Annotated in this window: 43 protein-coding genes and 3 pseudogenes (1 of these 46 cut by a window edge); 22 read left to right on the top strand and 24 right to left on the bottom strand. The window is 64.1% G+C overall.

Annotated features, from left to right (window positions below):
- Positions 1-281: 281 nt before the first annotated feature.
- From glnT to G9Q80_RS25435, 6 genes are all read right to left on the bottom strand, one after another.
- On the bottom strand, positions 282-1637 hold the full coding sequence (gene glnT / locus G9Q80_RS25460; protein ID WP_069208927.1) for a type III glutamate--ammonia ligase: 1356 nt from the start codon (positions 1635-1637) through the stop codon (positions 282-284).
- 105 nt (positions 1638-1742) lie between these two features.
- The gene (locus tag G9Q80_RS25455) at positions 1743-3089 is read right to left on the bottom strand and encodes an FMN-binding glutamate synthase family protein (RefSeq protein WP_172430590.1); all 1347 of its coding nucleotides are present in this window, start codon (positions 3087-3089) and stop codon (positions 1743-1745) included.
- Positions 3090-3096: 7 nt separating this feature from the next.
- Positions 3097-3774 (bottom strand): GltB/FmdC/FwdC-like GXGXG domain-containing protein, encoded by a 678-nt coding sequence (locus G9Q80_RS25450; RefSeq protein WP_088715527.1) that lies wholly within the window; start codon positions 3772-3774, stop codon positions 3097-3099.
- A complete protein-coding gene (locus G9Q80_RS25445; protein ID WP_088715350.1) occupies positions 3774-4703 on the bottom strand; it encodes a class II glutamine amidotransferase in 930 nt (309 codons plus the stop codon). Before G9Q80_RS25445 ends, G9Q80_RS25450 begins: the two co-directional genes overlap by 1 nt.
- Positions 4704-4850: 147 nt before the next feature.
- Positions 4851-5069 (bottom strand): hypothetical protein, encoded by a 219-nt coding sequence (locus G9Q80_RS25440; protein ID WP_043146971.1) that lies wholly within the window; start codon positions 5067-5069, stop codon positions 4851-4853.
- 12 nt (positions 5070-5081) lie between these two features.
- Positions 5082-6455 carry an ammonium transporter gene (locus G9Q80_RS25435; RefSeq protein WP_043146969.1) on the bottom strand — a complete coding sequence of 458 codons (1374 nt, stop codon included), beginning with the start codon at positions 6453-6455 and terminating at the stop codon, positions 5082-5084.
- Positions 6456-6705: 250 nt separating this feature from the next.
- On the opposite strand from G9Q80_RS25435, the gene G9Q80_RS25430 reads away from it, so the two are divergent.
- The 4 genes from G9Q80_RS25430 (at position 6706) to dmmC (ending at position 10601) form a co-directional block, all read left to right on the top strand.
- On the top strand, positions 6706-7854 hold the full coding sequence (locus tag G9Q80_RS25430; protein ID WP_043146967.1) for an aminomethyl transferase family protein: 1149 nt from the start codon (positions 6706-6708) through the stop codon (positions 7852-7854).
- A 76-nt stretch (positions 7855-7930) separates the two neighbouring features.
- The gene (gene dmmA, locus G9Q80_RS25425) at positions 7931-8539 is read left to right on the top strand and encodes a dimethylamine monooxygenase subunit DmmA (protein WP_043146966.1); all 609 of its coding nucleotides are present in this window, start codon (positions 7931-7933) and stop codon (positions 8537-8539) included.
- A complete protein-coding gene (locus tag G9Q80_RS25420; RefSeq protein ID WP_069208929.1) occupies positions 8536-9522 on the top strand; it encodes a PDR/VanB family oxidoreductase in 987 nt (328 codons plus the stop codon). The genes dmmA and G9Q80_RS25420 overlap by 4 nt, the downstream gene beginning before the upstream one ends.
- 11 nt (positions 9523-9533) lie before the next feature.
- A complete protein-coding gene (gene dmmC, locus G9Q80_RS25415) occupies positions 9534-10601 on the top strand; it encodes a dimethylamine monooxygenase subunit DmmC (RefSeq protein ID WP_069208930.1) in 1068 nt (355 codons plus the stop codon).
- Between the two features lie 57 nt (positions 10602-10658).
- Here dmmC and G9Q80_RS25410 read toward each other — a convergent pair whose 3' ends face one another.
- Complete coding sequence (locus G9Q80_RS25410; RefSeq protein WP_373286024.1) at positions 10659-11282, bottom strand: helix-turn-helix domain-containing protein; 624 nt, start codon at positions 11280-11282, stop codon at positions 10659-10661.
- A 154-nt stretch (positions 11283-11436) separates the two neighbouring features.
- Here G9Q80_RS25410 and G9Q80_RS25405 point away from each other — a divergent pair, with 154 nt between their 5' ends.
- The gene (locus G9Q80_RS25405) at positions 11437-12426 is read left to right on the top strand and encodes a GlxA family transcriptional regulator (RefSeq protein WP_088669963.1); all 990 of its coding nucleotides are present in this window, start codon (positions 11437-11439) and stop codon (positions 12424-12426) included.
- A 5-nt stretch (positions 12427-12431) separates the two neighbouring features.
- Here G9Q80_RS25405 and G9Q80_RS25400 read toward each other — a convergent pair whose 3' ends face one another.
- The 5 genes from G9Q80_RS25400 to G9Q80_RS25380 form a co-directional block, all read right to left on the bottom strand.
- Complete coding sequence (locus G9Q80_RS25400) at positions 12432-12992, bottom strand: sarcosine oxidase subunit gamma (RefSeq protein ID WP_088715351.1); 561 nt, start codon at positions 12990-12992, stop codon at positions 12432-12434.
- Positions 12985-15936 (bottom strand): sarcosine oxidase subunit alpha family protein, encoded by a 2952-nt coding sequence (locus tag G9Q80_RS25395; RefSeq protein WP_088715352.1) that lies wholly within the window; start codon positions 15934-15936, stop codon positions 12985-12987. Before G9Q80_RS25395 ends, G9Q80_RS25400 begins: the two co-directional genes overlap by 8 nt.
- Entirely contained in the window at positions 15933-16220 is a 288-nt protein-coding gene (locus G9Q80_RS25390; RefSeq protein ID WP_088715353.1) for a sarcosine oxidase subunit delta, read from the bottom strand. The genes G9Q80_RS25395 and G9Q80_RS25390 overlap by 4 nt, the downstream gene beginning before the upstream one ends.
- Before the next feature lie 13 nt (positions 16221-16233).
- Complete coding sequence (locus G9Q80_RS25385; RefSeq protein ID WP_088715354.1) at positions 16234-17484, bottom strand: sarcosine oxidase subunit beta family protein; 1251 nt, start codon at positions 17482-17484, stop codon at positions 16234-16236.
- Between the two features lie 386 nt (positions 17485-17870).
- Positions 17871-19220, bottom strand: a complete 1350-nt coding sequence (locus tag G9Q80_RS25380; RefSeq protein ID WP_088669961.1) for a trimethylamine monooxygenase — start codon at positions 19218-19220, stop codon at positions 17871-17873.
- 166 nt (positions 19221-19386) lie between these two features.
- Between G9Q80_RS25380 and G9Q80_RS25375 the strand changes: the two genes are divergently transcribed.
- Positions 19387-20688, top strand: coding sequence for an ABC transporter substrate-binding protein (locus tag G9Q80_RS25375; protein ID WP_088715355.1), 1302 nt, complete (start codon positions 19387-19389; stop codon positions 20686-20688).
- Positions 20689-20710: 22 nt separating this feature from the next.
- On the opposite strand, the gene G9Q80_RS25370 is transcribed toward G9Q80_RS25375, so the two are convergent.
- The 4 genes from G9Q80_RS25370 to G9Q80_RS28610 form a co-directional block, all read right to left on the bottom strand.
- Positions 20711-21430: a FadR/GntR family transcriptional regulator gene (locus tag G9Q80_RS25370; RefSeq protein ID WP_043146979.1), complete on the bottom strand. Its 720-nt coding sequence runs from the start codon at positions 21428-21430 to the stop codon at positions 20711-20713.
- A gap of 132 nt (positions 21431-21562) precedes the next feature.
- The gene (locus G9Q80_RS25365; RefSeq protein WP_043146944.1) at positions 21563-22936 is read right to left on the bottom strand and encodes an ammonium transporter family protein; all 1374 of its coding nucleotides are present in this window, start codon (positions 22934-22936) and stop codon (positions 21563-21565) included.
- Between the two features lie 512 nt (positions 22937-23448).
- Positions 23449-23985, bottom strand: a complete 537-nt coding sequence (locus G9Q80_RS28615; protein WP_332835992.1) for a helix-turn-helix domain-containing protein — start codon at positions 23983-23985, stop codon at positions 23449-23451.
- A complete protein-coding gene (locus G9Q80_RS28610; protein WP_332835993.1) occupies positions 23986-24549 on the bottom strand; it encodes an AraC family transcriptional regulator in 564 nt (187 codons plus the stop codon). It abuts the gene before it with no gap.
- Positions 24550-24749: 200 nt separating this feature from the next.
- On the opposite strand from G9Q80_RS28610, the pseudogene G9Q80_RS25355 reads away from it, so the two are divergent.
- The 5 genes and pseudogenes from G9Q80_RS25355 to G9Q80_RS28355 form a co-directional block, all read left to right on the top strand.
- Positions 24750-25166: pseudogene (locus G9Q80_RS25355) on the top strand (GntR family transcriptional regulator); the annotation flags it as partial.
- Positions 25167-25344: 178 nt separating this feature from the next.
- Positions 25345-26264: pseudogene (locus G9Q80_RS25350) on the top strand (dihydrodipicolinate synthase family protein).
- Positions 26261-27747, top strand: a pseudogene (locus tag G9Q80_RS25345) (aldehyde dehydrogenase). The pseudogenes G9Q80_RS25350 and G9Q80_RS25345 overlap by 4 nt, the downstream one beginning before the upstream one ends.
- The gene (locus G9Q80_RS25340) at positions 27744-28625 is read left to right on the top strand and encodes an NAD(P)/FAD-dependent oxidoreductase (RefSeq protein ID WP_232788216.1); all 882 of its coding nucleotides are present in this window, start codon (positions 27744-27746) and stop codon (positions 28623-28625) included. The pseudogene G9Q80_RS25345 and the gene G9Q80_RS25340 overlap by 4 nt, the downstream one beginning before the upstream one ends.
- Entirely contained in the window at positions 28580-28915 is a 336-nt protein-coding gene (locus G9Q80_RS28355) for an FAD-binding oxidoreductase/lyase (RefSeq protein ID WP_232788217.1), read from the top strand. The genes G9Q80_RS25340 and G9Q80_RS28355 overlap by 46 nt, the downstream gene beginning before the upstream one ends.
- Before the next feature lie 15 nt (positions 28916-28930).
- Here G9Q80_RS28355 and G9Q80_RS25330 read toward each other — a convergent pair whose 3' ends face one another.
- From G9Q80_RS25330 to G9Q80_RS25315, 4 genes are all read right to left on the bottom strand, one after another.
- Positions 28931-30082, bottom strand: a complete 1152-nt coding sequence (locus G9Q80_RS25330) for a trimethylamine methyltransferase family protein (RefSeq protein ID WP_416045627.1) — start codon at positions 30080-30082, stop codon at positions 28931-28933.
- A gap of 119 nt (positions 30083-30201) precedes the next feature.
- Positions 30202-31287, bottom strand: a complete 1086-nt coding sequence (locus G9Q80_RS25325; protein ID WP_088669959.1) for an FAD-binding oxidoreductase — start codon at positions 31285-31287, stop codon at positions 30202-30204.
- Between the two features lie 4 nt (positions 31288-31291).
- Entirely contained in the window at positions 31292-32533 is a 1242-nt protein-coding gene (locus tag G9Q80_RS25320) for an aromatic ring-hydroxylating oxygenase subunit alpha (protein WP_088715356.1), read from the bottom strand.
- 177 nt (positions 32534-32710) lie between these two features.
- Complete coding sequence (locus G9Q80_RS25315) at positions 32711-33763, bottom strand: GlxA family transcriptional regulator (RefSeq protein WP_088669957.1); 1053 nt, start codon at positions 33761-33763, stop codon at positions 32711-32713.
- A gap of 95 nt (positions 33764-33858) precedes the next feature.
- On the opposite strand from G9Q80_RS25315, the gene G9Q80_RS25310 reads away from it, so the two are divergent.
- From G9Q80_RS25310 to G9Q80_RS25295, 4 genes are read left to right on the top strand one after another with little or no spacing between them, the layout of a single operon-like run.
- Complete coding sequence (locus G9Q80_RS25310; RefSeq protein ID WP_088715357.1) at positions 33859-35112, top strand: sarcosine oxidase subunit beta family protein; 1254 nt, start codon at positions 33859-33861, stop codon at positions 35110-35112.
- 10 nt (positions 35113-35122) lie between these two features.
- Positions 35123-35425: a sarcosine oxidase subunit delta gene (locus G9Q80_RS25305; protein ID WP_069208938.1), complete on the top strand. Its 303-nt coding sequence runs from the start codon at positions 35123-35125 to the stop codon at positions 35423-35425.
- Complete coding sequence (locus tag G9Q80_RS25300) at positions 35422-38412, top strand: sarcosine oxidase subunit alpha (RefSeq protein ID WP_088715358.1); 2991 nt, start codon at positions 35422-35424, stop codon at positions 38410-38412. Before G9Q80_RS25305 ends, G9Q80_RS25300 begins: the two co-directional genes overlap by 4 nt.
- 10 nt (positions 38413-38422) lie before the next feature.
- The gene (locus tag G9Q80_RS25295; RefSeq protein WP_088715359.1) at positions 38423-38977 is read left to right on the top strand and encodes a sarcosine oxidase subunit gamma; all 555 of its coding nucleotides are present in this window, start codon (positions 38423-38425) and stop codon (positions 38975-38977) included.
- 90 nt (positions 38978-39067) lie between these two features.
- Here G9Q80_RS25295 and G9Q80_RS25290 read toward each other — a convergent pair whose 3' ends face one another.
- A complete protein-coding gene (locus G9Q80_RS25290; RefSeq protein ID WP_088715360.1) occupies positions 39068-41113 on the bottom strand; it encodes an NADH:flavin oxidoreductase in 2046 nt (681 codons plus the stop codon).
- Positions 41114-41229: 116 nt separating this feature from the next.
- Here G9Q80_RS25290 and G9Q80_RS25285 point away from each other — a divergent pair, with 116 nt between their 5' ends.
- Positions 41230-41871 carry a TetR/AcrR family transcriptional regulator gene (locus G9Q80_RS25285; RefSeq protein WP_088715361.1) on the top strand — a complete coding sequence of 214 codons (642 nt, stop codon included), beginning with the start codon at positions 41230-41232 and terminating at the stop codon, positions 41869-41871.
- Positions 41872-41877: 6 nt separating this feature from the next.
- Here the strand turns inward: G9Q80_RS25285 and G9Q80_RS25280 are convergent, their stop codons facing one another.
- Positions 41878-42891 carry a LacI family DNA-binding transcriptional regulator gene (locus G9Q80_RS25280; RefSeq protein ID WP_088715362.1) on the bottom strand — a complete coding sequence of 338 codons (1014 nt, stop codon included), beginning with the start codon at positions 42889-42891 and terminating at the stop codon, positions 41878-41880.
- A complete protein-coding gene (locus G9Q80_RS25275; protein WP_157903833.1) occupies positions 42888-43034 on the bottom strand; it encodes a hypothetical protein in 147 nt (48 codons plus the stop codon). The genes G9Q80_RS25280 and G9Q80_RS25275 overlap by 4 nt, the downstream gene beginning before the upstream one ends.
- Before the next feature lie 18 nt (positions 43035-43052).
- On the opposite strand from G9Q80_RS25275, the gene G9Q80_RS25270 reads away from it, so the two are divergent.
- The 6 genes from G9Q80_RS25270 to G9Q80_RS25245 are packed head-to-tail and all read left to right on the top strand — an operon-like array spanning position 43053 to position 48909.
- Positions 43053-44066, top strand: coding sequence for a TRAP transporter substrate-binding protein (locus tag G9Q80_RS25270; RefSeq protein WP_043138442.1), 1014 nt, complete (start codon positions 43053-43055; stop codon positions 44064-44066).
- Entirely contained in the window at positions 44066-44599 is a 534-nt protein-coding gene (locus G9Q80_RS25265; RefSeq protein WP_088715363.1) for a TRAP transporter small permease, read from the top strand. The genes G9Q80_RS25270 and G9Q80_RS25265 overlap by 1 nt, the downstream gene beginning before the upstream one ends.
- Positions 44596-45873 carry a TRAP transporter large permease gene (locus tag G9Q80_RS25260; protein WP_043138436.1) on the top strand — a complete coding sequence of 426 codons (1278 nt, stop codon included), beginning with the start codon at positions 44596-44598 and terminating at the stop codon, positions 45871-45873. Before G9Q80_RS25265 ends, G9Q80_RS25260 begins: the two co-directional genes overlap by 4 nt.
- Positions 45874-45881: 8 nt before the next feature.
- Positions 45882-46421, top strand: a complete 540-nt coding sequence (locus G9Q80_RS25255) for a VOC family protein (RefSeq protein ID WP_074621786.1) — start codon at positions 45882-45884, stop codon at positions 46419-46421.
- Positions 46421-47680 (top strand): RuBisCO large subunit C-terminal-like domain-containing protein, encoded by a 1260-nt coding sequence (locus tag G9Q80_RS25250; protein WP_088715364.1) that lies wholly within the window; start codon positions 46421-46423, stop codon positions 47678-47680. Before G9Q80_RS25255 ends, G9Q80_RS25250 begins: the two co-directional genes overlap by 1 nt.
- Complete coding sequence (locus G9Q80_RS25245) at positions 47680-48909, top strand: four-carbon acid sugar kinase family protein (RefSeq protein WP_232788218.1); 1230 nt, start codon at positions 47680-47682, stop codon at positions 48907-48909. The genes G9Q80_RS25250 and G9Q80_RS25245 overlap by 1 nt, the downstream gene beginning before the upstream one ends.
- Positions 48910-48974: 65 nt before the next feature.
- Here G9Q80_RS25245 and G9Q80_RS25240 read toward each other — a convergent pair whose 3' ends face one another.
- On the bottom strand, positions 48975-50188 hold the 3' portion of the coding sequence (locus tag G9Q80_RS25240) for a vWA domain-containing protein (RefSeq protein ID WP_088715366.1). 1270 nt of this gene lie beyond the right edge of the window; only the last 1214 of its 2484 coding nucleotides appear in the window; its start codon lies beyond the right edge, outside the window; the stop codon is at positions 48975-48977.

Below are 50188 nucleotides of genomic sequence, written 5' to 3'. Positions count from 1 at the left end.
CTGGATCATCGAGGTCGTCGACGGCCTGGCCGCCAACGGCGAGGACAACAACGCCGCGGTCGAGGAAAAGGTCAAGGCTGAGGTCGACGCCCTCTGCAAACGGTTCCCGATCTACCCCGAGCTCTGAGGCCCCCCTTCCTTCCTCTAAGCCCGGAGATGGCGGATCACGATGGTATCGTGATCCGCCTTTTTTGTCCCCGCCACAGCTCTCTGATGCAGAAAAAGAGAAAGGCCGCTGCGAAACACAGCGGCCTTTCCGGTCTGGGGCGAGGGGGGACACCTCAGATGTCGAGCGTGTGCTCGCGCTCCCAGCGGCTGAAGTGGGTCACGAAAGAGTTCCACTCCTGCTTCTTCATCTTGATGTAGGACGAGGAGAAATCCTCCCCCATCATCTTCTTCAGTTCCTTGTCCTTGTCATACTCGCGGATCGCGTCGAGCATGTTCAGCGGCAGCTTGGGTGCGCCCCGGACCTTGTGGCCTTCGGCGTACATGTCGATGTCGTGGCGCTTGCCCGGATCGGCCTTGGAGTGGATCCCCGACAGGCCCGCCGCGATGATCACCGCCTGCAGCAGGTAAGGGTTCACGGCGCCATCGGGCAGGCGCAGTTCGAACCGGCCGGGGCCGGGGACGCGGACCATGTGCGTACGGTTGTTGCCGGTCCAGGTCACGGTGTTGGGCGCCCAGGTGGCGCCGGACATGGTGCGCGGTGCGTTGATGCGCTTGTAGCTGTTGACCGTCGGGTTGGTGATCGCCGCCAGCGCGCTGGCGTGTTTCATGATTCCGCCAAGGAAGTGCTTGCCGCGTTCGGACAGGCCGACCTCACCGGTCTGGCCTTCGCCTTCGCCTGCGAAGACATTGACCTTGGCCGCGTCACCGGGCGCATCCCAGACCGAGATATGCGCATGGCATCCGTTGCCGGTCAGACCCTCGATGGGCTTGGGCATGAAGGTCGCGCGGTAGCCGTGCTTTTCGGCGACGGACTTGACCATGAACTTGAAGAAGGAGTGCTGGTCGGCGATCTTGAGGACGTCGTCGAACTCCCAGTTCATCTCGAACTGGCCATTGGCGTCTTCGTGGTCGGTCTGATAGGGCTTCCAGCCGAGATCGAGCATGTAGTCGCCAACCTCGCGCACCACGTCGTAGCGGCGCATCACTGCCTGCTGGTCGTAGCAGGGCTTGGCGGCGGTATCGAAGGGGTCCGAGATCTTGTCGCCTTCCGGCGTCAACAGGAAGAATTCGGCCTCGATACCGGTCTTGACGTGCAGACCCTCTTCGGCGGCTTCGGCAATCAGGCGCTTCAGCACGTTACGCGGGGCCTGTTCGACGGGCTTGCCTTCCATCACGCAGTCGGCGGCCACCCAGGCGACGTCGGGCTGCCAGGGCAGCTGGATGACGGAAGACGGATCCGGAACGGCCAGCATGTCGGGGTGTGCCGGTGTCAGGTCCAGCCAGGTCGCGAAACCGGCAAATCCGGCCCCGTCATCCTGCATGTCGGCAATGGCCGCCGCAGGAACCAGCTTGGCCCGTTGTCCACCGAACAGGTCGGTGAAGGAGATCATGAAATACTTGACGCCGCGTTCAGCGGCGTAGGTGGCGAGGTCGATCTTTGCGTCCGGCGCGGCCTGATCTTTTGCCATTTTTGTCATCCTCTCTGTCCTATTGTCTCGCGATGGGCGTCATCTTGTTTGCGCACCATCTTGTGAAGCGGCGCAGCCTCTTACAAGAGGCCGCGCCGTGTTGGTTCAGAAGCCGGGTTTGCCGGGGTACCATTCAGTGCCGGCGAGTGGAACGCGGGCCATTGCAGCCGCTTCCATCGTCAGCGCGCACAGGTCCTCGGGTTCGAGGTTGTGCAGGTTGTTGTGACCACAGGCACGGGCGATGGTCTGCGCCTCCAGCGTCATGACGCTGAGGTAGTTGCGCAGGTGCCGTCCGGCCTCGATCGGGTCGAGGCGCTTTTGAAGCTCGGCGTCCTGGGTGGTGATCCCCGCCGGGTCCTGGCCCTCGTGCCAGTCGTCGTAGGCGCCGGAAGTGGTGCCAAGCTTCTGGTATTCGGATTCCCAGCGCGGGTCGTTGTCGCCAAGAGCGATCAGAGCGGCGGTGCCGATGGCCACCGCGTCGGCGCCCAGGGCCATGGCCTTGGCCACGTCGGCGCCGGTGCGGATACCGCCGGAGACGATCAGCTGGACCTCACGGTGCACACCCAGGTCCTGCAGGGCCTGAACCGCAGGGCGGATGCAGGCCAGTGTCGGCAGGCCGACATGTTCGATGAACACGTCCTGGGTGGCGGCGGTGCCGCCCTGCATGCCGTCCAGAACGACCACGTCGGCGCCCGCTTTCACCGCCAGGGCGGTGTCATAGTAGGGGCGGGTGCCGCCGACCTTGACGTAGATCGGTTTTTCCCAGGCCGTGATCTCGCGCAGTTCGAGGATCTTGATTTCCAGGTCGTCCGGGCCGGTCCAGTCGGGGTGACGGCAGGCCGAGCGCTGGTCGATGCCCTTGGGCAGGTTGCGCATCTCGGCCACGCGGTCCGAGATCTTCTGGCCCAGCAACATGCCGCCGCCGCCGGGCTTGGCGCCCTGACCGACCACGACCTCGATCGCATCCGCCTTGCGCAGATCGTCGGGGTTCATCCCGTAGCGCGAGGGCAGGTACTGGTAGACCAGCTTGGAGGAATGCCCGCGTTCTTCTGGGGTCATGCCGCCGTCACCGGTCGTGGTCGAGGTGCCCGCCGCCGAAGCGCCGCGGCCCAGGGCCTCTTTCGCCGGGCCCGAAAGCGCGCCGAAGGACATGCCCGCGATGGTGATCGGAATGTCCAGCTCGATCGGCTTCTTGGCAAAGCGCGTGCCCAGAGTCACCTTGGTGTCGCATTTCTCGCGGTAACCTTCGAGCGGATAACGCGAGACCGAGGCGCCGAGGAACAGCAGGTCGTCGAAGTGCGGGACCCGGCGCTTGGCGCCGCCGCCGCGGATGTCATAGATGCCGGTGGCCGCCGCGCGGCGGATTTCGGCGTTGATCGGGTTCGAGAAGGTCGCCGACTGGATGGGCATCGTCCGAGGGGGCGTCTTGTCCTTGATGTCTTTCACGCTCATGTCTCCCTCAATACGCGTTGTCGACTTTGAAGTTGTACAGCTGACGGGCCGAGCCGTACCGCTTGAACTCTTCAGGCTTGGCATCGCTTCCGGCACGGTCCAGCAGGTCGCGCAGGATTTCGATGTGTTCGGGGCGCATCTCTTTCTCGATGCAGTCCGCGCCCAGCGATTTCACAGAGCCGCGCACGAAGAGGCGCGCCTCGTAGATCGAGTCACCCAGGGCGTCGCCCGCGTCGCCGCAGACCACCAGATTGCCCGATTGTGCCATGAAGGCGGACATGTGGCCGACGTTGCCGTGCACCACGATGTTGATCCCCTTCATGGAGATGCCGCAGCGCGACGAGGCGTTGCCCTTGATGACCAGCAGGCCACCGTGGCCGGTGGCGCCGGCGTACTGGCTGGCGTCGCCATCGATGACCACGGTGCCGGACATCATGTTCTCGGCGACACCGGGGCCGGCAGAACCGTGCACATGCACGGTCGCCTGCTTGTTCATGCCGGCGGTGTAGTAGCCGGTCGAGCCCTTGACGCTGACCTCGATCGGCGCGTCGAGGCCCACTGCGACGGCGTGGCTGCCGCGCGGGTTCACGATTTCCCAGCTGGTCTGGTTGGTGTCATTCGCCTGGGCATGCAGCGCGGCGTTCAGCTCGCGCAGGCTGTTGGCTTGAAGATCGTAGGTCTGCATCATGCCGCCTTCTTTTTCGGGTTGGGGGCCTGGTCATGGGTCCAGAAGTAAACGGTCGCGGGTTCGGGTTCCCAGACGCGGGCGGTTTCGATGCCCGGCAGGTTCACCAGCGCCCGGTATTCAGAGCCGAAGGCCACGTATTGGTCGGTTTCCGCCATGACGGCGGGTTTGCAGGCAATCGGGTCACGGACGACGCCAAAGCCGTCCTTCGTGCCGACGACGAAGTTGAAGAAACCGTCGAGATCCTCGAGCGAGGCTTCGAGCGCTTCGCCCAGCGTCGCGCCGTTCTGCATCTTCCATGTCAGGTAGGCCGCGCCGACCTCAGTGTCGTTCTGGGTCTCGATATGGATACCCTCGCGCTGCAGCTTGCGGCGCAGCGAGTTGTGGTTCGAGAGCGAGCCGTTGTGCACCAGGCACTGGTCCGATCCAGTGTTGAACGGGTGAGCGCCCAGTGTCGTCACCGCGGATTCGGTGGCCATGCGGGTGTGGCCGATGCCGTGGGTGCCCGACATCTTGGCGATGTCGAAACGCGCTGCCACGTCCTTGGGCAGGCCGACTTCCTTGTAGATTTCCAGCGTATCGCCAAAGGACATCGCGCGGACCTCCGGAGCGATCTCGCGCAGGGCGGTACGGGCCTCCTCCGCTTTGCCGGCGGGGACATGCAGAACCGCGTGGGTGTCGTTGCGGGTCAGTGTGACCTTGCCACCCAGGGCTGCGGCCATCTTGTCTGCGAGGCCGTCAAAGGCGGTGTCCGGGTCTTCGGCCTGGACGGTGAGTTTCGAGGCCGAGGTGTCCTCGGCGCCGTAGATCGCGATCCCGGCGCTGTCGGGGCCGCGGTCGGTCATGGTGATCAGCATATCGGTGAGCAAGGCACCCAGCTGGGGCTCTAGCGCCTTGTCCTTCAGGAACAGTCCGACAATTCCGCACATTCTGGTGTCGCTCCACTTTCTTGATTCTACCCGGTTCGGGCTGACCGGTTCAGGCTAGCACCGGAAAAGCGCTGCCGCAACTAAGATGAAAAAATTTTTCCTGAGAGGCAAGGGCAGGCGATGTGCCCGCCCTTGCCGGACTCGGGATCAGTACCGTTCGACGCTTTGCTGGACCTTTTCATGGTCCAGGGCGCGTTTCTTGGCGCGTTCCAGGTGTTCGCTTTCCCGCACGAACTGGATGCGGTGCCAGCCCAGCCAGAAGATCACGCCAAGCGCGACCATCAGCATTTCCGATCCCTGGAAGGGGTAGATCGGACCAACATCCGCCAGGTCTACGGCCCAGCTTTCGTAACCAATCGAGGACATAGTGGACGCTCCTTATTCTGCGGGGGTGAGTTTGGTGGCCAGGTGGGCCTTGTCGGCCTCGATGATGGCCTCCTTGGCCTCCTCGTAGGCATGGTGTTCGGCGTAATCGAGACCTTCAAGCTCGACCTCCTCGGGAATGCGCAACACGCCCATCGCTGCCTGAATTTTGGACACGGCGAAGGCGGGCAGGAACCCGAGACCGAAGAACATGATCATGGCGCCGATGAACTGCCCCAGCGGGTTGACGGTGGCATAGCCTTCATAAGGCGAAGACGGCGCGCCCCAGAGGACAAAGCCCGCGATGATCAGGCCCACGAAACCGGCATAGCCATGTACGGCGACGGCGCCGACGGCATCGTCCAGCTTGAACCGGCGTTCGACCCAGAAGTGCAGGCGGTAGACGATGACCACGCCAACGGCTGCGATCAGCATCGCCTGTACCGGGTGATAGAGGTCGTTGCCCGCGGAGGCGGTGATCACCCCGGCAAGGCCGCCGGAGAAGGTCCAGAAGGCATCGCCCTTGGACACCACGTAAGCCGCCATCAGGCCGCCAGAGAGGGACATCAGGAAGTTGAAGGTGATGCCGGACAAGGACGTCGGCGCCAGGTAGATGTTGGTGGCCGTCCAGGTGGTGCCGGTGATCTGGCCGCCGATACCTTCAGGAGAAATCACGGGCACGTTGCAGGCCGCGTAGAAGCCCCAGAAGCCGGTGTAGATCAGGAAGATCCCGATGGTGAGCATCCAGGGATTGTGCGGGGGAATGTCGCGCGGCGTGCCGTCCTTGGCGAACTTGCCGATGCGCGGTCCCAGAACAGCGATCACGCCCAGTGCGTATCCGCCCGCGATCGCGTGAATCACCCCGGATGCATAGGCATCGTGATAGCCGAGGAATTTCACCATCCAGCCATCATAGTGCCAGCCCCAGGCCGCATCGATGATCCACCAGACAGAGCCGATCAGCACCGCATGCACCCAAAGGGCCGAGGAGCGGATGCGTTCGATCACGGCACCCGACACGATCGAGGCTGCCGTCCAGGAGAACAGCAGGAAGGCTGCCCAGAACACACCGGTGATTCGGTCTGCGGCGTTCGGGCCCATCGTCTGCGCCCAGGGCAGGTTGCCAGAGCCCATCTCGTGGTTGAGCCCGCCGAAGAAGGGGAACATCGGGAAGGCCCAGTAGATCCACCAGCCGAAAAAGAAGAACGTGACGGTGACCAGCGGGATCACCATCACGTTTTTCATGAGCGTGTGCATATGGTTGCGCCGGCGGCTCGCGCCGACCTCGTACATGCAGAACCCGACGTGAATCAGGAACATGAAGACCACGGTCACCCAGTAGTAGAACTCGGTGAACACCGTGGTCAGGGCGTTCAGGTTGCCATCCATTATTTATCTCCCTGTGTGTTGGATTTTGATTTTCGTGCAACTTATTTCACCAATGGGAAGCGAATCTCATTCATCATGTCAAATTTATTTCACTCGCAGGGTAGATTTGTGTCAGTCTTACCCTATGGTCGTTCCGGCTATCATGCTTGTGATGCGTTTCCCGTCAGGAAAATAATCTTAACACAGGTATTGATTTTTTCCGGAGGATCGGTCTCAATATCTCCAAACCTAAGAGTCAGGGAGACAAGGAATGGCGATCATCTACAGGACGTCGGCGCTGGCTCAGCGTCATGCGGAAATCGGTGGTGAACTGGAAGATTGGAACGGCATGGGAACCGCCTGGTTCTATGACCACTCCGACGAACGCGCCAAGGCAGACTACGAGGCGGTGCGCACCAAGGCCGGCCTTATGGATGTGTCGGGCCTCAAGAAGGTTCACCTCAGCGGTCCGCACGCGGCGGCCGTGATCGACCGCGCCACCACCCGCAACGTGGACAAGCTGATGCCGGGCCGCGCGGTCTATGCCGCGATGCTGGACGACCGCGGCCTGTTCATCGACGACTGCGTGATCTACCGCGTCTCGGTCAACTACTGGCTGCTGGTGCACGGCACCGGAACCGGCCACGAAAGCCTGGCAATGGCCGCCTACGGCAAGAACGTCTCGATGATCTTCGACGACGACCTGCACGACATGTCGCTGCAGGGCCCGGTGGCCGTGGACTTCCTGGAAAAACACGTCGCGGGCATCCGCGACCTGGCATATTTCGGGATCATCCAGACCAAGCTGTTCGGTAAGCCGGTCATGATTTCGCGCACCGGCTACACCGGCGAGCGCGGCTATGAAATCTTCTGCGAGGGCCGCCACGCGATCGAGCTGTGGGATGCCATCCTCGAAGACGGCAAGGACATGGGTATCCGCCCGGTCCAGTTCTCGACGCTCGACCTGTTGCGGACCGAAAGCTACCTGCTGTTCTACCCGGGCGACAACTCGGAAACCTATCCCTTTGCCGATGGCAGCGCCTGCGGCGACTCGCTGTGGGAACTGGGGCTGGAATTCACCGTCTCCCCTGGCAAGAAGGGCTTCCGCGGCGCCGAGAACCACTATGCGCTGGAAGGCAAGGAGCGGTTCAAGATCTACGGTGTCCGCCTCGAAGGCACCACCGCCGCGGACGAGGGCGCCGAACTTCTCAAGGACGGCAAGCCGGTCGGTGTCGTGACCTACGGCATGCGGTCGGACCTGTTCGACCACACGGTCGGGATCGCGCGGATGCCGGTCGACTGTGCGGTTCCCGGAACCAAGATGACGGTGCGCAACGCGGATGGCACCGAAATCCCCTGCGTCGCCGAAGAAATGCCCTTCTACGACAAGGACAAGAAAATCCGCACCGCCAAGGGCTGACGCCCGGCCATGCAGAAGGCGCGACCCCCGGGCCGCGCCTTTTTGCCACCAAGAATCCCAAGGGAGACACGGCAGCATGTCGAAGTTCCAATTCCCCGAAAGCATCCGGAGCCGGCCTGTCTATGGCACGCTTGAACCGCGACCGGGCAAGGCGCATCTGATGATCGCGGATGCCGAGGGCGCCGAGGCCCTGCTGGACCTCGCGGCGCAGGACGCGTCGATCTTTCGCGCGGCGCATATCATCTATATCCCCAAGGCCACGGGTGAGACCTATGTCGATCGCCTGAAGGCTCTGGAACCGGCGCAGTTCTATGTCGGCCCGACCTACGAGGCCTCTGTCCAGCGCATCCGCCGGGTGCTCTCGGACGCCCACATGGGCCTGCAGGTCTACCTGACCGGGACCGAGGGGCTGATGGGGCAGGCCCAGAACGAGGCGATGACCGCCGGCATCCCGCATTCCGCGATTCAGACCGAACATCGCGGATCGGTCGCGCGTCGAATGCAGTGCGTGCACTGCAAGGGAATCACCGAGGACGTGATGACCGATCCCTTCGTCTGTTCGCATTGCGGGCTGAACCTGTTCGTGCGCGATCACTATTCGCGCCGGCTGGCTGCCTTCCAGGGCGTCCGGGTGGACGCCGAGGATCCCGGAAACGTGCCCGAACCCGTGGAGCTATACAAATGAGTGCTGCCCCCCAGAAAGCCAAGGCAGGCGCCGAGAAGATCGAGGTCGAGGTCAGCGCCATTGTCCCCCTGAACGATCTGGTCACCCGGTTCGAATTCACGCGCCGTGACGGTTTGCCCTTTCCGCCGTTCTCGGCGGGCGCGCATACCGTGGTCGAGATGAACGACGACGGCCGCACGCGGCTCAACCCCTATTCGCTGATGTCCGATCCGGCGGATTCCACCAAATACGCCATTTCCGTCCGGCGCGATGATGAGGGCCGTGGCGGCTCGCTCTTCATGCACCGGAAGGTCAAGGTCGGCGACGCGATGACGATCACCTATCCGGTGAACCTGTTCCCGCTGGACCTGCGCGGGCGCAAGCATGTCTTTCTTGCCGGCGGCATCGGCATCACACCTTTCATGGCGATGATCGCGCACCTGGAACGGATGGGCGGCGCTTGGGAACTGCATTACGCCTGCCGCAGCGAGGCCTTGGGCACCTATGTGGACGAGCTGACCTCGCGCCATCCGAACAAGGTGCATGTCTACTACGACGACAAGAAACAGGCCATTGCGCTGGAAGATCTGCTGGATGGTCAGCCGCTGGGCACGCATGTTTACGTTTGCGGGCCGCAGGGCATGATCCAGTGGGTGCACAAGACCGCCGCCGCGCACGGCTGGCCGGATGAGAACGTGCATTCCGAGGAATTCCTGGCCCCGCAGCCCGGCAAACCCTTCGAGGTGCGCCTGTGCAAGTCCGACATCGTCATCCAGGTGGGCGAACACGAAAGCCTGCTGGAAGCAATCGAACGCTGCGGCGTCGAGGCGCCCTTCCTCTGTCGTGGCGGTGCCTGCGGTCAGTGCGAGACCGATGTCGTCGAGGCGGATGGTGAGTTCATCCACCGCGATCACTGGCTGGATGATGACGAACATGCCAGCGGCAAGAAGATCATGCCCTGCGTCAGCCGCTTTGTCGGCAAGACGCTGGTTCTGGACCGATAGGGGGAGCGACCATGACGATTCAATTCAACGAAGAGACCTTCCGCGACGATTATTCATTCCGGAATTCGGACTGGGCCATCAAGCGCTTTCCGTTCCCGTTCCACGAAGACAGCTACATGTATTCGGTGAACATGGAGCAGCACCGGGGCGGGCCAGAGGGGTCGGTCTACGAAAAGCGGTTCGACGTCGACGAGCATTACGTTTCGGAAATGCGGGACCGGGCCATCGTCCTCGCGGACGATCCGCTGCGTTGCCAGTCTCTGCCGCACATGACGCTGGCCGGCTGGGACACGCTGGAACTGATCATGGTGTCCAAGTCCGAGGACTACCCGGACCTGTTCGAGCTGCACCGCGACGGCAATCGCTGGCGCTGGATCAACAAGCCGATGGGCATCGACCATACCTTTACCTTCCTCGACGAGACGACACTGCCCTGCGGGCCTTTGGAGTACATCACGCGGCAGGCGCAGGGCGACTACGCGGTGCTCGATCAGCGTAACGACATGCTCTACATGGACGCGGGCATGATCACGACACAGGCGGACTGGAGCCTGGATTTCGACATCGGCATGGATTTCTTCGAGTGGCACGCACCCGTGCCGCTGGCGCATGAGATGGGGATCTTCAAGCGGGCGCTGAAATTCCTGCTCAACATCCAGCAGGGCGCCCCGGCGCGGCGGCTGAACTGGACCATGACGGTCAACCCGCTGCTGGATACCAGCCCCGAGAACTATCACAAATGGGGTGTGCAGAAGACGACCCTGACACCGGAAAACATCGGGTCCAAGCAGCACTTGCGTGTCGAACTGCAGACCTTCTACCGGCTGCCGCGCTCGAACGCGCTGCTGTTCCCGATCCGCTGCTACCTGATCGCCTTCCAGGACATCGTGAGTATTCCGAAATGGGGGCGCCGCCTGCACAGGGTGATCCGCGACCTGCCGGAGGAACTGGCGACCTACAAGGGGTTCATCGACAACCGTCCGATGATGCTGGACTATCTCAGCCAGTATGATGACGGCCTGCCGACCTCGCCCGGTGTCTGGCCTGATCTCGACACCGAGCCGCCGCTGCAAAAGTGACGGGAAACGGAAAAGCCCCCGCAGTGCGGGGGCTTTTTGCGTCACCGGGCCCGGTGATCAGGTCTTTTGCGGATAGCAGATGATCGAGAGATAGCGCGCCGGAAGTTCGATCAGCACCTCGGGACCATGCGGGGCGTCGGCGTCAAAGAACAGCGTATCGCCCGGTTCCAGCGGGTAGTGCTGGTTGCCGTGCAGGTAGCCCAGCTTGCCCTCCAGCATGTAGATCATCTCGATCCCGTCGTGCTGGAAGGTCTTGAAGGTGTCGGACTCGGTGTTCAGCGTGATGAGATAGGGTTCGACGATCACGCCGCTGGAGTTCGACCCGATATGACCAAGGAGGTTGTACTGATGGCCTGCGCGGGTACCGGCCCGTTCGATTTCCAGACCCTCGCCAGCCTTGGTATGCACGGCTTCGCGGCGTTCCTCGTAGCCCTTGAAAAAGGCGGTCAACGGGACCGAGAGGGCATTGGCCAATGTCTGCAGGGTTGTCAGAGAGGGCGAGGTGTTGCCATTCTCGATCTTGGATAGCATCCCGATGGACAGGTCGGTCAGCCGGGACAATTCCGCGACCGTGATCCCCTGTTGCTTGCGATAGGCCCGGACTTCACGACCGATGGCGACCTCCAGTACCTTCTCTCGTTCCTCGCGCAGGCTGTGCGGATCCTGGATGAGCTTGGTCATGGTTTTCGACGACTCTACATTCATGCGGTCTCTCTGGATTTAGCCTCAAATTCCGGTCACTTGTATATGGTCTTAGTGTAGCGAAAATTCACTCCATTGCAAAAAAATATTCCTGTGGTTAAAAATTGGTCGGATTGGTCGGAGATTGGTTCTGATGACGAAGAAGATCGGCTTCCTCCTGTTCCCGGGATTCCCGATGGCCTGCCTGACATCGGTGATCGAACCCCTGCGCGCCGCGAACGAGATTTCGCGCACCACCGCCTTTGAATGGACACTGGTGGCCGAAGCGCCCCGGGCGGTGCAGTCCAGCGCGGGTATCCCGTTTGAGCCGCAGACATTGCTGGAAGACGTGGATGAGGTGGACTACCTGCTGTTGCTTTCAGCGCCGGCGGTCAAGTTTGCCGACCCGCGCAGCGCGGCACATCTGCGACGGCTTGGGCGGCACGGCTGCACGCTGGGCGCGATCAGCGGGGGGGTCTTTCCGCTGGTCCGAAGTGGTGCGGTCCCGGGCGAAAGATTGTCCGTGCATTGGTGCTATGAGGCGGCTTTTGCCACGGAATTTCCGGAGATTCCCCACAGCGACGAGGTCATTGAGGTGTCACGACGTTGCGTCACGGCCTCTGGCGCGGCCGCGGCCTTTGACCTGGCGCTGGGGTTCATCGACGCGGCATTGGGCGGTCATGTCGCGACTGAGGTGGCCTGCTGGTTCCAGCATCCGATGATGCGCAAGATCGGGGTCAAGCAATCGGTGCCGGTGCATCTGACCGGCAGCATCCAGGATGACCTTTCGCCCATCGTGTCCCGCGCGATCGAGGTCTTTGCCGCCGACATGACGACGCCTGTCTCGGTCGCCGAGCTGGCGGAAAGGCTGGATATTTCGCCCCGTCACCTTGAACGCAGCTTCAAACAAGCGACGGGGCAGAACCCGACCACCTATTTTCGCTGGCTCAGGATGCAGGCGGCCCGGCAGATCGTCATGTATACCAACGATGCGGTGGCCGATGTAGCGGCGGCGGTGGGCTATGCCAGCGCCAAGCATTTCACCCGTCACTACCGGGCCGAATACGGGCTGAGCCCGCAGGAAGATCGCAAGCGGATCAACCTTTACAGAACCGAGGGCAACCGTCCGGTGCCCTCGGTCTGATCCGTTCAGAATACCGACCGGCAGGCGGTGATCAACGCATGATGCAGAGATCCGGCAGAACTGCGCGGGCCGATCACCGACAGGGTGCGGGCATCGCGCGCAAGTACGAAACAGCCCAGGTGGTCGATGGTGGTGCGCTGGACCTCGCCGCCTTGCCAGTTGGCCAGGTCGACGGCGCAAAGCCGTTCCATCACTGCCGGGTGGTCTTCTCCCTTCAGGTCGAAGCGGCACCAGGCGTCGGTCTGTTCGGTCACGCTGGCATCGGTGCCAAAGGCCGCGACCAGCCGATGGGCCAGATCCTCGTGGGTGCTGATGGGCGCCTCGACCATCCATTGATCCGGGCCTGTCCAGAAGGCGGTCAACATGTCGCCTGCATGGCGTGACGGGGCAGGGGCCTCGGCCCCGATCAGCTCGCCCAGCGTCTTGCGTGCCGCCTCCTCGGACCCCAGCCGCGCGGCGACCGAGGCCAGGGCGACCGAAGTGATCTCGGTCAGGGTGAGCGGGCCGATATTGTCGACGCGCGGGTCGGCGGCGCCAAGCGGGGTGATGGGTTTCAGATCATGCACGGAGACGTTCCCCCTCTGGGTCGACGAAATGGGCGCTGACGACTTCGACGTCGTGATCGATACCGGTCAGCGGACTGACAAGGCGCACGACCTCGCCCAGGCGTGTATCGCCGGATTTCAGGTAGCCGATGCCGATGTGACAGCCGAGGTTGGGCGAGTAGCAGGCCGACGTGATATAGCCCTGGTCGTGCGCCGCATCGACGGGCGTGCCCTTCGTCATCAGGTGCGCACCGGCAGGAACCTTGTGTTCCGCGTTGACCGGCTTGAAACCGACCAGTTTCAGCGCGTCCTCCTCGTTCAGGCCGGGGCGTTCCGACAGGGTCGACCCAATCGAGTCCTTTTTCTTGGACACCATGCGGCCCATGCCGAGGTTGAAAGCGGAGGTGGTTCCGTTCAGCTCATTGCCCGCAGCGTGGCCCTTTTCGATCCGCATGACGGACAGCGCCTCGGTGCCGTAGGGAGTCACGTCGAATTCCTTGCCCTCCTTCATCAGGCGGCGCATCAGCGCATCGCCATAGCGGGTCGGCACCGCGATCTCGAAGGCCAGTTCGCCTGAGAAAGAGATCCGGAACAGCCGCGCCCGCAACCCGCCACAGACCGTGATCTCGCCACAGGCCATGAAGGGGAAGCCCTCGTTCGAGATGTCAAATTCGGGGTCGACGATCTTTTGCAGCAGCTTGCGCGAGTTGGGGCCGGCGACGGCGTATTGCGCCCAGGCCTCGGTGGTCGAGATCAGCTGCACGTCCATGTCCGGGTACAGGCACTGGCGCACGAATTCCATGTGCCGGAAGACCGGAACGGCGTTGGCCGTGGTGGTCGTGACGACAAAGTGATCCTCGGCCAGGCGACCGGCGGTGCCGTCGTCCATCGCGATGCCGTCTTCGCGCAGCATCAGGCCATATCGGGTCTTGCCCACGGCCAGCTTGGCAAAGCCGTTGGCATAGATCTTGTTCAGGAACTCGGCCGCGTCGGCGCCCTGGACGTCGATCTTGCCCAGCGTGGTACAGTCGCAGACTCCGACCGATTTCCGGGTCTGCAGGACCTCGCGGTCGACGCTTTCGCGCCAATGGGTTTCACCGGGCTTCGGGAACCATTGCGCACGCAGCCACATGCCGACCTCGACAAAGACGGCGCCCTGTTCCTCGGCCCAGTAGTGGCTGGGGGTCTTGCGGACCGGGCGAAAGTCCTTGTCCCGCGACCGACCGGCCAGCACGCCGATGGCGGTGGGGGTGTAGGGCGGGCGGAACATGGTGGTGCCGACCTCGGGGATCTGCTTGCCCGCGACCTCTGCCATGATGGCCAGACCGGCGATGTTCGAGGTCTTGCCCTGGTCTGTGGCCATGCCCAGCGTCGTGTAACGCTTGAGGTGCTCGACCGAGGTAAAGTTCTCCTGGTGCGCCAGTTTCACGTCCTTTGCGGTCACGTCGTTCTGCTGGTCGACCCAGGCCCGCTTGGCGCCTTTGACGTGCCAGAACGGGGCGACGCGCACCGGCGCGTCCTCGGCGCCCGGCAGGTCGGGGCGGGTGACGGTCAGGCCAAGGTCGCCAAGGGCAATGGCCGCCGCGTCCTGGCCCGAGCTGAGCGCCGCATGGGTGCTGAAGGCCCCATTGGCGGCGCCCGCGGGGATCAGGCCGGTCGGCATTGTGCCGCCGGGCACAAAGGCGCAAAGCGTCTCGTCCCATTGCGGGCGTCCGCGCTGGTGACAGGTCATGTGGACGTTGGGGTTCCATCCACCGGAAACACCCAGTCCATCGACAAAAAGCGTCCGCGTGCCGCCGTTCGACAGCTTCACGTCAACGGATTTCAGCCCGAGCCGCCCCTTGGTGTCGACCACCTGTGCACCGGAGAGGATCTCGTAGTCCGGGGTCACTCCGGCGTCGGGGCGGGTGTCGATCACCGTGACCTTGACGCCCTTGGCGTGCAGGTCGGCAGCAGTACGGTGCCCGTCGTCGTTATTGGTGAAGACGGCCACGGCCTTTCCCGGTGTCGCCGCCCAGCGGTTTGCATAGCTGCGCATCGCCGAGGCCAGCATGATGCCGGGCCGGTCGTTGTTTTCAAAGACGATGGGCCGTTCCGTGGCCCCGGCAGAGAGGATCGCGCGCTTGGAATAGATGCGCCACAGGATCTGCCGGGGTTTTCCGGCGGCGGGTTCCGCCAGGTGATCGCTGACCCGCTCGACCATGCCATAGATGCCGTGATCGAAGGCGCCGATCACGGTGCTGCGCGGCATGACCCGTACGTTGGGCATGGCTTGCAGGCGGGCCACCGTCTGCGCGGCCCAGGTCACGCCGTCCTCGTCCGCCAGCAGGCCGTTTTCCGCGTTCAGCCGGCCGCCCAGCAGGAAATCCTCGTCGGCGAGGATCACGCGGGCGCCGGATTCCCCGGCCGTCAGCGCGGCGGCGAGGCCGGCAGGACCCGCGCCGATGATCAACACGTCACAATGCAGGAAACCCTTGTCATAGCAGTCCGGGTCCGGTTCATGCGCCAGCGTGCCAAGGCCCGCGGCGCGGCGGATCATCGGCTCGTAGAGCTTTTCCCAGAAGGCGGCGGGCCACATGAAGGTCTTGTAGTAGAACCCGGCGGCAAAGAAGGTCGACAGCCGGTCGTTGATCGCCATCGCGTCAAACTTCAACGACGGCCAGCGGTTCTGCGAATTGGCGGTCAACCCGTCGAAGAGTTCCGCCGTGGTGGCGCGGGTGTTCGGCTCTTTCCGGGCGCCGCTGCGAAGCTCGACGATGGCATTCGGCTCTTCCGAACCGGCGGTCAGGACGCCGCGCGGGCGGTGGTACTTGAAGGACCGGCCCATCAGGCGCACGCCATTTGCCAAGAGTGCCGAGGCCAGCGTATCCCCGGCATAGCCGCCGTAGCGCTTGCCGTCGAAGGTGAAGGACATGGGCCTGTTGCGTTCGATCAGGCCGCCGTTCAGTCGGTTCTTGTCACTCATCTGGAGCGCCCCTCGGCCCGCGCGACATCGCGCGCCAGCTCTACCTTGGTGATTTCATGGGTGGTGGTGTCGCGGGTCACGACCAGCCAGGACCGGTCGCCCTGTTCGTGGAACCACAACTCGCGGTGCAGACCCGCCGGGTTGTCGCGCAGGTAGCCATAGTCGGTGAATTGGGCGACTGCATCCTCGGCCTGCCAGTCGGGCCGGTGGATGAGCATCGCGTCGCCCTTGTAGACGAACTCGGCAGCGTCGCGGGGGCCGAGGATGGGGTGGTCTATCAGCATGTCCGGTCCTCGCTCAGTGCAGGTTGGGCTGGTTGCCCATGCCCTTTTCGTCGATCATGTGGCCCGTGGCGAAACGATCGAAACGATAGGCTGTGGCGGTCTTGTGCGGGGTGTCGGTGGCCAGCAGATGCGCATAGGCAAAGCCCGAGGCCGGCGTGGCCTTGAAGCCGCCGTAACACCAGCCCCCGTTGAAATAGAGCCCGTCGATATGGGTGCGGTCGATGATCGGCGAGCCGTCCATCGACATGTCCATGATGCCGCCCCACATCCGCAGCAGGCGCGCGCGACCCAGGTTGGGGAAGATCGCCATGCCGCCTTCGCAGACGTCCTCGACCACCGGCAGGTTGCCGCGCTGCGCGTAGGAGTTGTAGCCGTCCAGGTCGCCGCCGAAGACAAGCCCGCCCTTGTCGGACTGGCTGCAATAGAAGTGGCCGGCGCCGAAGGTTATCACCCCGGGGAGGAGGGGTTTCAAACCTTCGGACACGAAGGCCTGCAGGACGTGGCTTTCGATCGGAAGCCGCATTCCGGCCTTCTCCATCAGCCGCGAGGAGGAGCCCGCGACACAGGAAGCGACCTTGCCCGCGCCGATGAACCCGCGCGAGGTCTCGACACCCTTGCAGGTGCCATTCTCGATCCGGAAGCCGGTGACTTCACAGTTCTGGATGATGTCGACGCCGCGCCGGTCGGCGGCGCGGGCATAGCCCCAGGCCACCGCGTCGTGGCGCACCGTGCCGCCGCGATGCTGCGCCAGCCCGCCCTTGATCGGAAACCGCGCGTTGTTCACGTTCAGGAAGGGGTAGCGCTCGACGATCTGCGCAGTGCTCAGCAGTTCGGCATCCGCACCGTTCAGTATCATTGCATTGCCACGCCGGATGAAGGCGTCGCGCTGTGCGTCCGAGTGGATCAGGTTGAGGATGCCGCGCTGGCTGACCATCGCGTTGTAGTTCAGGTCCTGCTCCAGCCCTTCCCAAAGCTTCAGCGAGAACTCGTAGAAGGGCTCGTTTCCGTCCAGCAGGTAATTGGAGCGGATGATCGTGGTGTTCCGGCCTACGTTGCCGCCGCCGATCCAGCCCTTTTCAAGCACCGCGATACGGGCCTGCTTGAACTCCTTGGCCAGATAGTATGCCGTGGCGAGGCCGTGCCCGCCGCCGCCGATGATGACATAGTCATACTGCGCCTTTGGCGTGGCATCGCGCCAGGCCGGACCCCAGCCGCGATGGCCGGTGAGCGCTTCCTTGATGACCTTGAACCCTGAGTAGTGCATAGATTCGGACTCCTTTGGTCCATCTTCCGTCATAGTTAGCTGGGAGTCGCTGCCCCGATCAGACGAAAATGGGCACAAATCGGACATGGGGCATCAAATCTGTCGCCGATGGTTGCATAAGACGCAATCCTTGTTGGGAAAATAATTTTCCCCAAGGTGCATTTTGGGCCAAAAGAGCTTTTGGAATGTGCATCCGGCGCCCTGCGGAGGTGTCGCGGGCGTTCCTGACAGGGGTGGGCGGTATATCGGACATGAAAATGCCGGGAGCACGCAGGGCATGGCCCGTTGTGATCCCGGCGCAGGGGCTGCGGTTGGTCGCGACGGGAGCGAAATACGCCGCGTGCCGCAGGTCGGTCCGGGGCTCGGAGCCCCGGAGGCCATTCGCATCAGTTGCGCAGGTAAACTTCCATGCTGTCGTCCAGCGCGTCTTTCCAGGGCGTGTGGTGCACGGGCGCCATCGTTCCCGTCATCACCGACTTGTAGCGGTTGTTGCGGAAGCCCATGATGTCCTCTGCCTTGTGCTTCTTCCACTCGTAGAAAGCCTGGCAGGCACCGTCGATGTCGAAGCTGGGATAGTCGGTTTCGGCCACCAGTTCCTCGATGTAGTCGGCCTGGTAGCGGATCGCGTATTTCACGTCGTCATCCGCCTCTTCGCGGGTCTCGCGTTCCTTCACGTCCGCCATCATCTCGTCCTTCGAGACCTTGGACAGGTCGATCTTGCCGAGGATCGCGTCACGCACCCACCATGCCTGTGCGTCGAACATGTTGAAAGTGAACCACTGGTCCTGCATCCCCAGGTAGAACATCTTGGGATTGTGGACATAGACCACGCCCTTGTAGAGGTCCGCGCTGGCCAGGCGGTTCGCGGTTTTCAGGCGCAGGTCGTCCGGCAGGAAGTTGAAGAAGTGCTTGTAGCCGGTGCAGAGGATGATCGCGTCCACGTCGCGCGTGGTGCCGTCCGAGAAGTAGACTGTGTTGCCGTCCACCTTCTCCATCGCCGGCTTTTCTTCCCAGTTGTCGGGCCATTTAAAGCCCATCGGCGCGCTGCGATAGCAAGAGGTGATCGACTTGGCGCCATATTTCCAGCACTGCGACCCGATGTCCTCGGCCGAGTAGGAGGAACCGACGACGAGGATGTCCTTGCCCGAGAATTCGCGCGCGTCGCGGAAGTCATGCGCATGGACCAGTCGGCCGTTGAACGATTCGAAACCCTCGTAGTAGGGCACGTTCGGGGTCGAGAAGTGGCCAGAGGCGCAGATCACGTGATCGAAGTCCTCGGAGTAGACGTGGTCCTTGGCGTGGTCATGGACCGTGACCGTGAACATGCCGGTGTCGGCGTTGTAGTTGACCCAGCGCACTGCGGAATTGAAGCGGATCCAGTCACGCACGCCGGCCTTCTTCACCCGGCCTTCGATATAGTCGAAGAGAACGGCGCGCGGCGGATAGGACGCGATCTGCTTGCCGAAGTGTTCCTCAAAGGAATAGTCCGCGAATTCAAGACCTTCCTTGGGGCCGTTGGACCAGAGATAGCGATACATCGAGCAGTGGACCGGCTCGCCGTTTTCGTCCAGCCCGGTCCGCCAGGTGTAGTTCCACAGGCCGCCCCAGTTGTCCTGTTTGTCAAAGCAAACGATCTCGGGAATTTCTTCGCCCTTGTCCGCGGCGGACTGGAATGCGCGAAGCTGGGCCAGTCCGGACGGGCCCGCTCCGATGATCGCGACGCGTTTCTTGGTCATATCTGTCTCCCATGTCTGACAGGCATCAATTGGTTCTTTTTGGTTGAACCAAATCTGGCCATTGATCAGGGGTCCTGTCAATAATTTTTCACATCAGGCAACAAATTTCCCGTCAGATAAAGAAAATCATGTTTTGAGATAGGCGGTTTGAGTGGTAGCAATTGGTATGCTCAACTCCAGCTTCGCTCACCGTATCGCCGTGACATCCATGTTTCCCTCCGACCGGGTGGGCATGAACGAGCCTGTCAGCATCGGTTTCCTGGCCCCATTGAGCGGTCCCGTCAGTTCCTGGGGCTTGCCGGGGCTCAATGGCGTGCGGCTTTGGGCGGAATGGTTGAACAAGGCCGGCGGCATCCTGATCGGCGGCCGCAGGTACCCGTTGCGAATCGTCCCCTTCGATTGCGGGTACGAGCCTGAACGGGCGATGGAGGGCGCCCGCCACCTGGTGCTGAGCGAGCAGGTCAAGCTGCTGATGATGCTGGGCGGGGATACCTTCACCCCGCTGCGCAACTTCCTGACGGAAAATCGAGTCCTGACATCGACCCTTTTGCCCAGCGACCTGTCACCGGACACGCGCTATCTGATCGCGCCGTCAGAGGTGCACCCGGTCTACAACGTGACTGGGGTGGAGTGGCTGGCCAAGAACGAACCGCATCTGCGGCGCATTGCGATGTGCAGCCAGAAGGACGCGCTGGGCCTGCCGTCGACCGCGACCTATCGCGCAGCCTTCGAGGCCGAGGGCCTGCCAGTGGCCAAGGACATCCAGTACGATCCCGAACAGACCGACGTGGCCGAAATCGTCGGGCCGATGCTGGAGGCGGAACCGGACGTCCTGTGCTGGTGCACCAGCTACACGCCAATGGTGCACGCGATGACGGAATACGCCTATGAGAAGGGGTTCAAGGGGCGCATCCTGTCCTGCACGCTGGACAACTACGAACGCATCGTGGCCCGGACCTCCGAGAGTTTCATGGAAGGATCGCTGTTCCAGTTCCCGGATTTCGACGACCCGAAACTGGCGCGCAAGGCGTTCTTCTTCAACAAGCCGAGCGCCTTCTTCAAGGAATACAACAACCGGTATCCCGGGACCTGGAGCGCGGTGAGTTGGGAATATGTTGCCATCCTGGAAATCTGGCACGCGGCAGTGGAAAAGGTGGCCTCGGTTCACCCGGTCTCTGTCCTGACCACGATGAAACAGATGGAGCCGGTCACTCATGCCTTTGGCCCCGCGCGCTGGTGGGGCGAACATATGTTCGGCATAAACAATGCCCTGATCGGGGACTGGCCGGTGGTACGTCTGCGCGAAGGCCGGGCCCGGATCGCCGAGTTCCTGTCCGTCCCCGACTGGCTGGAACGCCACGAAGAGCTGCTTCGCGACCATATGGGCCGGGTTGGCCAGCTCTGGCAGCAGCGGGTCGAGATGGGCGAAATTCAGACCGGACTGACGGCGCGCGAGATCATCGACTGACGGGGCGGGGGCGTCGCGACGGTCAACCCTCGTGCAGGAACAGCTTTTGTTCTTCCACCAGGTGTAGCTTGGTGATCTCGACAGCGGCCTCGACGTCGCGCGTGGCAATTGCATTGAACAGAGAGTTGAACCGCGCCTGGTAGCTTTGAATGCGGCCGGGTGTGAGGTGCTTGCGCATCAGCGCGGTCCGGAAGCTTTGACGGCAAACCTCGATTGTCAGCTCGTAGCAGGCCTCCAGCAGGGGGTTGCGGGTGGCCCGTGCGATCGAGCGATAGAACTCTTCCTCGCAGCGGATAAATTCATTCAGATCAGTGCGCACTGTCTCGATCTGGGCCACGACCTGGGCCAGCCCGTCGAGGTCCTTGGGCGTCATGTTCATCACCGCCATGCGTGTCATCTCAGGTTCGATGATCGACCGGACGATGAGGTGGTCCAGCGGGCTGGTGCGTTCGCCGACGGATCCGGGCATCGGTGCCTCTGCGCGGTGCGACTGGTAGGTGACAAAGCTGCCGCTGCCCTGCCGGCGGCGGATCAGTTCACGGCTTTCTAGGACATCCAATGCCTCGCGCACGGTGTTGCGTGACACGCCCAGTTCCGCGGCAAGGGCGCGTTCGCTGGGCAGGCGCGAGTCGGGCGGGTACTCCCCTGACTGGATCCGTACCAAAAGCTTGTCGACCACGATGCGCACGGTTTCCCCGATGGTGTGATCGGGCGCGACTTCGGCATTTCTGGTGTTCGGCATCTGCTTGTCCGTCAGGGCTGTCCGGCTGTGCTTGTGCAGCATGGTAGGACATGGGTTCAACCCGCCACAAGCTGCGTCGAAAGCAAAAAGGCCCCGGCGTGACGTCCGGGGCCTTTCCTTGGGGGCTTGGCGTCAGCTGCGCGGGACGTTGTCCGCGTGGGTGACGACATCCGGTTCCAGGTCCCAGTAGAGCTTGTCCAGCCCGTCGATCTGGTCGTCGTCGTCGATCCGCAGACCGACGGTGGCCTTGAGGATCACCGACAGGACCAGGGCGGTCACTGCGCCGGTGCCCAGGCAAGTCACGATACCGACCAGCTGCATGACCAGCGAGATCTCACCGTGCTGGAAGGCATAGGCGCCTTCCTCGATACCCAGGTAGCCGCCGCGCGGTGTACCTGCCTTGAAGATGCCCACGCAGATCATGCCAAGCGAGCCGGCGCCGATGAAGAGCGGGAACAGCTTGTGCTCGTCGATACCGCGCTTGAGCGTGAACTCGTACACGATGTAGGAGGCGATCGGCGCGACCAGGCCCACGATGAAGGCTTGCCAGGGCATGTAGACGTCAAAGCCCGAGGCGCCCGCAACGTAGCCTGCAAGCGGACCCAGCAGGGTGTAGGCGTAGTTGCCCGACTTGTAGGCCAGGATCATGCCGGTGATGGCGCCACCCGCCCAGACCAGGGCGTAGTTGTTCAGGGCCACGCCGACGCTGGTTTCCGCCATCGTCACGCTGACCGCCAGGGCTTCGGGATCGAAGAAGAACATGCAGGACAGGATGACCATCGGCAGACCGGCGAAGATCATCAGCAGGCCGGGGGCACAGAGGCCGATGCTGGGGGCCAGGTAGGCCGACACGCGCGGGTGCGGCTCCATCATGCCGGGGCGCTTGCCCAGCATCGGAGTGAAGACCAGCAGCATGCCCGCCGGGAACATGTAGACGAAGCCCACGCCGAAGAAGTCGTGGAAGCCCATGTTGGTCAGCGGACCGACCGACCCCCAGGTTGCCAGGCTCAGCGCCGAGGACACCACCGTGGCGACGACGCAGGTGATGTAATAGGCCGCCGGCTTCATCCGCTCGGAAACCGAGAAATGCAGCAGGATGTTGATGATCCCCGCGAAGACCGCCAGGAAGAAGATGAAGATCTGGAAGGTGTTCAGCCCGGGGAACACCGCCGGGTCGACGTCATGTGCGTGCACGTTGGTCATGGCACCGCCGATCCACCAGTCCTTGATGGAGTCCATCAGCGTGGCGTCGACCATGATGTAGTACTGCGCGGCCCAGAAGCCGAAGCCGATGACGTAGTAGGTGGCGAACCCCAGGAAGAACCCCAGGGTCTTCTCGATGGTCGAGTTGAAAAGGTTCTTGCGGCGGGCGGTGCCCGCGTCGATCAGCAACAGCCCCACGACGACCAGGATCGCCCCCACGGTGCCAGAGGCGTACAGGACGTTCTGGACCAGTGAATTCAGTGTGACTTGTTCGGCGTATATTGCGCTTACGTCGAGTGACATTTCGTCTTCCCTCTTGGACTTTGTCTTGTTCCGGTCTTTCTTGGCCGGCTCACTTGGCTGACACCGAAAAACACGACGGAAGACCAATGCCAGCGAGCTGGGAACCATTTTGAACCACATTCGCGGTCGAATGGACCTGTGGTCATGATGACGGAAAATTGGCACTTTTCAAACAAAACATTCACCCAAGAGAAACAATTTTTCTAACGGAAGGTGGGCGCATCGCCAAAAATCGCCGGTCCATGGAGTGCGGGTTTCAGTTTTTATGTCATCAATTTAGATATTTGCGGGGATTTGCCCAGTTTGTCAGCAGCGCCGGCGCTTGCCGCAAAATTGGTCTATTGGGGGAGGGGGCTGGTTCATTCGGAACGCTGCCAGCCCCTCCTTTCTCCAACATGGTCTAGCGAAGAATGGCCCACTGGTTGCCGAAGATGTACCGGAAATCAGGGATTTGCCGGCTTGAACACGTCCGCCGGCCAGGGGCCAAGGGTGGTGCACCATAGGTGCCCGGATCAAGGGCGATCTGCCCGAAACGCGGGCTTTCCCACCTCCATTGGTTGTGCGGCGTGGCTTGTGCGACCGGTTTGCTGGCCGCTTCGCGGCCCTTTGCATCCTCGTCGGTCCGCCAGAGAATCATGGCCATAGGGCCTTGGGGCAGTCTGGGACAGCCGCCCGCGCTGCATAATGGGTGTGACGCCAAAGGCCGTCCGGTAGACCCTTGCAAAATGGCCGGGGATTTCGAAACCGCAGGCAAGCGCCACGTCGAGGATCGACATCTCTGTCTGAACCAACAGGTGCCGCGCCCGTTCCCGCCGCATCTTCATGTAGTACTTTTTCGGTGAGGCGTTCAGGTCCTTCCCGAAGAGCCGTTCGAGTTGACGGGTCGAGATCCCCAGGTCTTGCGCGATGATCATGGGGGCAATCGGACTGTCGAGGTGATCGCGCGTCCGGGTGATGGCGGCGGCAAGATGTGAATTGCGCATGCCGCTGCGCGACTGGAGCGACACTTTCTGCGCGGTGGTCGCCTCACGCTCGGCGTTGTAGATCATCTAGTCCGCCACTGCGACGGACAGGTCCTGGCCGTGGTCTTCCGCGATCAGGTGCAGCATCAGGTCCGCCGTCGCGGTCCCGCCAGAGGCCGTGGGGTACTTGCCGTCCGCGACAAAGACATTGCGCATCAGGTTCACCTCGGGGAAAGCCTCCATCAACCTGTCGTGGTAGTCCCAGTGGATCGCGGCATCGCGCCCGTTCAGGAAACCGCCCGTGGCCAGCACCCAACTGCCGGAGCAAAGCGCGCCAATCCGTGTCCGGGTCAGCCAGTCCTTGCGACGCAGAGAGGTCAGCAGGACCGAGTGGTCCTGGGTCTGCATCCCGATGCCAGACAATACGAAGATGCGGTCACTATCGGGCAGGGCGTCGAACCCGTGGTGCACCGTGATCTGCGTTCCGTCCGAACTGCGCGCGTATTTCCCGTCAAGCGAGGCGTAGGACCAGCGATACAGAGATTGAGCTGAAATCAGGTTCGCGATCCGCAGCGGATGCACCGCGCAGGCAAAGGCGATATGCGTGAAGTCTTCAACCAGGGCGAAGACGATGTGCTGGGCCTGTCTCATTCCCCTTGGTGCTTTCTCGCTAGGTCGGCAGGCGGGTGGTGCATGGAGTCGGCAGACGCCCCGTGTGCTCGGACGATGGTCCACTGCTTGTCAGGCTGCATGAATTTTTATTGTAGACAAAATATATTACTGGGGTGGGCGGACGACGAAAGGTGTCGGCCAGCGCAGGCGCCCGAGCGGAACGGATCGGAGTTGACGGCATGGGCGAGCAGGCGATTAGCAAGAAGGCGCGGCGCGTCGAGGACGTGCGGCGCAGAATTCTGACTCAGGTGTTCGAGCCCGGCAGCTACCTCGACGAGGCAGAGCTTGCGCAGCCCTATTATATTTCGCGTACGCCGCTGCGCGAGGCGCTGCACCAGCTTCCGGCGGAGAACGCGACCGAGGCACAGGTGATGCAGCTGAAAGACACGCAGGAGCTGTTTCGCAAGGCGATCCGGGAGGGGGATGCCGCCGGGCGTGCGCTGATGAACCAGCGCATTCACGCCATCATCGGCGAGATGGTCGACAACGAGTTCCTGAGGCCCAGCCTGCGGCGTCTGCTGATCGACCGCACGCGGATCGGCATGTCCTTCTACAACCCGGGTACCCGCTCGATGGCCGAGCAGCGCAGCGTTGCGGCGGACCAGCACGACCAGTTCATCGCGCTGATCGAACAGGGCGATGTCGAGGGCGCGACCAGCTTGCCCTTGACCACTGGGAACTGTCGCGGGCCGAGATCGAGAGCTTTGTCACGCCTTTGGGAATGCAGATCCCGCTTGGCCCCGCGCCGGGCACCGGGATGCGCAAACGAGAAAAATGAAGTTCGACGGCATCTATACGCCTGTCATCAAGCCGCATCGCGAGGATGGCAGTGTCGACCGGGAGGCGCTGGCAGCATCGAGTACCTGATCGCCTCCGGCGTGCATGGTCTCATCAACGGCGGCTCGACGGGGGAATACTATGCCCAAAGCCTGGAAGAGCGGCCGGAGATCGCCAGCTTTGCCAGGGACGTGATCGGGGACCGCGTGCCGCTGATTGTCGGCACCGTGGCGATCCGGCTGGAGGATTCGGTTGCGATGGCGGAACACGCCGCCCGGATCGGGGCGGATGCGCTCCTCGTCGGCTCGCCGCCCTATTCGGTCCCGACCGAGCGCGAGAACGCGCTCAATGCGCTGGCCATCGACCGGGCGGCGGACCTGCCGATCATGCTGTACAACTGCCTAGGCCGCATGGGCATCGACATGGGCGAGGCGTTCCTCGACCGGGTGGGCCGCAGCCGCAACTTCTGCGCGATCAAGGAAAGCTCGGGCGACATCAACCGGGTGCACCTGCTGGCGCGGGACTAGCCGCATATCCAGATGTCCTGCGGCATGGACGACCAGACGCTGGAGTTCTTTGCCTGGGGCGCGACTAGCTGGGTCTGCGCCGGATCGCACTTCCTGCCGGGGGAGCATATTGCGCTTTGGCGCGCCTGCCGGGTCGAAGGCGACTTCGACAAGGGCCGCCGGATCATGTCGGCGAAGATGCCCCTGATGCGGGTGCTGGAGCAGGGCGGCAAGTTCATCCAGTGCGTGACGCACGGCTGCGAGAAGATGGGCCATTGCGCCGGCCCGCCGCGACCGCCGCTGCGCCCGCTCAACAAGGACGACAGGCGGCAGATGGAACAGGTGGTGCGCGTCCTCAAACGTACCGTGGCCGAGATCGAGGCCGGACCCCAGGCGGAGGCAGCAGAATGAGCGATCTGTTGACCCGTGGGGAATACAAGGCCATCGCCGCGGGACTGACCCTGCCGGTGCAGGCTTTCGTCGACGGCAGCTTTCGGCCCGCGCAATCAGGCAAGACCTTCGACAGCGTGAACCCGGCCACCGGGGCGGTTCTGGCGCAGGTCGCCGCCTGCGGGGCTGAGGACGTCGGTTTTGCCGTGCAGAAGGCCCGGGACGCCTTCGAGGATGGCCGCTGGTCGCGCCTGCATCCCGGTCAGCGCAAGGAAGTGCTGATCTGGCTGGCCAAGCTGATGAAGCGCAACGCGCGTGAACTGACGGTGATGGAAAGCCTCGAAAGCGGCAAGACGATCTACGACTGCGAGACCGTGGACGTGCCCGAGACGATCCATTGCCTGACCTGGCACGCGGAACTGATCGACAAGATCTACGACCAGGTCTCTACGGCCTCGGACGATCACATCGCGCAGGTTGTCCGCGAACCCGTGGGGGTCGTCGGCCTCGTGCTGCCCTGGAACTTTCCCTGCTGATGCTGGCCTGGAAAATCGGCCCGGCGCTGGCGGCGGGCTGTTCGGTGATCGTGAAACCGGCTGAGGAGACCTCGCTGACCGAGCTGCGTATCGCCGAACTGGCGATGGAGGCGGGCGTGCCTGCGGGCGTCTTCAAAGTGCTGCCGGGCTCTGGCCCGGAGGTGGGAGAGCCGCTGGGCCGTCACATGGACGTGGATGCGCTCAGCTTTACCGGCTCGACCGAGACGGGGCGGCGCTTCCTGCGCTACGCGGCAGAGTCGAACCTCAAGGAAGTCACGCTGGAGATGGGCGGCAAGAACCTGGCCGTGGTGCTGGAAGATGCCGAGAACCTGGACCGGGTGGCGGCCCATGTGGTCAATGGCGCCTTCTGGAACATGGGCGAGAACTGTTCCGCATCCTCGCGCCTGATCGTGCAGAATGGCATCAAGGAGGCCCTACTGGAACGGGTAAAGGCCCATGCCCGGGAATGGCCGATGGGCGATCCGCTGGACCCGGTGAACCGGGTGGGTGCGCTGGTATCCGCCGCGCATTTCGACAAGGTCCGGTCCAAGGGGCCCAAGGTGGTGATGGGCGGCAAGGCCGAGAACGGTTTTGTCGAGCCGACCATCCTGGAGGTGGCCCCCGATACGCCCCAGGCCCGGGAAGAGATCTTTGGCCCGGTGCTGTCGGTGCTGACGGTGGATGGCTTCGACGAGGCGATCGCCCTGGCCAATGACACAGAGTACGACCTGGCCGCCTCGATCTTTACCGCCAACGTCAAGCGGGCAATCCGCGTCGCGCGGGCGCTCCGGGCGGGCACCGTGACCGTCAACAGTTTTGGCGAAGGCGACAGCACGACACCGTTCGGCGGGTTCAAGTCCAGCGGGTTCGGCGGCCGTGACAACGGCATTCACGCCCATGACCAGTACACCCAGCTCAAGACCATCTGGATCGACCTTTCCGACGATGCGGACGAGGCGGTGAATTGAACCGACGCAGTGTCACCCGACTGCCGGCCCTTCCGGGGCTGGCAGCCTGGAACGCAAACCTGGGGCCCGCGCCGGTCTACGCGCCCGCGGCGGAGGCGGGGCGCATCGCCGAAGGCTCTGCCGGGCGCAACTCGGGCTTCATGATCGACTTGAACCGGGAGGCGATCGGCTTTGCCGGCGCGGCGATGGACGACTACGGCATCGACCGGAACTTCTTTGATCGCGCGGGAAAGGTGAACGGCGCCGCCAGCGACACGGCCCAGGCGCACAACCGCAGCTATGCCGCCCACCTTGCCTCGCTGGGCGAAGGCTCCGAGATGCATGACGCGCAGGACATGCGGGAACTCACCGGCTCCGCATATTACCGGTCGAGGCTCTATACGCCCGGCACGGTCATGCTGCAGCCCGCGGGCTATATCCGCGGGCTGGCCGCCGGTCTGGCACGCGCAGGCGTGACGCTCTATGAGCAGAGCCCGGTCACGGCATTGACGCGCGAGGGCGCGGCCTGGCGCCTCGACACGCCCGGCGGCGCGGTCAGCGCGGGCCGCGTGACCCTGACCGTCAACGGCCGTCTCGAGAGCTTCGGCTTCGAGAAGGGGCGGCTGATGCAGGTCTTTCTCTACGCTGTGATGACGCCGGGACTGGACGCCGAGGCCCTGAAAGCCCTCGGCGGGCAGAGCCGCTGGGGCATCACGCCTTCGGACCCGATGAGCACCACGGTGCGCCGCAACGACAGCGGCCAGGGCGGCAACCGGATCGTCACGCGACCTGCGCCACGTTGGCGCCGGGGCACCGGATCGGCGCGGGCCAGGTGGCGCGGGCCGCCCGGGTCATGCAGCGAAAGTTCGACGACCGTTTCCCGCAGCTGCGCGGCATGACGATGGACTATTCCTGGGCCGGGCACCTCTGCCTGACGCTCAACAGCGTGTCGGTCATGCGCCGGCTGGACGAGGGGCTGTTCTCGGGCTGCGTGCAGAACGGGCTCGGCACCGCGCGCGGCACGCTGACCGGGATCGGTGCGGCGGAATTGGCCTGCGGCGTCGACAGCGACAACACCCGGCATTTTGCCGCCGAGGTACAGCCCAGGCGCCTGCCACCGCAGCCCTTCCAGAAGATCGGCGCCAATGCGGTGCTGCGCTACAAGGAATGGCGCGCGCGCAAAGAATGAGCCGCGCGCCTGCCGCTATTGCGGCAGGCTCAGTTTGGCCATGCGGTCTAAGTCCACCGTGTAGACCTGCCCCGTGACAAAGCCGCTTTCCCCGGCCGCCAGGAAGGCCACCAGCGCGGCAACCTTCGGGTTCCATGACCTCGCCGGGGCTCTCTTGTTCAAAGAGATTTTCCACGATCCCTGCGAGCCGATCGTCGATTTCGAGGAGTGCAAAAAAGACCCGCCGGCAAGGGCGGGGCCAGACGGGGAGTTGTCCGTCAATACTCCTGGTTCAGGGCATCTGCGGCGGATGATCTGGGTATAGGCCAGCGCGCTCAGCGCCTCGGCGTTCAGCTGCGCGACCGTGGCCGGCACGCTGGCGGGTGTGTTGGCCCCGCCCAGCACGAAGGGCGAGCAGAGCACCGGCTGGTTGCGGCGGCAGAAGGCGCGCATGGCGCCCAGCGTCGTCTCGTCCCAGACCAGCGGCGAGTTGCAGTTGCCGGTGGTGGCCGGGTTCTGCTCCATGAAGTCCTCGCCGAAGAGGATCGCGCACATCTCCATCACGTCCTCGGCGTTCTTCGGGCTGGTGGTCATGCCCATGAAGGTCTTGTCCGAGTGTTTCATCGAAGAATAGGTGGTGCGCAGGTGCCGCTGCGAAATCGGGTGGTCGCAGGGTTCGACGATGTGATGGGCCGAGGAATGCTGGCTGGGCTGCATGTGCGCCAGCTTGCGGAACATGGCCAGGTCGTCCAGCGTGGGGATGCGCCGCACGTCGTTCAGGTCGCGCAGGTAGGGCGCGCCGGTCATCGGCACAAAGATCGAATGCGGCCCGCCAAGGCGGAGATTGTCGGCCGGGTTGCGCGCCGAGTAGGTGAAGTCGGTGGGGATCGTGGCGATCAGGTCGCGGATCAACCCACGGTCCGGGTAGACCATCTCGCCCTCGACCCTGGCACCCGCCGTCTTCCAGTCGGCCAGCGCGACGGGGTCGCGAAATAGCACGCCGACATTTTCAAGGATGTCCATCGAGGCCGCGTCGATCCGCTCGACCTGGGCCCCGTCCGTCACCTCGCAAAGCGGAATGCCCTGGGTCAGCCCCGGCGGCATCCGCAGGTCCCGCGTGCTGCGCAGCCTGCGGCGGGCAGAACGTCCGCCGGAACGGGCGCGCGGGCGGGTCAAGGTCTCGGTCATCGCGGGATCTCCTCTGGCTCGAGAAGATCATGCCGCCGCCACACCCCCGCTGGCGTGCCGGATTCCGAAGTGCCGGCAACGACAAAGAACCCCGGCCCGCCAAGGCGGGCCGGAGCGTATCAGACGTCGAGTTCGACGGCGCCGATGGGCTTGGAGCAGCAGGCGAGGATGTAACCGTCGTCGATATCGTCCTCGGAGATTCCGCCGTTATGGACCATGTGCACTTCGCCGGAGGTCTTCTTGACCTTGCAGGTGCCGCAAACGCCAAAGGTGCAGCCCGAGGGAATGACGATCCCGGCGCCGCGGGCGACGGCCAGAACGGTGTCCGTCTCGGTGCAGTCCGCCGTGACCTCGGAACGGGCGAAGGCGATGCTGGCGCTGGCCTCCTCGTCCGGGATGACGTCATCATGCTCGGGCAGCTGCTCTTCTTCCTTGACCGGGGCGGTAAAGCTCTCCTGGTGGTAGCGGTCCATGTCGTAGCCAAGCGCGATCAGCATTTCGCGCACGGCATTCATGAAAGGCTCGGGCCCGCAGCAATAGACTTCGCGGTCGAGGTAGTCGCCCGCGATCAGGCCGATCATCAGCTGGTTGAGCCGCCCGCGCAGCCCGGTCCACACCCGGTAGGGATCATCCTCCTCGACGATGAAGAACAGCTTGAGCGAGGGCACGCGCGAGGCCATCTGTTCCAGCCGCTGGCGTGCGATGATGTCCTGCGGACGGTGGGCGCAATGCACGAAGGTGACGTCGATGTTGGTGCCACGGTCGTAGAGGTAGGTGGTCATCGACAGCGAGGGCGTGATGCCGGACCCGGCCGAGATGAACAGGTATTTTTTCTGCTCCTTGCGGGGCAGCGAGAAGATCCCGGCGGGGCCGATTGCCTTGATCTTCATCCCCGGTTGCAGGTGGTCCAGCATCCAGCGCGTGCCGACACTGCCCGCCTGCGCCTTGACCGTGACCGCGATGGTCAGCGGCCGCGAGGGCGAAGACGAGATCGTGTAGGTGTTCCAGACCGTGCCGCCCGGAACGGGCAGTTCCAGCGTCAGGAACTGCCCTGGATCATAGCTGAACTGCGCGCCGGAGGGCGATACAAAGCTGAAGGTCGCGGTGTTCGGTGCCTCTGGCACGACCGCGCAGCAGACCAGCGGCTCGGCGTCGGTCCAGATGCCGTCATCCGCCGAAGCGGTGAGGTCCATGTCCAGTCCCATGTCCTTACTCCGCCGCGATCGGGGTGACGCCGCCGGTGATCGCACGGATCATCGTGTTAGCGTACCAGTCGACGAACTGGATGTTGCCGCTTTCGTGGGTCGGCGAATAGGGGCCGGGCTGGTAGGCGGGCGAGAGAATGCCGCGCTGGTTGTTCTCGACAACTTCGCGGTCCTCGTCGTTGGTCGCGATCCAGACCTCGGTCAGGCGCTTGAGGTCATAGTCCCGTCCTTCGACCGCATCCTTGTGGACCAGCCACTTGGTGCAGACCTCGGTTTCCGTTGCGCTGATCGGCGTGACACGGAACAGCAGGACGTGATCCGACAGGAAGTGGTTCCAGGTCGCGGGATACTTGAATTTCAACAGCGAGCCGGCGTTCCGGAAGGGCAGGTTGGAATTGGGTTTCGTCACCGCGACCTTGCCGTCCATCGTATAGCTTTCGCCGGCGTCCAGCAGCGGCGTGCGCACGAAACGCCAGTCGCCCAGTCCCGATATCTTGAAGGCCGAGGGGGCACCCGCCGCCTCACAGCGCGCGCTGTGCTCCTGCTGCAGTCCGGTCAGTTCGCCGCTTTCGTCGTTGCCGATGGCGCGGGGATCCTCGGGGAAGGTGCGGCAGAGCGAGGGATGGTTGCCAGAGCAGTGATAGCACTCGCGGTTGTTTTCCCAGACCAGCTTCCAGTTGCCCAGCTCGACGATGGTGCTTTCATAGGCAACCTTGGAATTTTCCAGGTCGTGCGGCGCCAGGTAACGCGCGGTTTCTGCGGCCAGCTCGTCGATCGCGGGGGCGTCATCGGCCAGGCAGATGTAGACCATGCCCGACAGTTTGCGGCAGTGTACCTGCTTGAGCCCGTGTTTCGAGGCGTCGAAATCGGGACCCATGTCGCGCGCCCACAGCAGGCGGCCATCCAGTTCGTAGGTCCACTGGTGATAGGGGCAGACCAGCTTGGGGCCGGTGCCCTTCTTGGTCTTGCACAGGACAGACCCGCGATGACGGCAAGAGTTGTGGAAGGCGCGGATTTCGCCGTCGTTGCCGCGCACGATGACGACGGAGTAGGCGCCGATCTCATGCACGATGTAGTTGCCGGGCTTGGGGATCTCGCAAGAAGGGATCGCAAAGAGCCATTCACGGTACCAGATGCGGTCCATGTCGGCCTGGAACACGCCCGGATCGCAATACAACTCCTGTGCGAGGGAATAATCGGGCTTTCGGCGCATCAACGTCGAAAGAACATCGGATTCGCGCAGCATTCGGCACCTTTTCTGCTGTGTGCCCGCCCTGTGGCGGGAGATTGGTCGCGTTGCAAAGTCGATAAGGTCGGCGAGTCGGCGGACCGCCCCCGTGCCTCTTGCGCCGCAATCGCACGAGGCGGTTTCCGCCACGTCGAGAATTGCGACTCTGCATATCGAATTTGCGACCGGTGGCGTTCAGCCTCTTGGATTCAGCAGGATGCCGACGGCGGGCAGATCCTCTTGCGGGCTGGCCTGGGCCTTGCGGTATTCGCCCGGGGCAAAGCCGCGTTCGGCCTTCAGCACGCGCGCCAGGTGGGTGCCGTCGCAGAACCCGGTGGCCAGCCCGATTTCGGCCACGGGATCATTGGTGCTGCGCAGTTTCTGCAGGGCGCGGTCCAGCCGGATATCCAGGTAGAGTTTCGAGGGCGGCTGTCCCAGGTCGGCCAGCACGCGCCGTTCGAGTGTCCGCCTGCCAACCCCCAGTTGCCGGGCGAGCGCGGCAATCGACAGCGGCACCTCGATGTTCTGCTGCATGCGCAGGATCGCGCGTTTCACCAGGTCGTCCCTTGGCGTGCGGGCGGTTTGCTGGCCCGGCTGGGCCTCGTCCCCGCGCAGGGCCTCGTCGATCATCATGATGTTCAGGCTCTTGATGGCGGCGGACTGGCCGACGTGGCGTGAAACCAGGAAGGCGGCAAGGTGGGCGGAGCCATGCCCGCCGGAACAGGTCAGCCGGTCCCGGTCGACGACAAAGATCTGGTCCGAGACCGGCTGGACAGAGTCGAAACGGTTGACGAAATCCTGATGGTGGAACCAGCTGACGCAACAGCGATAGCCGTCCAGCAACCCGGCCTCGTGCAGCAGGAAAACCCCGGTGCAGAGGCCCACGACGGGCGTTCCGGCCTCGGCGCGCGCCGTCAGAAAGGCGCTTTCCGCCCGGCTCAGCGCGGGCTTGTCGCCCATCACGCCGCCGACCACGACGATGTAATCGAACTTGCCCGCCCGGCGCAGCGAGGTGTCCGGCGTGACGCGCACGCCGCAACTGGACCGAACCGGGGTCATCGTGTCCGACAGCACCGCCCAGTCGCAGAGGATGGGCCGCGACATGTCCGCCTCGTCTGCGGCCAGCCGCAGAACGTCCACGAAATTGGCAAAGGCGGACAGGGTAAAGCTGTCCGCCAGCAGAAAGGCGACGCTCAGCCGCTTGCGTGGGGCAGGGGCGGGCGGTGTTGAACTGGTGCGTTTGGCCATGGCGCAAACCTGCGGGTTGGATGGCGCAATCATACCTGCGAGTCGCGCCGGACGCCAGTAGGGCTGCGCGGCAGTATTCCCCAGAGGTGCCGACCATGACCCATTTCAGTGCCTTCAGCCTGCTGAAGAACGCCTTGACCGGCCACAAGGCCTGGACCGAGCAATGGCCCGACAGCCAGCCCAAGAAAGAGTACGACGTGATCATCGTCGGCGCGGGCGGTCATGGCCTGGGTGCCGCCTATTACCTTGCCACGCAGCACGGCATCACCAATATCGCGGTGATCGACAAGGGCTGGCTGGGCGGCGGCAACACCGGCCGCAACACCACCATCATCCGGTCGAACTATCTCTACGACGAGAGCGCGAAGCTCTACGATCACGCGGTCGACCTGTGGGAGAACCTCAGCCAGGAGCTGAACTACAACATCATGTATTCGCGCCGCGGCGTGCTGATGCTGGCGCACAACGTGCATGACGTCCAGAGCTTCAAGCGGCACATCCATGCCAACCGCCTGAATGGCGTCGACAACCGCTGGCTGACGACGCAGGAGTGCAAGGATTACTGCCCGCCTCTGAACATCTCTCCAAACGCGCGTTACCCCGTCATGGGCGGTGCGCTACAGGAGCGCGCCGGGACCGCGCGGCACGATGCCGTGGCCTGGGGTTATGCCCGTGGCGCCGCGATGCGCGGCGTGGACATCATCCAGAACTGCGCGGTCACGGCGATCCGCCGGAACACGGACGGGTCCGTGGCCGGCGTCGAGACCGCCAAGGGGTTCATCAAGGCCAAGAAGGTCGCCGTCTCTGCCGCAGGCCATACCTCGGTCGTGATGGAAACCGCCGGCGTCCGCCTGCCGCTGGAAAGCTATCCGCTGCAGGCGCTGGTCTCTGAGCCGGTTAAGCCGATCTTCCCCTGCGTGGTGATGTCGAACGCGGTGCACGCCTACATCAGCCAGTCCGACAAGGGCGAACTGGTGATCGGCTCTGGCACCGACCAGTACACGTCCTACAGCCAGCGCGGCGGGTTGCCGCTGATCGAGCATACCGTGGCCGCGATCACAGAGGTCTTCCCGATCTTCAACCGTATGCGGATGCTGCGGAAATGGGGCGGCATCGTGGACGTGACCCCGGACCGGTCGGCCATCATCTCCAAGACCCCGGTCGAGGGGCTTTATGTCAACTGCGGCTGGGGCACCGGCGGGTTCAAGGCGACACCCGGCGCGGCGCATACCTTTGCCTGGACCATCGCCAAGAACGAACCGCACCCGATCAACGCACCTTTCACGATGGAACGGTTCCGCACCGGCCGCCTGATCGACGAGGCCGCCGCCGCGGCTGTGGCTCACTGAGGATATCGAGATGCTTCTGATCCATTGCCCCTATTGCGAAGAGACGCTGCCCGAGGCCGAGTTCACCTATGCCGGCCAGGCGCATGTCATCCGCCCCGAAAACCCCTCTGGCCAGACCGACGACCAGTGGGAGGAGTTCCTGTTCATCCGCGCCAACCCCAAAGGGCCGCACTATGAACGCTGGCGGCATTTCCACGGGTGCGGGCGGTTCTTCAACGCTGTGCGCGACACCGTTTCGGACAAGTTCCTGACCACCTACAAGGCGGGCGCCCCGCGCCCCGACCTCTCCAGCCTGACGGAGGGCCTGAAATGAGCCAGTTTCGCGTAGCGGGCAAGGGCCGCGTCGACACCGGTCGGCCCGTCACTTTCACCTTTGACGGCAAGTCCTACAAGGGCGCGCAGGGCGACACCGTCGCCTCAGCGCTGCTGGCGAATGGCGTGCACCTGATGGGCCGGTCGTTCAAGTATCACCGCCCGCGCGGCGCCGTTGCCGCCGGATCGGAAGAGCCCAACGCCCTGATCGGCACCCGCCGCGGCAAGGGCCGGTTCGAGCCGAACACCCGCGCCACCGTGCAGGAAATCTGGCAGGGGCTGGAGACGACCTCGCAGAACAAGTACCCGAGCCTGAAATGGGACATCGGCGCGGTCAACGATGCCGCCTACATGCTGTTCTCTGCGGGCTTCTACTACAAGACCTTCATGTGGCCCAAGAATTTCTGGCACAAGGTCTATGAGCCCTTCATCCGCGCCGCTGCCGGCCTGGGCGTCTCCCCGACCGAGGAAGACCCGGACACCTACGCCTCGCGCTACCTGCATTGCGACGTGCTGATCGTCGGCGCCGGTCCCTCTGGGCTTGCCGCCGCCCGCGCGGCAGCCGTGGACGGGCTGAAAGTCGTCCTGGTCGATGAGAACCCGGAGGCAGGCGGCACGCTGTTGTCCGAGCCGCAGGCACAGATCGACGGCAAACCGGCCTGGGACTGGCTGGCGGCGGAAGTCGAGGCACTGAAGGGCCTTGGCGTCCGGATCATGACCCGCACCACCGCCATCGGCTATTACCACCAGAACATGATCGGCATGGTCGAGAAGCTGACCGACCACTTGCCGGAGCTGCCCGCCGACACGCCGCGCGAACGCATGTGGCGGGTGCGGGCCGGTCAGGTCGTGCTGGCGCAGGGCGCGCTGGAAAAGCCGCTGGTCTTCCACGGCAACGACCGTCCCGGCGTCATGCTGGCTGGATCGGCACAGACCTACCTGAACCGCTACGGCGTCCTGGTGGGCAAGAAGCCGGTTGTCCTGACTGCGCATGATTCTGCCTGGTACGCGGCTTTTGATCTCGCCGATGCCGGCGCCCGTGTTCAGGCCATAGTCGATACGCGCGACACCGTCCGCGAGGATCTGCTGGCCGCCGCACAGGACCGTGGCATCAAGGTCAAGCTGGCGCATACGGCCACCGGCACGACAGGGCGCCTGCGGGTCAATTCCCTGCGGGTGAACCCGGTCAAGGGCGGCACCGTCGGCGATGGCTATACCATCGCCTGCGACGCGGTGCTTATGTCCGGCGGCTGGACCCCCTCGCTGCACCTGTTCTCGCACACCAAGGGCTCGCTCATCTGGGACGACGACCTGACCACCTTTCTGCCCAAGGACACGCCCGAGGATTGCGTCATCGCAGGCGCGAGCCGTGGTCTCTGGGGGATCGAGGCCGTTTTGAACGACGGTGCCGAGAAGGGGCGTGAGGTGGCCGCGGCGCTGGGCAAGGCGCCTGCGACGATAGCCTATGCTGTCGAGGCGGACCGCCCCGGCACCGGCACCACGCACAAGGAGCTGCCGACCGACCGCAGCCCGGGCAAGGCCAAGGCCTTTGTCGACTACCAGAACGACGTGACTGCCAAGGACCTGCGTTTGGCCGTGCGCGAAGGGATGCGTTCGATCGAGCACGTCAAGCGTTACACCACCAACGGCATGGCGACCGACCAGGGCAAGATGTCCAACATCAACGGGTTGAACATCGCCGCCGACGCCTTGGGCAAGAAGCAGCCGCAGGTGGGCCTGACCACCTTCCGTCCGCCCTATACTCCGACCTCCTTCGGCGCCTTCGCGGGTTACCACCGGGGCGAACACTTCGAGGTGACTCGCAAGACCCAGATCGACGGCTGGGCCGAGGAAAACGGAGCGGTCTTTGAGCCGGTCGGCCAGTGGCGTCGCGCCTGGTACTTCCCCAAGGCGGGCGAGGACATGGACGCTGCCGTGCGCCGCGAATGCGTCGCCACGCGCAAGTCTTTGGGGATCTTCGACGCCTCCACGCTGGGCAAGATCGAGGTCAAGGGACCGGATGCGGTCGAGTTCATGAACCGCATGTACACCAACCCCTGGACCAAGCTGGCGCCGGGTCGCTGCCGCTATGGCCTGCTCTGCGGCGATGATGGCTTCATCCGCGATGACGGTGTTATCGGTCGCCTGTCCGATGACTGCTTCCACGTTACCACCACCACCGGCGGTGCCGCGCGCGTGCTGAACATGATGGAGGACTATCTCCAGACGGAATGGCCCGACCTGAACGTCTGGCTGACCTCCACCACCGAGCAATGGTCGACCGTCGCGCTGAACGGCCCCAACGCCGCCAAGCTGCTTGGCGGGCTGGTCGAGGGCGTGGAGCTGACGGATGAGACCTTCCCGCACATGTCCTGCGTGGAATGCACCGTTGCGGGCATGCCCGCGCGGCTGTTCCGCATCAGCTTTACCGGCGAAATCGGGTTCGAGGTCAACGTGCCCGCACCGATGGGCCGCAAGCTGTGGGAGACCCTCTGGGAGGCCGGCCAGCAATACGACATCTGCGCCTATGGCACGGAAACCATGCACGTCCTGCGAGCCGAAAAGGGCTATATCATCGTCGGCCAGGATACCGATGGCACCGTCACGCCCTATGACGCGGGCATGGGTTGGGCCGTGGGCAAGAACAAGCCCGACTTCGTCGGCATGCGCGGGCTGGCACGGCCTGACCTTGTCGCGCCCGGGCGCAAGCAGCTTGTCGGCCTGCTGACCGATGATCAGTCCAGGCTGGAGGAAGGCGCACAGATCGTCTTTGACCCGAACCAGCCGGTGCCGATGAAGATGGTGGGGCATGTGACCTCCTCCTATCACTCGGACGCTGTAGGCCGGCCCATCGCCCTGGCGCTGGTCGAGGGCGGACACGACAAGATGGGCGAGACCGTCCATATCCCGATGCCCGACCGCACCATCGCGGCAAAGATCACCTCGACGATCTTCGTCGATCCCGAAAACGCCCGTCTGAAGATCTGAGGAGCCTGTCATGAACGCACCGATTTCCTCTTTCACCCCCTCGGTCCTCGCGGAAAGCGCGGTAGCGCGGGTCAGCCTTGCCGCACCATGTGCACGGCTGTCCCTGCGGGCGCGCGGTGATCTTGCGCCGCTCAACGCGGCGCTGGGCTTGACGCTGCCCATGCGGATCGGCCAGCGCGCGCAGTCGGGTGAGTCCCAGGCGCTGTGCCTTGGTCCCGACGAATGGATGCTGCAGGCGCCAGAGACGCTGGCGGCGGGTATGCAGGCGGCCTGTGACGAGGTCTATGGCACGCTGCCGCACAGCCTGGTCGACGTGTCGGGGCGCGAGGTCACCTTCGTGCTGGACGGTCCCCGTGCCGTGGATCTTCTGACGCTGGGCATGCCGCGCAACCCCGACAGCATCGCCGTGGGCGAGGGGCGCCGGATCAACTTCGACGGCGTGACGGTCCTGCTCTGGCGCGATGGCGAAACCGCGTTTCGCATGGACGTCTGGCACAGCTTTGCGCCACACCTGCTGCACTTGCTGGAGACCGGCGTGGCAGAGCTGGCCGCCGAAGCGGCCTGAGCCGCGCCAACCAGCGTGCCGGGAAACAGGAAAGGGCGGCCGCGGGGCCGCCCTTCTTTTCATGGGATACCTGCGTGACCCTCGCCGGTTTCAGATGTCCTTGACCAGTCGCAGCGCGTCATAGATCGCCGCATGGGTATTGCGGGCGCTGACGGCATCTCCGATGCGGAACAGTTGGAACCCCTCCGCCGGGCCGCGTGTCACGGTCTGCTGTTGGCCGCCGATCAGCGCGTCGTAGTCGACGGCCCCGCCGTTCGACGACAGCGGTTTCAGGTCGAAATACAGGTCATCCATCGGCAGCGTGCCATAGTTCACCACCACCTGATCATAGCGTTTCTCGGTCTTGAGATCGCTGTAGTCTGTCCCGATCACTGCCTTCAACTCATTGCCGTCACGGGCCACGTCCAGCAGGCGGCGGGTGACGGTAAAGGTCACGTCCTTGTCCTGCAACGCACGCATGTAGGGCACCAGGTTCATCGCCATGATGTCCGGCGCAAAGGTCCGGTCCGGGGTCATCACCTCGACCGTGGCGCCGGCGTTTGCCGCGACCTCGGCGGCCATGAGGCCGGGGTGATCGCCGCTTTCGTCGTAGATCAGCACGTTCTGGCCGGGTTTCACGTCGCCTGCGATGATGTCCCATGCGGTGACGACCAGGTCCTGCTCCTTGCCGCTCTCGAAGAGTTCGGTGTTGGGCATGCCGCCGGTGGCGACGATCACCACGTCGGGGTCGAGCGCGGTCACGTCCTCGACCTCGGCCCAGGTGTTGAAACGGAACTCGACATCACGCGCGGCACATTGCGCCATGCGCCAGTCGATGATCGAGATCATCTCGCGTCGTCGCGGGTTCTGCGCGGTCAGGCGGACCTGGCCGCCGGGGTCGGGCTGCGCCTCGAACACCGTCACGTCATGGCCGCGTTCGGCGGCGACGCGCGCGGCCTCCAGTCCGGCGGGGCCTGCGCCGACGATCACCACCTTCTTGCGGCTGGCGGCCGCAAGGATCGTATGCGGCATGGTCAGCTCGCGCCCGGTGGCGGCGTTGTGGATGCACAGTGCCTCACCCGCGGCGTAGATCCTGTCGAGGCAATAGGTGGCGCCGACGCAGGGACGAATGTCATCCTCGCGCCCCTCGATGATCTTCCTGACCACATGCGGGTCGGCCATGTGGGCGCGGGTCATGCCGACCATGTCCAGCAGGCCCGCCGCAACGGCGTGGCGGGCGGTGGCCGCGTCGGGGATCTTGGCGGCGTGGAAGGTGGGCATGCCCGTCGCCTTCTTGACCGCGCCGGCAAAATCCAGGTGCGGCGCGTTCTTCATGCCCTGCACCGGGATCACGTCCGTCATGGCGGGATCGGTATGGATCCGGCCGCGAATGACGTTCAGGAAATCGACCTTTCCCCCGGCAGCGAGGCGTTTCGAAATCTCGATCCCCTCTTCGGGGGTGATGCCGCCTGTTTCGGCCTCGTCTGCGGTATAGCGCAGGCCAACGATGAACTCGGTGCCCACCCGTTTGCGAATGCCGTCCAGAACGTCGTTCAGCAATTGCATCCGGGACTCGAGTGTCCGGCCGCCATAGGGGCCATCAAGATCATTCGTGAGCGGAGACCAGAACTGGTCGAGCAGGTGGCCATAGACCTGCAGCTCGACCCCGTCCATGCCGCCGGCCTGCATCCGTTCGGTGGCATCGGCGAAATCCGTGATGATGCGCTCGATGTCCCAGTCCTCGGCCAGTTTCGGGAACGCCCGGTGTGCCGGCTCGCGGTGTTTCGAAGACGAAACCGAGGGCAGCCAGTCGCCCTTGTTCCAGGCGGTGCGGCGGCCTAGGTGCGTCAGCTGGATCATCACCGCGCTGCCGTGTTCGTGGCAGGCATCGGTCAGGTTGCGGATCCACGGCACGACCTCGTCCTTGTAGGCGAGGATATTGTTGAAGACAGGGGGGCTGTCCTTGGACACGGCGGCCGAACCGGCCGTCATCGTCAGCGCCACGCCCGCTTTCGCCCGTTCCGCGTGATAGGCGGCGTAGCGCTCCTTGGGCATCCCGTCCTCGGGGTAGGCCGGTTCGTGGCTGGTGGTCATGATGCGGTTGCGCAGCGTCAGGTGCTTGAGCTGGTAGGGCTGCAGAAGAGGATCGTTGGACATGGGGCCTCCGCGTGTTGACAGGCCAGCGATGCCCCGAATGTTCACTTATGTCAAGTTTGTGTTCATGTATGTCGAGTTTCTTGTGGCAGCTCGGTCCTGCTGCTAGAAGATCCGTCATGACGCAGGATACGGACGAAAAACCGAAAGGGTGGCGGGGTTCGCGAGAGCTTTGGCTCGACGCGGCGCGCGAAGCCTTCATCGCTTCAGGCATCGACGCGGTGAAGATCCAGCCGCTGGCCAGCAGGCTTGGCCTGTCGCGAACCAGTTTCTACTGGTTCTTCGACGACCGGGAGGCCCTGCTGCAGGCGCTGCTGGACGATTGGGAAGAGATCAACACCCGATGCCTTGTCCAGGCGACCGAGGGCTTTGCCGAGACCATCACCGAGGCTGTGCTTTCGGTGATCGGGGTGTTCCTGCCCGGGGGCGGGTTCGAACCCCGGCTGGACCTGGCGGTGCGGGGCTGGGCGCACCAGTCCGACGCCATCGCCGCCAAGGTGAATTCCACGGACGAGCTGCGCCTTTCGGCCATCCGGGCGATGTTCGAGCGGTTCGGCTTTGATCCGGATGAAGCCGACGTGCGGGCGCGCACGATGTACCTGGTGCAGATCGGCTATATCTCGATGCAGGTGCAGGAAGATGTCGGCCTGCGCCTGGCGCGGATCCCCAACTACGTGAAGACCTTTACCGGGCAGGCCCCAGATGCGCGCGACCTGGCGCGTTTCGAGGCGCGGCATGGCGGTGCCGACCTGGCAGGGTAGGTGGTGTCAGGGCAGGTTCTCGCGGAAGTAGATTTCAAGCCGCAGGGGGCGTGGGCGCGGTTCGGGCTGCGACAGCGCCCGGATCGCGGCCTCGATCAACAGGTCCGGGTCCTGGTCGAAGACGGCGTCCATGCTGCCCTCCAGCAGGGCACGGCGCGTGTCCGGGGTGAGGCCGTGACCGATGAAGGTGACAGTCGTCCTGTCGCGCTCGCGCAGGGCGCGGCTGATCCCGTTGGATGATCCGCCCACGTTGTAGATGCCGACAAGATCCGGCGCCTGGTCCAGCAGGGCCAGCGTATGACGATAGTTCTCGCCCGCGTCATCGTGCCCCTCTCGCATGCCGATCACGCGCAGGTGCGGGAACATTTCTTCCTGGATGCTGAGAAAGCCGGCCTCGCGTTCCGAATGGGCGCGGTAGTGGCGCGATCCGGCAACCAGCGCCACGGCCCCGGTATCCGAATGCGCCAGCCGCCCGATCAACAACCCTGCCGTCCGCCCGACGGCACGATTGTCCAACCCGACGTGGGCGACATCCGGCAGAGTTCCCAGGTCCGAAACGATGGTGACCAGCCGGGTGCCGCCTGCGGCCACTTCCAGCGCGGCTTCGCGCACCTCGGGATGTTCGATGGCGAAAAAGGCGATGGCATCGGCCCAGGCAGCATTTTTGCGCAGCGCCTCGGCCAGTGCGGTGGCATCGAAACTTTCAATAAAGAAACAGCGCAGGAACGGGTCGTTGATACCTGTCCGACCGATCCGCGCCTTTACCCGTTCACCCAGCAGGCGCAGGTAGGGGTTCGACCCCGCAGGCAGCAGCATGACCATGTTCAGGGGGCGTTCCGTGCCATAGCGTTCAACGTCCTCGGTCGAGAGGAACCCGATCTCGCGGGCTATTTCCAGGACCCGCCCGCGCGTGCGTTCCTTGACACCCTTGCGTCGGTTGATGACCCGGTCGACCGTGGCCAGCGAAACGCCTGCGCGTGCGGCAATATCGGAAAGTTGTGGTTTCGTGCTGTCCGTCATTCTGCGCTCTTTTGACGGACCTCAAAAACCGTCATTTCATTTCCTTTGACGAAGCGTGGCTCAAAACCATAACCTTGGTCAAGGCTGTTGAAATCATGAATTGGGGCCAAGCCAAGGCATGATGAAACATCAAAACGCATCATAATCTGGGAGGAGACCCGATGCTGAAGTCTCAAGGATTGACCCGCCGTACCCTGCTGGCCACCGGCGCCGGCGCCCTGGCCGCACCCTTTCTGGCGCGTCCCGGTCTTGCCGCCACGACCCTGCGCTATGGTCACAACAACGAGGTCGCCTCTGTCGCGGGCGCCCAGGCCGACTGGTTCGCCGAGGCGCTGGGCCAGACGTCGGGTGGCGACATCAACGTGCAGGTCTTCCCCAACAGCCAGCTGGGCAAGCTGCAGGAACTGGCCGAGGCCGTGTCGCTGGGCACCATCGCCTTTTCGCACAACACCGCCGGCGCGCTGGGCTCGCTCTACCAGCCCTTCGCGGCGCTGGACACGCCGTACCTGTACCGTGACGTCGATCACCTGATGAAGGTGACGGATGTCGAAAGCCCGGTCATGCAGGAGCTGAACGAGGGCCTGATCGCCGCCGCCAACGTGCGCGTGATCTATGCCCATTACTTCGGCCGCCGGAACCTGACCTGCAACAAGGCGGTCATGTCGCCCGAAGACCTGGCCGGGACCAAGATCCGCGCCGTGCCCTTCCCGATCTACACCACCGCGGTCGAGGGCATGGGCGCCGTGGCCGTGCCGGTCGACTGGTCCGAGGTGCCGACCGCGCTGGCCACCGGCGTCGTGCAGGGGCAGGAAAACCCGGTCAACGTGGTGCTGAACGTCAAGCTCTACGAGGTGCAGTCACACCTGATGCTGACCGGCCATATGTCCAACGCCGAGGTTGTCGTGATGAACGAGGACGCCTGGCAAGGTCTCGACGCCAAGCAGAAGGATGCGGTGCGCGAAGCCTCGGAGCAGACGCGCCAGAAGGCGACCAAGGCCATCCTCGACAACGAGGAAGCCGAGACGCAAAAGCTGCGCGACCTGGGCATGACCGTGATCGGCGCCGAGGACGGTCTGCAGCTGGACGCCTTCCGCGCCTCGGTCAGCAAGCTGGTCGACGAACGCTTTGGTGCCGAATACGGCGACCTCTACTCCAAGATTGCGGCGGTCGCCTGATGCCGCATAGCGAACCGGGCCGCGCGATCCTCGCGCGGCTCGCCCGTTTCGGTGTTGTCCTGGGCATGGGCCTGCTGGTGTTGATGGCCGCTCTGGTCGTGACGCAGGTGGCCGCGCGCAACTTCTACGACCTGGGCCTGCCCTGGGCGGATGAACTGGCGCGGTTTTCCGGCATCGGGCTGGTGTTTCTTTCCGTGCCCTGCCTCGCCGGGCGGCATGTGCTGGTTTCGGTCTCGATGCTGCCTGATGCCTCGCCCCCGGCGGCGCGCAAGGTCATGCACCTGATCGGGGACATCGCCACGCTGGCTTTCGCTGCGCTGATGCTCTGGAGCTTTGCCGAGTTCCTGCCACGCGCGGGCAAGTTCCTGACCCCCGCGATGCGCGTGCCCAACTGGGTCTACTACAGCCTCGCGTTGACCGGCAGCCTGTTCCTCTTTGCCGTCGCGCTGCACCGTGTTGCCCGCACCCTGACCGGCCACGCCCCCACCGAGCCCTACCATGATCCCAGGGACGATAGCGGACTACCCACATGAGCCTTATCCTTGTCGCTCTTTTCCTCGCGCTGCTGGCCGTCGGCGCGCCGATCGCGGTTTGCCTGGGCCTGTCCTCGGCCGTCGTGATCGTGATGCAGGGCCTGCCAGTTGCGGTCCTGTCGCAGCGCAGCCTGAACGCGCTGGACAGCTCGCCCCTGCTGGCGGTGCCGCTCTTCATCCTTGCCGCCAACCTGCTGAACGCGACCGGGGTGACGACGCATCTCTTTGACCTCGTGCGGATGATCTTTGGCCGTATTCGGGGCGCCGTCGCGCAGGTCAGCGTCTTTGTCTCGCTGATCTTCTCGGGCATTTCCGGCGCGGCCCTAGCCGACATCGGCGCGCTTGGCGCAATCCAGATCAACCAGATGAAGGCGCAGGGCTACCGCGAGGAATTTGCCGCCGGTGTCACCGTCGCCGCCGCCACCATCGGACCGATCTTTCCGCCCTCGATCCCGATCATCATCTATGCCTCGGTCGCCAATGTCTCGGCGGTGAAACTGCTGCTGGCGGGGATCATTCCGGCGCTGTTGCTGACGGGCCTCTTGATGGCGCAGATCGCGATCATCGCCCGGGTCAAAGGCCTGCCGCGCGACACCGTCCGGGCCGAGCCCAAGGCGATTGCGCGCAAGGCGGTGATCTCCATTCCCGCGCTGCTGGCACCGGTCCTGCTGATCGGCGGGCTGATGAGCGGATGGTTCGGCCCGACAGAGGTCGCGGGCGTCACCGTCGCCTATGCCACGCTGATCGGGATCGTCGTCTATCGCTCGCTCACCCTGCGCAAGATGGGCGCGGCCCTGCGCGAAACCGTCGAATCCACGGCCAACATCCTGTTTGTCGTGGCCACGGCGGCATTGTTCGCCTGGGTGCTGACGCTGGACCAGGTGCCAATGAAGGTCTCGGGCTTTCTGTTGGGCCTGTCGGAAAACCCGCTGGTGCTGCTGCTGATCGTCAACGTCTTTCTGCTGATCGTCGGCATGGTGCTGGAAAGCATCGCCGCCATCCTGATCATCGCGCCCATCGTGGCGCCCGCGCTGACCGCTGCCGGGGTGGATCCGCTGCAGCTGGGGATCGTCTTTGTCCTGAACCTGATGATAGGTCTGCTGACGCCGCCGGTGGGCATGAGCCTCTACATGATCACCATCATCACCAAGATGCCGATCAACCGCGTGATTGCCGGGGTGCTGCCCTTCTTCATCCCGCTTCTTCTCTCGCTCCTGGTGGTCTCTGCCGTGCCGGCGCTGTCCACCTGGCTCCCCGAAACACTGATGAACTGAGGTTCGACATGAGCACCCTTTTGGGCCCGATCCGACAGCTTGGCTATGTCGTCGACGATATCGAGGCCGGCATGAAGCACTGGTCAGAGGTCATGGGCGTGGGCCCCTGGTTCTACAACCCGCGCGTCCCGATCGAGGACTACCATTACGACGGGCAAAGCTATCAGCCGGAAAACTCCGTTGCCCTGGCCAACTCCGGCCCGATGCAGGTTGAACTGATCCAGTGCCGCAACGATGTGCCCTCGATGTATCGCGATTTTCGTGAAAAGGGGCTGCGCGGTCTGCAACACGTCGCCTTCTGGACGACCGACTATGATGCCGATCTGGCCCGGATGCTGGACCGTGGCTTTACCGTCAAGATGTCCGGCTGCGTCGGCCAGAACGGGCGCTTCTGCTATTTCGCCGAGGAACATCACCCCGGCACCTGCATCGAACTGTCCGAAGTGCTGGGGCCCAAGGGCAAGATGTTCGACATGATCCGGGCGGCCTCGGTCGATTGGGACGGATCTGATCCCGTGCGACCCTTCCCGGACCTGTCGGCGTTGTGATGGACCTGATCGTCGCGGAATACCTGCTGGAAACGCCCTTTCCGGTCGAAGAGGTCGCCGCCATGATGGCGGGCGAGCAGTCTTCCGGCACTTTCGTGCGCGTCGCGGGCGAAACAGACGAGTTGCGCGCGCGCGCTGCCGCGCAGGTCCTGTCGGTCGAGGTGCTTGGGCAGGTGGACAGCCCGGCTCTGACCTCGGCCTATGTCGAGCGCAAGGGAAAGGCAGGGCCTTTCACCCGCGCCCGCGTCCGCATCGCATTTCCGCCCGGCAATATCGGGCGCAACCTGCCGACGCTGGCGGCCACGGTCTCTGGCAATCTCTACGACATCGGCGAGATCACCGGCCTGAAACTGCTGTCGGTGGAGCTGCCCGCGGATTACCGTTCCCGCTATCCGATGCCCGCGCAGGGTATTGCGGGTACGCGCGAAACGCTGGGTGTGACCGACCGGCCTCTCTTCGGCACGATCATCAAGCCCAATGTCGGCATGACCTCCGACGACATCGCCGCGCTGGTCGACCGTCTTTGCGCGGCGGGGGTCGATTTCATCAAGGATGACGAGGTCTGCGCCAATCCCGACGTGGCGCCGCTGGCAACCCGCGTTCCGGCGGTGATGAAGGTGCTACGCAAGTGGAAGGACAAGGGCCACAACGTCATGATGGCCTTCAACATCACCGACGAGAGTGACGCCATGCGCCGCCACGCCGATCTTGTGGCGGCAGAAGGCGGCACCTGCGTCATGGCCAGCCTCAACTGGTGCGGCCTGGCGGGGATGGAAAGCCTGCGCGCGGCGACGCCGCTGGCGATCCACGGCCACCGCAACGGGTTCGGCGCGATGAGCCGCCACCCGCTGTTGGGCATGGGGTTCCCCGCCTACCAGTCACTTTACCGGCTGGCGGGGGTCGATCACATGCATGTCCACGGCATCGGCGGCAAGTTCGTAGACCATGCCGACGAGGTGACAGAGGCCGCGCGTGCCTGTCTTGCCCCGCTGACCGACGGCGCCGATGACCGGGTCATGCCGGCCTTTTCCTCGGGCCAATGGGCGGGAACCATGCCTTCGGCCTATGTGGCGGCGCAGGGCCCGGATTTCATATTCATGTGTGGCGGCGGCATCCTGGCCCACCCGGATGGACCGGCCCAGGGCATCGGCTCGCTGCGCGAGGCGTGGGAGGCCCTGTCTGCCGGTGAGGACCTGGAACAGGCGGCGCAGAGCCGGCCGGCGCTGGCTGCTGCCTTCCGGTTCTTCGGGGCGCGCTGATGGCGGGCCTCGTCTTCCTGGGGGACGATTTCACCGGCGCTTCGGACAGCCTGGCCACATATGCTCGCTTCGGGCTGACGTCATGTTTGGTGCTGCGCCCCGAGGCAGCGCCGGGGGATCTGGATGCACTTGGCCTGCCGACCGACCTGCGCTCGCTGGCGCCGGAACGCGCCCTCGCAGAGCTTGACCGCCTCTGGCCCGCGATTGCAGCAGCCTCCCCGCAAGTCCTGCATTTCAAGGTTTGCTCGACCTTCGATTCCGCGCCCGCCGTCGGATCCATCGGCGCGGTCACGGGGGCCTTGATCGACCGGTTCCAGCCCGATGTCGTCGCGGTGATCGGCGGTCAGCCCAGCCTTGGGCGCTATTGCCTCTTCGGGCATCTTTTTGCGCGCGGTCCCGACGGCAATGTGCACCGGATCGATCGCCACCCCGTCATGGCCCACCACCCGGTAACGCCGATGGGAGAAGCCGATCTGCGCCGTCACCTGGTGGCACAGGATTTGGAGGGGCTGACCCTGGTGCCCTTCACGCAACTGGATGAGACGGAAGCGGTGGTCGAAACCTTGCAGGCTGGTCCCGTGCTCTTTGACCTGGCCAGCGAAGCGGACGGGCTTGCCATCGCGCGGGCGCTGCGGCAGGCCGGGGGCCGCCAACTGCTGATCGGCGCCAGTTCCGTGGCCGAGATCCTTGCCGGGTCCAGTGAGCGATCCACGCCGCCATCGGCACTGCCGGCCGCGCCGTCGGGGGGCGTTTTGATGTTCGCAGGCAGCCGATCCGCCAACACCCGTGCCCAAGTCGAACAGTTTTCCGGAACACGCCTGGCCTTGACCCCCGGTGCCCTGCGCGATGGCTCTGCCCTGGTGCAGGCCGCCGGCCTTCTTGAGGCCGGGGCGCCATTGCTGGTGCATCTGGAACAGGGGGCCGACTACGGGCTCTCGCCGGGCGGGCTGGCCGATGCCTCGGCGGGTTTCGTCGCGCAATTGCTGGATCGCTGCCCGGTGGCCTGCCTTGGACTTGCGGGGGGCGATACATCCAGCCGCATCTGTGCACGCCTCGGTCTGGACGCCCTGGCCTATGACCGGGCGATGGGCGCAGGTGTCTGCATCTGCGTCGCCAGCCACCAGGACGCGCGCCGTGACGGAATGCGGATCATGTTGAAGGGGGGGCAGATGGGGCAGCCCGATCTGTTCGATCGCTTCGCAGGGGTCGCGGCCGGGCAATTGGCCTGACCCCATGCCGGTCTGCAATCGTACGGCGGCCCTCCCGGTGATGGGGGGCCGCCGTCAAGGCATCGTCAGTCCGTGACCTTGCGGTACTGGGGCAGGAATTCCAGCGGCATGAAATAGACCTTGCGCCCGAACTTGTCGGTGTAGATCCAGTCATATTCCCGCAGGTTGCGGAAGGTATAGGACCCCTGGTCGCGCCGCCAGACAAGATCGCCCCGGTTGCCGTTCTCGTCGAACTCATAAGGCTGGTCGAGTCGGCCGCCATTGACCATGCGGCTGACGAGGACCGCGCTGCGGCACAGTTCGCGCCGGTGGGCGTCGATCTGGCGCGGCTTGCTCTGGTTCAGGATGTCCAGGTTCATCTGCCGCAGATCGTCGGCGCGGAACAGGGTGCGCGTCGCCAGTGGCAGGCTGCCCCGGTTTCGGAAATAATCCTCGAAGTCCTGGCCCTCCTGGATCGGGTCGCCGGTCAGGACGGACAGCATCTCTACCGCGGCCTGCGAGACCAATTCGCCCGATCCGCCGTCGCCGAAGCCCCGGCAAGCGGTGTTGAGCGCGCCCGACAGCTTGACCGCGACTCCCAGAGGCAGCGAGGCATAATAGCTCCAGTCCTCTTCCTCCTCTTCCACCGGCGCTGTCTGGACATATCCGACCGCGGCGATGGTGCGCTGGGTGATGTCATTGGTGCCGATGGACCGTTCGAAATCCTTCAGGAAGATTTCGTAACCGGCTTCCAGCACCTCGGAGTAGCCGGCCGGAAAGGCCGCGCTGCGGTCCGCGGTTCCAGTGCTTGGTGTCTGGTTGTAGGCGCGCCGGATGGCTTCCTGCCGCAGCTGTTCGCCGTAGAGGAGTGCGCCGCGAATGGCCAGGCCGATGGCCTCGAACTCGGCGATCTCGTCCTTGGCGCCGGTGGTATAGGTCTTTTTCACCTCGACCGACAGCGCCTTGCCCGAGGGCGAGACGTGTTGGTTCCGGATCGCGTTGGAATGCTGCAGGAAGGCTTGGCTGGCCGCCAGAACGGCCTCGCCGCGCACCGGGATCGGCGCGTAGAAGATATTGGCCTCTTGCAGGGCCTCGATCAACTCGGGGCTGGGGGGCTGGCGGTCGCCATGGTCGGCGATGTGGATGATCCACTTGGGCGCATCGCTGCGCCAGTCCGTTTCCTCGGCAGCGCGCAGCAAGGCTGCATTCGAAGCCTCGGGTTTGTCCTTGAGCGCATCCTCGATGTAGAGATCGACGCCGCTGAGTTCCGCGAACTCGTCGCCGCGCAGGATGGGTTGCA

This window comes from Mameliella sp. LZ-28, from assembly GCF_012274245.1.
Taxonomy (GTDB): Bacteria; Pseudomonadota; Alphaproteobacteria; order Rhodobacterales; family Rhodobacteraceae; genus Antarctobacter; species Antarctobacter albus.
The sequence above is the reverse complement of the archived record's forward strand: the minus strand, read 5'-3'. Positions and strand labels throughout refer to the sequence as shown.

Coding starts and splice junctions, on each gene's coding strand:
- G9Q80_RS25315 (WP_088669957.1), bottom strand. CDS start 33,763: ATGGCCAAACGCACCAGTTCAACACCGCCCGCCCCTGCCCCACGCAAG.
- G9Q80_RS25410 (WP_373286024.1), bottom strand. CDS start 11,282: ATGACCAAGCTCATCCAGGATCCGCACAGCCTGCGCGAGGAACGAGAG.
- G9Q80_RS25445 (WP_088715350.1), bottom strand. CDS start 4,703: ATGTGCGGAATTGTCGGACTGTTCCTGAAGGACAAGGCGCTAGAGCCC.
- glnT (WP_069208927.1), bottom strand. CDS start 1,637: ATGGCAAAAGATCAGGCCGCGCCGGACGCAAAGATCGACCTCGCCACC.
- G9Q80_RS25280 (WP_088715362.1), bottom strand. CDS start 42,891: ATGACGGACAGCACGAAACCACAACTTTCCGATATTGCCGCACGCGCA.
- G9Q80_RS25455 (WP_172430590.1), bottom strand. CDS start 3,089: ATGAGCGTGAAAGACATCAAGGACAAGACGCCCCCTCGGACGATGCCC.
- G9Q80_RS25325 (WP_088669959.1), bottom strand. CDS start 31,287: ATGGGACTGGACATGGACCTCACCGCTTCGGCGGATGACGGCATCTGG.
- G9Q80_RS25440 (WP_043146971.1), bottom strand. CDS start 5,069: ATGTCCTCGATTGGTTACGAAAGCTGGGCCGTAGACCTGGCGGATGTT.
- G9Q80_RS25370 (WP_043146979.1), bottom strand. CDS start 21,430: ATGCCGAACACCAGAAATGCCGAAGTCGCGCCCGATCACACCATCGGG.
- G9Q80_RS25300 (WP_088715358.1), top strand. CDS start 35,422: ATGAGCCAGTTTCGCGTAGCGGGCAAGGGCCGCGTCGACACCGGTCGG.
- G9Q80_RS25250 (WP_088715364.1), top strand. CDS start 46,421: ATGGACCTGATCGTCGCGGAATACCTGCTGGAAACGCCCTTTCCGGTC.
- G9Q80_RS25260 (WP_043138436.1), top strand. CDS start 44,596: ATGAGCCTTATCCTTGTCGCTCTTTTCCTCGCGCTGCTGGCCGTCGGC.
- G9Q80_RS25290 (WP_088715360.1), bottom strand. CDS start 41,113: ATGTCCAACGATCCTCTTCTGCAGCCCTACCAGCTCAAGCACCTGACG.
- G9Q80_RS25310 (WP_088715357.1), top strand. CDS start 33,859: ATGACCCATTTCAGTGCCTTCAGCCTGCTGAAGAACGCCTTGACCGGC.
- G9Q80_RS25245 (WP_232788218.1), top strand. CDS start 47,680: ATGGCGGGCCTCGTCTTCCTGGGGGACGATTTCACCGGCGCTTCGGAC.
- G9Q80_RS25380 (WP_088669961.1), bottom strand. CDS start 19,220: ATGACCAAGAAACGCGTCGCGATCATCGGAGCGGGCCCGTCCGGACTG.
- G9Q80_RS25305 (WP_069208938.1), top strand. CDS start 35,123: ATGCTTCTGATCCATTGCCCCTATTGCGAAGAGACGCTGCCCGAGGCC.
- G9Q80_RS25255 (WP_074621786.1), top strand. CDS start 45,882: ATGAGCACCCTTTTGGGCCCGATCCGACAGCTTGGCTATGTCGTCGAC.
- G9Q80_RS25330 (WP_416045627.1), bottom strand. CDS start 30,082: ATGACCGAGACCTTGACCCGCCCGCGCGCCCGTTCCGGCGGACGTTCT.
- G9Q80_RS25430 (WP_043146967.1), top strand. CDS start 6,706: ATGGCGATCATCTACAGGACGTCGGCGCTGGCTCAGCGTCATGCGGAA.
- G9Q80_RS28355 (WP_232788217.1), top strand. CDS start 28,580: ATGCAGCGAAAGTTCGACGACCGTTTCCCGCAGCTGCGCGGCATGACG.
- G9Q80_RS28610 (WP_332835993.1), bottom strand. CDS start 24,549: ATGAGACAGGCCCAGCACATCGTCTTCGCCCTGGTTGAAGACTTCACG.
- G9Q80_RS25420 (WP_069208929.1), top strand. CDS start 8,536: ATGAGTGCTGCCCCCCAGAAAGCCAAGGCAGGCGCCGAGAAGATCGAG.
- G9Q80_RS25265 (WP_088715363.1), top strand. CDS start 44,066: ATGCCGCATAGCGAACCGGGCCGCGCGATCCTCGCGCGGCTCGCCCGT.
- G9Q80_RS25385 (WP_088715354.1), bottom strand. CDS start 17,484: ATGCACTACTCAGGGTTCAAGGTCATCAAGGAAGCGCTCACCGGCCAT.
- G9Q80_RS25295 (WP_088715359.1), top strand. CDS start 38,423: ATGAACGCACCGATTTCCTCTTTCACCCCCTCGGTCCTCGCGGAAAGC.
- G9Q80_RS25365 (WP_043146944.1), bottom strand. CDS start 22,936: ATGTCACTCGACGTAAGCGCAATATACGCCGAACAAGTCACACTGAAT.
- G9Q80_RS25450 (WP_088715527.1), bottom strand. CDS start 3,774: ATGCAGACCTACGATCTTCAAGCCAACAGCCTGCGCGAGCTGAACGCC.
- G9Q80_RS25285 (WP_088715361.1), top strand. CDS start 41,230: ATGACGCAGGATACGGACGAAAAACCGAAAGGGTGGCGGGGTTCGCGA.
- dmmC (WP_069208930.1), top strand. CDS start 9,534: ATGACGATTCAATTCAACGAAGAGACCTTCCGCGACGATTATTCATTC.
- dmmA (WP_043146966.1), top strand. CDS start 7,931: ATGTCGAAGTTCCAATTCCCCGAAAGCATCCGGAGCCGGCCTGTCTAT.
- G9Q80_RS25275 (WP_157903833.1), bottom strand. CDS start 43,034: ATGATGCGTTTTGATGTTTCATCATGCCTTGGCTTGGCCCCAATTCAT.
- G9Q80_RS25405 (WP_088669963.1), top strand. CDS start 11,437: ATGACGAAGAAGATCGGCTTCCTCCTGTTCCCGGGATTCCCGATGGCC.
- G9Q80_RS25270 (WP_043138442.1), top strand. CDS start 43,053: ATGCTGAAGTCTCAAGGATTGACCCGCCGTACCCTGCTGGCCACCGGC.
- G9Q80_RS25375 (WP_088715355.1), top strand. CDS start 19,387: ATGCTCAACTCCAGCTTCGCTCACCGTATCGCCGTGACATCCATGTTT.
- G9Q80_RS25435 (WP_043146969.1), bottom strand. CDS start 6,455: ATGGATGGCAACCTGAACGCCCTGACCACGGTGTTCACCGAGTTCTAC.
- G9Q80_RS25390 (WP_088715353.1), bottom strand. CDS start 16,220: ATGCTGATAGACCACCCCATCCTCGGCCCCCGCGACGCTGCCGAGTTC.
- G9Q80_RS25320 (WP_088715356.1), bottom strand. CDS start 32,533: ATGCTGCGCGAATCCGATGTTCTTTCGACGTTGATGCGCCGAAAGCCC.
- G9Q80_RS28615 (WP_332835992.1), bottom strand. CDS start 23,985: ATGATCTACAACGCCGAGCGTGAGGCGACCACCGCGCAGAAAGTGTCG.
- G9Q80_RS25395 (WP_088715352.1), bottom strand. CDS start 15,936: ATGAGTGACAAGAACCGACTGAACGGCGGCCTGATCGAACGCAACAGG.